Here is a 56,262-nt window from a genome sequence, read left to right as displayed (position 1 = left end):
ATTCTCCAAAACACGTGATAGATGACGCTTTATACAATCTATGCGTTTTTAATACAACTTTCGGATTACACGTGCTCAGGCTGCTCAATCAGCAAGCTTCCTATACCGGAAGCTTATTTGAGCGGCATCGTCTATGGCCGTTTTGCTGTCAAACCATTTATTTATACAGACATATAGCCACGCACACAGAAGAGCTTGTTTCTGCAGGCTTATAGAGACGATGCCAAGCAGCTTTAGGGCATGCGTCTGAGGCGAGCCACAGGCGGTTGTCACCGGAAATGCTAAAAACCAAAGCGTTCTGCAGGGTCATATCAATCGGACGGTAATGTTTGTCGTGCAAAACCTCCCCAGTGCCATAAGGGGTTGCCTTTTTTCAGACGCTCGATGACACAAATACCCGGCAGAGCGGATTAGATCCGGGGAGCCGCTGGTGCCCTTTCGGTCTTGCAACGTCACTCACCAACTACAGAGTTCCTGGCACCGATGCAGGAGCCGTCTTTTTCCCACGCAGGGCGCGCTTCCGCGTCAATTGAAGGCCTCTCCGATGCTCACCACAGAAAGTGCCGTGCTTGATCGACTCCGCTCGCGCGCTGCGCGTTTCATGGTGCTTTTCCTATGGCTGCATGTTCCTCTATCTGCCTTCGTTTCGGCCAGTCTGGCGACAGGTGCGTGGACCGGCCCCGTCGCCATCGCTGCCCTTGCTTCGATCGCAACCCTGGATTGGATGCGGAGGAAGACAGGCTACGGCCCTCAGATCACCATCGCGACCAGCCTCGCGCTGATCGTGGGGTTCCTGGTTTTTCAGCTGCGCGGACATGCCTGGCAGATCGATGTCCATATGTACTTCTTCGCCGCATTTGCCACGGTCGCGGTGTTTTGCGACTGGCGCCCCCTCATCGGTTATGCCGGCACGGTCGCGGGCCATCATCTTCTCCTCAACGTCCTGATCCCGCAGGCCGTGTTTCCTGGAGAAGGCGATCTTGCACGGGTGCTCATGCACGCTGTCGTTCTGGCCGTTCAGACTGCGGCATTGATCTGGCTTGCGCAGCATCTTCGGAAGGCATTCAGCGAGTCAGCCGACGCGATCGAGGCGGTGCATCTGGCACAGGCGGAGGGAGAGCGACTTGCCGGGGAACAACGACAGACCGCGGCGCGTGAAGCAGAAACGAGCATGCGTCATGCCGCCTTGCAGGAGCGGGTCGTGCGTGAGATCTCGGCGGGCCTTGAACGCCTGGCAATGGGGGATCTGACCACACCGATCGATAGCTCCCCCCAAGATCCATTTCCGGCCGAGTACGACATGCTGCGCCAAAGCTTCAACCGCGTGACACTGCAGCTTGGGCAGGTTTTTGAGCAGATCATGTCCGTCGCAGGCAGTGTCCGGGCCGGCTCCGACGAGATCGATCAAGCCGCGCAGCATCTCGCCGTGCGCGCTGAAACGCAGGCGGCAACGCTCGAAGAGAGCGCAGCAGCGCTTCAGCAGATGACCAGCAGTGTACGTTCCTCGGCGGCACGCGCCTTCGAGGCGCAGGAAGCGGGGCGCGAGAACAGCACATGCGCCCGAGCTGGCACGCTGGTCGTTCAGGACGCCATCAATGCCATGCAGGAGATCGAGCGCAGCGCCACGCAGGTGACGCAAATCATCGACGTCATTGAAGCGATCGCGTTTCAGACCAATCTCCTGGCCATCAATGCGGGGATCGAGGCGGCCCGTGCGGGCGATGCCGGACGCGGATTTGCTGTCGTTGCCTCTGAAGTGCGCGGCCTTGCGCAGCGCGCCTCGACATCAGCCAAGGATATCAGAGGGCTGATTTCCGAAAGTACCGCGCATGTGCAGGCGGGATCGGCACTGGTCGGACGGACCGGCCAGAGCCTCGAGGATATTCTCAGGATCGCCCTCAATGTGCAGGGAGTGATGGACGATCTATCCGCTGCGGCGCGCGAGCAGGCAATCGGTCTGGAGGAGATCAATTCCGGCGTGACCCTTCTTGATCAGGTGACCCAACACAACGCCGCCGTGGCAGAGCAGACGACTGCAACGGCTGGTACCCTTCGACAGCACTCCAACGAGTTGGTCGCCATCCTGGGCCAGTTCCAATTACCCGATGGCAGTAGGGACTCAGCGAACTTCGGAAGCAGGCCGTCAGGCCCTTATGCGAGCAGACGCTCTACCATGCCTCAAAGCCCCATATCGGCGGCCTGACACTGTCGGATACACCCTGTTCATCACGGGACCGTGATGAAGCATTGCACCGCGGCGTGATGACCGGACGCAAGATTTCGGTCTGGAACTTGTTCCCCGTGCTAATCAGCCCCCGTGGCGACATATCCCTGGATATCTAGAATGCATCATGCTTTGCGTGCGATGAAATTGCGCGCTTCACGTATGATGGTCTCGTAACACTCATCTCGAGGATCGCCATGCCGCAACAATCCGCTCCACTGTCCGTTCTTACCGCGAGCCCGGCCGACAGTGCGGCAATTCAGAATACGCTTGATACCGTGCGCGAGACACTGGGAATGGAAGTCGCCTACCTGTCCGAATTCGTGCAGGAACGGGCGGTTTTTCGGGCGGTCAGTGCGCCTGGCCTCGAGGCGATGATCCGCCCGAGCCAGAGCATGGATTTGAGGGAAGTCTACTGCAAGCACATCCTGGATGGCGGTCTGCCCAGCTTGATCACCGATACCAGCCAGCACGCCATCGCGACCGATCTACCGATCACGCAGATGATCCCGATCGGCAGTCATCTGTCCGTGCCGGTCAGGCGGGCCGATGGCAGCGTCTTTGGAATGTTCTGCTTTCTTAGTCGCCATGCCAGACCTGATCTCGGGCAGGAAGAACTGACAATGGTGTTGGCACAGTCTGTGGGTGTCGGGACACGGCTATTTGGAGCGACTGATCGTGCCACCGACAGGGAGTGTTAGCCGAACACTCAAGTTCCAAACGGTTCAACGCGGGGGGCAGAGCGCATTGACCGCTAAGTCTCCTAACGTTTGAAATCAAAGCGCTTCCATGGGTCGCCAGCCTTTTAGAGGTAGACGCAGGATGCTGTCGAACTCAAACCAGACCCCTCCTCCCATGTCCTGCACATGGCCCCGGTCGATGGCGCGGCCTGACAAGCCGCAGTACAGCAATGCGCCCACGCCGCCATGGCCCACGATGAGGACATCCCCTAGGAGGTCTCTATCGAGACAAGCGTCAACCTCCGACATGATCCTCCGCTGTGCTGCCGACGCCGCCTCCCAACCCCGCACGCTTCTTTCAGGCTGAGAAAAGAAGGCCGAAGAAGTCTGTTCGAGCTCACGCTTGCTGAGAAAACCGGTCGAGGATTGATCATGCTCGCGCATGTTTTCACGAACATCGACGGTAAGACCGAGAGCTTGCGCCAGAGGGGTAGCGGTTTCCATGGCCGTCTTTTCCGGACTGGAAACGATGTGGCGCGTGAATTGCAGGCAACTCTGCCGGGACGCCAGTCGTGCGACACGCAATGCGCCAGTCGAGTTCAAGGACCAGGATCGGCTGCCCTTGATGGGTTCGATCAGGATCTGGGGGGTGTGTGAGGTAGCGGACAGCCGGCGCCATGACAAACCCTTTGGGTTTATGCGATTGATCGACTGTCGTCCCGCAAGGCCTCTCGGTCAAGAGCAATGATGAGCTGGCATCCTACCCGTTGTGAGGTGCCGCACGCTGGCGTCAGCGGCGGGACAGGGCTATGACCGCAACCGCCATGCCTCCAGGATCGGCAGAGACGCGACATCGAAATATGTCAGCCTCATCCTGCACCGTCCTCAGGTTGGAGCGGCCTCCTTGAGCGGCACTGCGTATGCAGACAGAAAGAGACGCGTTGCTCCAAGCACGATCTCTTCTCGCTGTGCTTTGGTCGGTACCGACCCGGCAAACAGTGCATCTTGCTGGACTTGTCCCGCAACCATCGCAATTAGCTGACGCGCCGAGAAACCAACGTCATGGGCCTTGATCTGCCCAAACTTGATCCAGCCGTCGATCATTTCGGCAAGCGGGTTTGTGATGCAAATATGAACCGCTCGCTCATACTCGGCTGCATCTTGCGGAAAGCGGAGTGCTTCTGCCGTCATGAGCCGCAGCAAGCTGAGACTGGGTTTGCTTGAAGCCCATTGCGCCAAGGCTGTCAGCACCTTGGGAAGTGCCTTGTCGACGTTGCCATTTCGATACTGATCAAATGACACCTGATTGGGAATGTCACTGATCGCTGCTCGCACGACCTCTCGAAACATCACCGACTTATCGGGAAAATAACTGTACAGCGTCGCTTTCGAGACCTGTGCCTCTCGCGAGATATCGTCGACACTGGCCCCGGAATATCCATCACGAAGAAACACGACCGCAGCACCGTCACGAACCTGTTCAAGTTTCCGACCCGGCTTCATGATCACGTCTGAAACGCCTGAATGGCACCGATTACCGGCATGACCTTCTAAAACGGCAGAGTTTCGCCTGCGTCCGTTTTAAGAAATCATGCGCCATGATCATCTCACTGCTGGCGAGGACGGGTTTTAACACGGGGATAGGTCACACGCACCTCACGTGCAGATCATATTGCCGAAGGGATTTTCAATAGGCTCTTCCTGAAGTTGAGAGGGGTAGCTTGTGCTACCCCTCTCATTTTCTGATCAATCAGTCAGTGCGACATAATCGCCAGCTGATTAGAGATCCTTGGCGGGACGAGCAGCGCTATCTCCAGCCACGCGCTCGTCATCGATTTCGACTTCGGTATGGCGCAGCGTGTCCCGGACGGTCTCGGTGCGTTCGCTCGCTTCCGTCTCCAGGCTGATCTCCTCGACGACACGGGCTTCCTTGGACACAACAGCCTCTTCGTGACGCTCTGTGGCCTCAACGGTTCGCTCGGCGAAGATGCCATCGCCGGGATTTACCGCGCGGTCGACGGGACGCCGCGTGACGTGGACAGTTTCATCGCGCAGCGTCACCTGCTCTTCGACAGGGGTCTCGACAACATAGGACCGGATGCGCACACGGCCATGATCGGTTTCCCGCTTCCCGACGCGCAGGTTCTCCTTCATGACCTCGATGGGGCCCTCATCGGCGCCCATAGCCGGGGTATCATAAGGTGCGGTAGGTGCCACACCTGCGGTGCTGCGTGCGGCAAGAGCCGCTGCACCGCCATCCCAGCCTTCGTTGCGCCATTCGGTCTCGCGTTGGTCCATATCGATCGTCCCCTCGTCATCGAGGATGTCGATGATCCGATCCCGGTTGGCCGCAGTGGTCTGCACCGACACCAGGTATCCGCCGCGATTCAGGCCTTCAGCATAGGTATGTTTGTCCTCGTCAGGCATGAAGAAATCGCCGAGGGCTTCAAAGAAGCCCCGGTCCTCGTCACGAGCGGTCGTGGTTGACGTTGCAGTCGTGTCACGGCCTGCGACGATATCGACCTTCGAGGAGGACAGGCCTTCGGCTTCGATGCGGCGTACCGCGTTGGCAGCCTCTTCCTGAGTGTCGAAGAAAGCGGTGATCTGCTGGCTGTTACGCTCGGTAGACATATCGTCGGTGAAAGACATTTCTCTGCTCCTGGTAAGGGTCCCGAACACTGCGTTGGGACCGGTTCGTTCGATGGTGGCAGTCTGTTTTCGCAGCTCGACGTCGATGCTCTTGGTATCGATCGACGTGATGGACCGAATATGAAGCTCCTCCTTCACCAGAAGGCGGATTTCGGTCACTGCGACTTCTTCAATGACGGGAACCACATACGTGTCACCCTCGTAGCGGGGTTGGGGGGCTGGTTCGCCCTTCTCCAGCATGCGGTTCACCGCCATTCGTTCGATCACTGTCTCGGTCCTTGCGAGATCGACAACTTCCTGATGGACGTCAGAGGATGTCGTCGCGCGGACCGTGACCTTTCCCGTGACCACGTCGTTGATGATGATCTTCGCGCGCTCCTCTGCGAGAGCGATGGTTTGCACAGAAGTCGTCTCAACTGACTGACTCTTCATGGGAAAGATCCTGTTCTTATCGACGAATGGGTCAGATAGTGCGGCGACGAGCCGTGACGACGGGCTCGACGACGCCCATCCGCCCACCGAACCATCCGGCCAAGGCACCCAGGATCAACACGACGGCTGCCAGAAGAGCACCACGCGTGGCAGCCTTCGTGGCCGTGTCAGCAGCCTCCGTCGCAGCAGCTTGAGCCGTATTCACGGCTTCGGTGAACTGCGCTTGATACTCCTCGATCTGCTGCTGGGCTTCGGGAACGGGAATACCTTGTGCCTGGGACAGTGCCTGAGCCGCCTGACGGCGGGCCTGTTCGGCTTCAGCTTCGGTTCCGGTCAGCGCGGTACGCACTGCGGCGATGGCCGCATCACGAGCAGCTTCCGGATCGGCATCGGCGGGCACGGAACCGCGGATCCGCTCTTCAATCGCCGTGAACGGATCGTTGGGAATGGCCGAGCCGACGACGGAACCCGCGGTGCTGGCGGCACCTCCCACAACGTTTCCAACCGTGCCGACCGCACCGCCGACAAGGCTCGTGACGCTGGAGCCGATCAGGTAGATTACGAAGATCGTGGAAACGGCCCAAGCCGTAAGACCATGCCATCCGGCTGTGGACGGTTTGGGTTTGCCCGACAGACGACCTGCAGCCACACCACCCAACAGAGCTGCCAGGATGGTAGAGATGGCAAACCAGATCCCTGCACCGATCCCAAACGCGCCGGCTGTCGGATTGTCACCGGTGCTGGGGTCGAGCGTCGCCGCGCCCACACCGACGCCCACCATGTTCAAGACGACCTGTGCGGAAACGGCGATGACAGCACCTGCAAAGATCGCCCCCCAGGATACCTGATTGATCATCACCGAACGGGCATCCTCCGCAGGCGTCACCGCGCTCATTGAGATATCAGACGTCCTACTATCAGAGGAATATCCTGATCTCGTATCTGAGGTTTGAGCCATACTGCATTCTCGCTTTTTCATAGATGTCAGAGGATGGTTAGGCCGCCAAATACGAATTACAAACCAAGTAAAAACCATTTACATTGCGCGAGGATAAAATGACGGCCCGTTCAGGGTACGATAAGCGCATTCGTCCCTTCATGGCTTGTTAACCAAGATGGCTTTAGGATGTTCCAATAACAAAAGGCATATTGAGCGGTTTGCCGAAAAAAAGTCGAACCTTTAAGGCGGTACGTTTTTCGGCGCTCAGAGCCTGAACTATTCTGGCGCAACACTGTTCTTCCGGCGACCGGTCGCATTGACCGGAGAGGCAAGGATTATCGCCTTAGCATCTCAAAGGACCCTGAACGGCATGGACGAACTGCTTGATGCAGACGGCGGGCTTGGACCGATCGTGACGAAACTCGAGGCCTGGACCGAGGGACTGATCCGGCTGACACCCAATCTGATCAGCGCCCTCCTTCTGCTGCTGGTCCTCTACGTCGTCGCTCGCGCATTCAGTTATAGTGTCAGTCGGACGTTGAGATATCGCGGCAGGCCCGCACTTGCCAATGTCGGCTCCGCCCTGGTGCGGTGGTCAATCATGATCCTGGCCCTGCTTCTGGCCGCGACGATCGTTCTTCCCTCGCTCCGCCCCGGAGACCTTCTATCAGGACTGGGGATCGGCTCCGTGGCCATCGGCTTCGCGTTCAAGGATATTCTGCAGAACCTGCTCTCCGGTATCCTGATCCTTCTGCGACAGCCTTTTCGTGTCGGCGATCAGATCGTGGTCAACGGCTTTGAGGGAACCGTCGAAGACATCGAGACGCGGGCGACATACATCAAGACCTACGACGGACGGCGCGTCGTCATTCCAAACTCTCAGATCTACACGGGGACGTTTACGGTCAACACGGCGTTCGACTTCCGGCGGTCGGAATATGATGTCGGGATCGGCGCCAGCGATGACTGGGACAAGGCGATGCAGCTGATGGTCGAGGCTGCGGCGTCGACTAAAGGCGTTCTCGCCGATCCCTCCCCCGAAGCATTTCCCGTCGGTATCGACGCTTATCAGAACACCATTCGTCTGCACTGGTGGACGAAGCCTGATCGCGCCAGCGTCATCCATACCCAAGGCCGGGTCATCCTGGCGGCCTTCAAGGCGCTCAACGGCGCCGGGATCGATATGCCCTATCCGACGCAGGTGCATCTTTGGCACGACCAGACAGAAGACACCGACGGTGATCGCAAAAGACAGCGCGAGGGGTGGCCTGCCGGCAGAGGCGATGTCCCGCGCTCCCGGTTCGATGCCGCGAAGGAGGCATCGAGGGAAAACCAATCGTCCAGGTCAGACTGATAAGGTCTCCATGATGAAATTTTCCTGATGAGGCGGGATTCACCCCGTCTCTCTGAATGATCCACACATGTTGTTTTGTCCAAAAGCCAAGATTGGCTCAAGAATTGCAAGAGCAGACCGATGCTAGAGAAACTGTCTGAAGCGCCTGATCCCTATATCCTTGTCCTGATGGCATTCGGAGTGCTTATCGCCCTCGTGGCATGGCTGCCGCTGGTGCTTCGCCGCCTGCCCCTGTCGCTTCCGATCGTGTGTATTCTCATCGGGGTCGGGCTGGGGCTGGTTCCTGGGCTACGGTTCGACCCCTCGCCTCTGAAGTATCCCGAGATCGCCGAACGGTTCTCCGAGTTCGTGGTGATCATCGCGCTCATGGGGGCAGGTCTGAAGATCGACCGGGTCCTCGGACTTCGGTCATGGATGATCACCTGGAGGCTCATCTTCCTGACCCTCCCCCTGGGGATCGCGCTCATCGCACTTCTGGGTGGGACATGGCTTGCCCTGCCGTGGACCATGGCCCTTCTGCTCGGTGCCGTGCTTGCCCCGACGGATCCGGTGCTGGCCTCGGACGTCCAGGTCGGTCCGCCAAAGTCGGGTGAGGAAGATGAAGTCCGTTTCGCGCTGACCTCGGAGGCCGGCATTAATGACGGTGCCGCTTTTCCCTTCGTCCACCTGGCCATCGTCCTGTCAGCAGCGGCCGTGACACAGGAGCCCTGGCTCTGGGACTGGCTGAGCTACAATGTCCTGTGGGAAATCGGTATCGGTGTCCTGGGCGGCTATCTGATTGGCAAGCTCTTCGGGTGGATCACATTCCACATTCCTGCCGAGAGCAAACTGGCCCAGACTGGTGACGGGCTGATCGCGCTTGCCGCGACATTCATCTCCTACGGCTTCACAGAGACCCTCCACTCCTACGGGTTTCTATCGGTGTTCGTCACAGCGTTGACCTTTCGTCAGGCTCATCGGGATCACGATTTTCATACGGACATGCACGATCTGACAGAGCAGGTCGAACGGATCGCGATGATGATCCTGCTCCTCATGTTCGGAGGTGCACTGGCCAATGGACTGTTGGCAGCCCTTCGCCCGGTGGACATCGCAGGCGCGCTGCTCATCCTTTTGATCATTCGCCCCGTGACCGGAATGATCGGCCTCGGTGGCACGAAGGCGACGCTCGGCGAACGCTTGACCATCTCGTTCTTCGGGATCCGCGGGATCGGTTCGTTCTATTATCTGGCTTACGGCCTCAACCACATCGACGATTTGACCCATGCCGCGCGTCTATGGGCTATCGTGGGGCTCGTGGTGCTGCTGTCCATCATCATGCACGGCCTCACAGTGACCCCAATCATGAGGCGACTGGACCTCACGCACGGTCGTGACCCTGATGCGGATGATGCAGTGCCGCCCCCGGGCTTTCAGGGGCCAGCTGCCTGACACATGCGTCAGCAACGCGACGCAGATAAAAAAGGGCCCCTTAAGGGGCCCTTGCTAGTTGTTACGATGGAAGAACCTTATGCGTGCTCAGACTCGTCCTCGTCGTATTCCGCAGCGGCGTCGTTGATCGTGTCCTCGGCGAGTTCTGAGAGCTTGCTGTCTGCAGCGCTCTCCTGGTCCAGAATGGTCTCGAGATGGGCTTTCGCCTCGTCCAAGCCGAGAGCATCCGCAAAGGCGCTCATGGAGCCGTAGCGGGTGATCTCGTAATGCTCGACGGCCTGGCAGCTGAAGATGATGGCTGCATCGCCAGCGGCAGTTCCTCCAAAATCTTCAAGCAGGCTCTCGCTCTCCTCGAGGATGCCATCGATGGCGTCACATTTCTCGGCTTTGGCCCGCTTGCCCAGGAGCGTGAAGATCGCCTCAAGGCCTTCGATCTGGGCGGCGGTCTCCTCCCGATGTTGTGTCAGCGCCTCGACCAGCTCCGGGTGGTTGGCCGCCTTGATCATCTTGGGCAGAGATTTGTAGATCTTCTTCTCGGCATAATACATATCCGCCAGCGCATGTTCGAAGAGATCAGCCAAACCCTTCGACTCGCTGGCCTGCTTGGATGCCTTGGCAGAGGCCGCTTTGGCAGCGATGGTCTGGGAGCGCTTCGCACGTGTTTCAGCGCTGGCTTTTTCGGCTTTCCCACGTGCAGCTTTGCTCGATTTCGACGCTTTTTCCTTTGCCTTGGTCGACGTCTCGTCAGCAGCCTTTTTCTCTTTTGCCATGATCAGGTTCTCTCTCGCGTGTTGGTTGGATAATTGTGGAATTGCCTGCTGAAACGCCGGTGTTTAGGCGGCTGTTCCCACGGCAGCGCGGCATTTGTTATCGGGCAGCCAATCGCGAATGTTCCGCTGTTGGTTTTCGGGTTTCCCGGCCCTGAGGCCAAAAGGCGTGAACGGCGCACGCGGCTGCCAGACCGAGGACAGCGCCGGCTGCAACATCAATGGGATAATGCTTACCGCGGGGCACCTGAATCCCGGCAATCATCGCAGCAACTGCTAGGGCCGGAACGGCTGTCTGCGGCAGATCGCGCGCCATGACGGTGGCCACAGCCACGGCTCCGGCAGTGTGACCGGACGGAAACGAAGTGTCGTGTCCGCCTTCGCTTTCACCCGCCTCGCATTCATAGGTCTGCTCTTCGATCATGACTTTCGGGCGTGTCCGCTTGAAATTGTTCTTGATGATCCGTTTGACAGAGTTTGCAAGAACATGAGCGGTCATCATCTTGAGGCCGACCTGCGTCATCTGTGGTCGATGGGTAATCGCCCCTGCCCCGATCATTGCGGCACAGACGATCGACAGCGGGATCTGATCAGCGATCTCGCTGGCAGTCCCGAGTGTTTTGACCACTGGATGATGGCGGTGGCGCGCAGCAGAGCGTGCAACTTCCTTGTCCGCTTCTTCGACTGCGGAGGCGACGTCAGACGACGGATCATTATTTTGGCTGTTCGGGTTCATTGCTGATCGCTTTCTTGCTGATCTTGCGCCGGTCATGCGGCGATGATCTGAAAGCAGATATTTCCATCCCTGGTTCCGGCAATAAAAGATGTAGCGCGAGAAGCAGGGGTTATTATCGTTGGCAGGTTCTTGCTTGATAAAGATTCATCAACTGTTGTTCTGACGCATGATCCAACCGGGCTGCGATGGCGGAAGTCTGCGCCCGCCCGGATCATGCTTTTCCATCGCGCGGCGTTTGCCTTAAATCAGAACTCTCACTTCCAATTCCACATAATCTTCACTGCGAGCGACGGCGCAGCCGTCATTGTTCGACAGGACAATGACGGGGATGCCGCGCAACGACACATCAAACACGCGCTCGCAGCTGACGTAGAAATTGTTGCAGTCGATCAGCGCAATGGGGCGGTCGGATTGCTCCACCGGGCCTGCCCTTATTCTATGGGCAGGCGGCGCACGACGCCGGCGACAACCCCCCATATCTCGGTCGTCTCCGTGACCGGGATTGTGGCATAGGCATCCGCACGGGCGCGCGGATCGAGAAACCAGACACCATCGCGCTTGGCGAGCTTCTTGACGGTAATGGCACCATCGACCACCGCGACGACGATGCGGCTGTGACGGCGCTTGCCAGCACGATCTACGGCGATCAGGTCGCCGTCCAGGATGCCCTCGGCCTCCAGGCTGTCGCCCGACACCCGCCACCAGAAGGTCGCATGCTCATGCCTCACCACCCACTTGATCGGGTCGATCGTATCCTCAAGATCATCCGCGGCTGGTGACGGAAAACCGGCCGGAACCGGCATGGATGCCAGGGGCACATGCCGGTCTACGAGCGTGATCTTGATGGGGCTTAAATGCAGGGTCATGGCTATTAGAACAATACAGGAACAACAGCCATAACCCGAACACCCCCTGCGGCGTCAAGGACGGATCATAAAAGTTAGCTCATAATCCTGACTGGCTTCTAGATCGCGTGCCTCGGCATGATGTTGAGGCCGATAACTTCGCCCGCGTACCGCGCCCCCATCATGAAGCCCGCAGCCCAGGTCCGGATGCGGTTATGGGCTTCGATAGGGTTGTGGGTTTCGTCCTCGGAAAGCAGAAGCTCATAGACTGGAACCGGGTTTTCCCCGTCCCTAGTGTCGCAGAGGCTGAGCCTGATAACACTGTCAGACATTGTTTGCTGACCGCGATCCTCCAGCTCAATAGCTGTCAGATGCTCCAGAACCAAAAAGCCTTTCGTCCCAGGTGGGGGCAGCACAGGCATGAACAGCATAAGGTTCTCTCTCATCGCTTCCTCCCGTTTTGAAAGCTGCGCAACAGGTCATGGAAACCTTACCTGTGTCAATTAGTCAGTTTCCTCTACGCCAATCCTTCGGAAGCTCGAATGTTCCTGCCCAGATCCCCCGCCGCGCTACCTTAGCGCGATCAGCTCCTGCTTCGTGCCTGTCGTCGCGGTCATAGTAGGGCACCGCCCAACCGTTCTCGATCATCCATCCCGAAAGGCTGACATTGGCTACGGCACAGTCTCCGAGGATACGGCGGTAGCGGTCTTTGCCCTGTGATTGGCAAGTTACGGGTCTGCGGGCGATGAAGTCTGAAAGAGCTAGTGCCGCCTGCTGACCGCAGCGCCATGCCCGGCCTTGGCGATCAAAGCAGGGTTGCCGTGATTCAGGCGCGTCGATGGATACCAGCCTGATCCGCTCGCCATGAATTTCAATTGTGTCTCCGTCGATGACGCTGGCCTGCCCAGCAACGCTGTTGGCTAAGCCTGGTCCTGCTACGGTGCAGCACAGGACAGCGACTAAGAAAAACCTATTCATCCGGCGCTTCCTTCCTTGAGACGGTCCTATAGGGCGTTCCGGCTGCAACAGGCTGTTATTCACAGCCATGCAACAGTGCGGCTAGGGCTTCCGGTTGATTGGACGCGCAGGCGTTGCCCCCGTCTCATTCTCTCTCTGCTCCCTCCATACACTGTAGGAGCACAAAACGTCCGGATGGCCCTATCGGGGTCATGATCCTGCATAAGAATAAGAGGTAGATTGGTATTCAGTCCGCTTGGCAGACTCGCGTAAATCAATGGCCTTTCCCATCACGGCCAAAGCCTTCGCAAGATCGGAGTCCTCGATCTTGAACGCCGCCAGTCCAGCAAGGTCGAGCGCCTTCACATGCTCTGCTTCCATAGCGGCGCGATCCTCACGACCTGCCTGTTCATCATCCGGCGTAGCTGGACGGCCAGCCCACCGACCGAGAAGCGCAAGGGCGCGCTTAGGGGCGGACAGTCGATAGGCATTACTCACCTGTCGGACCTGCGGTCCGCGGCCTTCGTTCGGAGCAGGCTCGAAGCGGCGCAGCCAGTCTATGAAGCCGTGTTCACGCAGCGCCTTCAGCGCCCGTACAACCGCGTCACGCGACCGGCACAGCTTGTCAGTGATGTAATCAAGGGACGGGTCTAGTCGGCCCGACTTGAAGTTCACCAGATTGGCAAACAGCGCCAGCACCTCCAATGCCACGCCTCCAAGGGGACCGTTCCGCTTGCCGGGCTCCTTGTTGGCCCGCTCATAGTGTCGAGCTGCCATAAGGAATTTCTGCACGTCCTGCCGCGACGTACCGCGCCAGAATGATGCCTCGCACGAACCCTTACGCCGCGAGTTGCGGCGGATGGGTTTGCGATCTGCCGCACCGCCGTCTGCGGGCGCGCCATCATTAACGCCGTCTATGCGTTTGAAAAAAATGCCGCGTTCTGCGGCCTCTCCGGTATTCATCTGCTGCTCCTCGATCAAGAAGCGCGGTGTCCGCACGCAAGCCGTATCCGTTCGCACAGATGCGTTGTTTGCTCTTGATTTTTGGGAGTGGGAGGATAACTATAGCAGGTACAAACACGTGCTAGTTCAGGTCGGCAAAACCTGAGTTATCAACACCAAGCCCTTCGTGCGGACCCCCGCGCGGGGGGTTTTCTTTCGGGCTGGTATTTTTATCTGACTTTGCGCGCCCCTCCCGTTGCAGGGATTTTAGCTTGCCGCACGACGGAAAGGCGCATGCGTGGCAGTTGATAGAATGCACATTCTCCACCAAGTAGACGCATCAGTAAGCCTCCCAAATAATTTCGGAAATCTGACCGTTGTAATCCATGGTCCTCATCGCAATGCCGCGCCTCGTTCCGGCTTGTTCTCCACCGTGATACCCAACCCGGTCACGAACCCACAAAGGCGCGTCCTCCAGGCGGATACTGATCCAACGAAACTCGCCGGCCTCGTCATAGAAACCCCGCTGCGTCGAATCTGATATCTCGATGCCCTCACTGTTCCGCTGACCACGATAGTTGACGTGGTAGACCTCGATCCCGTCACGATACCCCCTGATCTCGTCTGTCAGACCATCGCTGCCCATGTTGGGCAGCGACGGGAGACCGCTGGCACGCAGCGGGCAGTTCCAGAGCTGCAAGGGCGGCTCAACGGGCCACGGCGTAACGCGACGGATCATTTCGATCCTGGCTGCTGTGCATTCCGCTGATGCAGGGAAGCCGCCAGCCAGACAGAGAAGAATTGCGCAATCGATTGGGTAGGATTGCGCAGCGACACGCATCGGTGTCACAACGCCCGCCGACACGGCGATCATCACTCCCAACGTGACTTGGCCTAGACGACGCATAACCACTCCCTCAAAGCAACAATCCTATACGATGTCTGTCATCAGTATAATATCATATAGAGCCTTTGAGAACGCTTTGGCAACGCCTAGAGGTCATTCTTCACCCTGTCAGAAACCGGATCGTGCGAAGACCTGCCGGTAGGATGTAAGGTGGCAGCGAAAACGAATAGTGCCCGCAGTTCAGCTGTAGGGAGTCCACCCTCGCCCCGGCCTGGTTCAACTTGGTGATCAAAGGTTCTGCCAAATGGGGCAGCACCACAGTGTCTCTGGTCGCAACGACAATCAGAAGCTCCAGACCGGGCCGTGCCAACTGCTCTGTATAGTTTTCGAGATTCAGCGGGCTCCACACTCTGTTGAGTTGCGTGGTGTCGATCTGGCCCTCCAGGCTGGCGCGAATGTGCTTCGTGGCATCTCCGGTCCAAACCATATCGGCCAGACTACCTGCGGTTAGAAAAAGCCCTGCCTTCCTAACAGCTCGGTCTAGAGCGGCAACAAGGCCAGCGATCCAAGACCCAAGGCTTATGCCCAAGACCGAAATATGCTCATAGCCCTCACGTTCCAGGATGCGTATCAGCTTCCGCCCATCCGATACGGCTTGTTGAACCGACTGTAGTGTCCGGCCCAAATTAGAGCTAATCATATAATCCGCGTATGACGATTCCGACCGGGACCGTTCAAAGTGATACGGCATAGCGATCTGGACTACCGTAATTCCCCGCCTCGATAGGAATGCAGCGATCCGCTTATATCTCGATCTCGCATTCCAATGATGAAAAATAATAAGGGCGCGTTTCTTGGTTATGCTGTCAGTTACTTTAGCTTGAACACGGTCGTTCTGCGCAACGCCCGTTTTAATATCAGACTGATACTCGATCCAGCCATCTTTCCATGTATAATTGAAATCAGACTTCGCGGGTTCTTCAAAAAATGAAGCGTCAGCGACAGCTCGCTCAGCCAAGCGGATGAAATTAGCAATACCAATAGTTTCATTTCCTGGTGTAGGAAACGCAAGATGCGCGTCCAGACTGAACACAGTCTGGCACTTTAACGCGTTTCCACGCTGCGCCCGTTTATCATCCCAACGATCCAGCCAGCTATGATACATCAACGCGCCTTTCCATAATGCCAGACCGCGATCCAAGCCATGGATCAAAGAGGCCATAGGCTGCGAGAAGTATGGAAAGACCTAGAATGATTGAAAAGCCATCGAACATCCCGATAGCCGTATAGGCTATAACCAAAGAAAGGATACAACCTGCCATTTTTATACGGACACTTCCAAACTGCCGTACAAGCCCCACTTGGGAAATTACATAAGCGAACGTAAACACTGTTACCATGACAATAAGCATACTTGTATATTGGTTAGGGGTACTGAAGTCTTTGCTGCTAAAAATAGTGTCGTTCCCAACCGTGACAGCCAGAAAGTCATTCACAAACCAGCTTATGATATTACTACTGTCTGTAACCAAGTAAACAGACTGAAGCTTCATGCAGATTGCAATCAAGATACCTGATATAGCGCACCTAAAAACTCCTCTAGAAATTTTTGCGCTGACCCCCAGGATAGCATCTGACAGGTTGTCATCATCAACCCTCTCTGATTGGCGTTTAATATCTCTATAGTCATATGCCAACGTGTAAAGGAGAATGAGTCCCACGAAGAAAAGATAGAAGCAGAGACACATATACAGGTAAGCAATTCCGGTAAAGAATGCCTGGGCCATTACGGACGTCAGCTCAGGGCGTATGATGCCAATTGACCCCCAATCAATCGCATAATCGCGACTACCATCAATAAGGGGCAACAAGCGAACACTGACCCACTGGAAAAGACCCGCAAATCCTATGCAGACGAGAAACACTGACCAGTAGGTAAGCGGCGAAGCCTCAACCTTTTTCAACCATCCATTATTGCCCTCTGTACTACCGCTTGCTGCAACAAGCAGGTCTCGTCCCTCATTTTTCCAGAAGGCTATGACCTCATGGCAAAAGCCGAGAAAGAGAGGCAGGAAAACCATGAAAAGAAGTGTCCAGTTTGGAGCCCAAAAAAAGCCTACTTGCTTCAATGGTCCATTGTTTTCCGCGTAGGTAATACTATGGACACCCAGGAATACCGACATAAATCCAAGCACCGCCGCGCCGGCAAAGACTGATACCGGCAGGTCTAGGAACGATCCCCCACCAAAGATTGCCTCTGATGTTCGGGCCAGACTGAAGCGTCTTTTGGGCTGAATATCATCAGGAAGATCGTCGTCGGCTTCAATCACGATCCCGTCGCCAACTTCGACTGCTATTTCTTCTAGGTTGCTTGCCTCAGAGGCGCTGCTGACGAAAGATTTCTGCCGCTCACGTCTTTGGGCAACCAGCTGCCTTTGCGATGCACTCAATTCAGCTTGCCAGGCGCTTGTCGCCTTGGGGTCGTCGCAGCCAAAGATCCGCGCAAGCCATCGGATGTTCTCTGGACTGATGCCTTTGTCGTTGTCTTGGAACCAGAGCTGAACAGTGCGTAGCTCTATCCCTGCCCGGTTTGCGTCGATCAATGAGATCGCTTCAGCAAGAAGGTCTGCCGTCCAAGGGCCTTTTGGAAATCCGTTTTCGTCAACCGGTCGCCCGGCTCCTGCCGCCGTGAGGTTCTTGAAAAGCACCTTGAAATCTCTGCCCCCAGCATCAGGCTGAACGAAAAACTTTCCATTTTTTATCAGCATGTTGGAGGGTTTCATTTCGTTCTGTTTCGCTCAATTTCGTATCGTGCCGTGATCAGGCCGCGGAACATAGTTCATTAACCAGAAATGAACAAATCGCCGGTGGATGGAACGCGCTGCGTTGCCACACACCGCGCCGCCCCTGGGAGTAATGATATGGGTATTCAAGGCAGCAAAATCGTGTCCGTCGATGACGATACGACTGGATCGCTCAACGAGAGAGAGCAGGCTCATCCGATCAAGCGCGTCTTGGATCAGGGATCGCGGGAAGTCGTGGGTTGGCTCTACAAGTGGAACACTGGGCATGTCGCCATCATGTGGAAGGGCGAGAGATGCGATAACGTGATCTATGAATGAGACATGTGCCGACCGCACACGCCTCATAGACCTCTTACGCCGGATCCAGTGCATAAGGGCGGCTTCCGGCCGCACTGCTTCAAATGAGACGCCGTTTAAAAACCTATGCCAGACGCTGTAGCCTATTTTCCCGTGAAATAGATTTGGTCCCACCGTAATGTCTCGGTGGGACTACTTTATCTAATAGGGCAATCTATGCCCATGCCATAGGATCAGAAAGATCCATTGTAAGATCACTGAACACAATTGTCTCGATATTTGAAAATGTTGCTCCAAAAGTATTTTCGCCGGATCCACGCTCAGTCACAGTATAAATACCATTAGCTTCAGATACCTCAAAATCGTACGAGCTTCCGTCGAAGTCAATGGTATCGCTACCCGCTCCACCGTCCACCGTGTCGAACCCTGCTTGGACAAATATCAGATCATCCCCAGTGCCACCAAAGAGGCGATCGTTGCCATTCCCACCCCACAGGGTGTCATTTCCAGCACCACCATTGATATAATCATTTCCGTTGCCACCCAGGAGTTGCTGACGTCCATCACCGCTGTAGATGTAGTCATCGTTTGCAGATCCAGTTACCCAGCCATCAACGCCGGTATACCAGCTGACGGATGCCCCTGCGCCGACCAGGCCGGACAAGTCGAGCGATGTCACAGAAGCAGCGTTGCCTGTGATCGGTACGTCAACCGTCACCTGGCCATTGTCCCTCACGATGGGGGTGCCGCCGTAAGAGGACACCTGGATCTGGTCGTAGCTGTCAACCTGCGCCGCAACGCCAGATACCGTAAGGGTTCCGGAAGAAACGATAGCGTCCAAATTGGTGGGAGATGGGTCAATCTGGATTGTCTGATCAGCGAAGCGAATGGCCTCTACGTTGGCGAACGTATCAAGGCCGTCACGTCCACGCCCAAGATACTGGATGCTATAGACACCGTTATTGATCGTAATTTCGTAGTCAGCTCGGTTTCCAACCATGTGAATGGTATCATAGCCCTCACCGCCATCAATCGTGTCATTTCCTCCTTGCCCGAGGATCAGATCATCCCCGGTGCCACCAAAGAGGCGATCGTTGCCATTCCCACCCCACAGGGTGTCGTTTCCAGCACCACCGTTGATGTAATCATTTCCGTTGCCACCAAGGAGGCGCTGACGTCCACCACCGCTGTAGATGTAATCATCGTTTGCAGATCCAGTTACCCGGCCATCAACGCCGGTGTACCAGCTGACGGATGCCCCTGCGCCGACCAGACCAGACAAGTCGAGCGATGTCACAGAAGCAGCGTTGCCTGTGATCGGTACGTCGACCGTCACCTGGCCATTGTCCCTCACGATGGGGGTGCCGCCGTAGGAGGACACTTGGATCTGGTCGTAGCTGTCAACCTGCGCCGCAACGCCAGACACAATTAAGTTGTTAAAAATGACTTCAGCCCGCATCACATTACCTTTGGAAATGGAGAACAAGTGCACTCAGCAGCTTGCAGCGGTGTTAGTCAACTTATCTAAATGCACTGTGCACTTGATTTACCCGTCACAGTACCGAAGAGGCATCAGGTAGGATTGCGCTTAGAGCGCTAGGGGCAGGACTTCAGTAACGGGGTTGTCTCAGTCAACCAGTTTTACGCAAATGCCGTCGTCCGCAGAGTAGCGGTTTTAGGTTTGCTCTGGTTGTCGCACGTCTGGCACAGGCAACTTCGTCTAAGGTCCCCTGGGTGCATGCTTCGGTCCGTGAAAGGCCAAGCAAGCCGCCAACATAATGCTGGTTCAATGCAGGTCCGATGTGCCCATCTCATTGGCGTGCTCGATGTGGTTCGGCAACAGTCTTGACCACGGCATCATCGAAACCGCGTCCCATATGGACCTCGAAGGGCAGGCAAGCCTGCAGGCCATCTTCCCGCTCAGCCAGCACAGGCCCACATCCGAAGTATCTTTAATTTCATTGGTCCGCGCCCTACTGATGGCTGCGCGACGGAAAAGTAGCGTTCAGCAATCCTATAGGATTGCTGTCAATATTATAATATCGTAGAACTGGGCCACCCGAGAAGGGTGCCTGGTCCTACCAATTGGAGGACCACAGGCGTGGAAGAAATAGAGTTAGAAAAAGAAACGCCGAATGTGGTTACAGAACCCAGATTCAGAAAGCTCGTTGCTAGCGGCTATCTCGCTGAGGTCGTTTGCCAAGCGGCGGCCTACCGCAAAGCATCCGTCTGGTATGGCGAATGGATCGTTCGCGTCGTTAATTCAGAAGGGACTTTTGAAAAACTCCTCGTCACGACACCACGAAAGGTCGATGATATGGACGAAATTAAAGTCAGGGTTTTCAGGACAATTAACGGCCTTACTTCCTTTATGCACGAAGCCGGATTCAGGCACGTGGATGTTCCGCTGTTTGATGACGAGCGGACGGTCCATTCAACGTCAACAAAACCAGAAGATAAGAAAAAGAGCTAGGTCTTCACTATCCTCCTTTTCTCCGGCAATGGCTGGCTGCCTGATAGGGCTTCTTCCGCTTAATCCAGGCCACTCCTTTGCAAATGGCATGGTTCTCGTGCCCGGCTCCGATGGAGCCTTTCAATTCAGAGAACAAAGCAACGGCTTCGCTCGCCATTTCGGATCAGGCGGGCAGCCGATAATTCCAAAGGCTGAACGCCCGGCATCCCCTTCCCAAGACTCCATGTCGTTTCTTGCAGAACCGGAAAGCGGTTTTGTCGCGCCGCGTGCAGTTTCCGGAAGCGAAGAAATCCTCAACGCAATTGATCAGACCGCAATGCGCTACGGCGGTCACGTCGCCCTGCGCAAAGCCGGAATGTCAGTCATGGAATGGCGGAATTTCTACCGTGCCAATATTGAAATCGAGAGTGCTTACAACCCTCGGGCGCGGAGCCATGTCGGGGCTATCGGCCTCGGCCAGCTGATGCCAGCCACCGCCGCAACGCTCGGCGTGAACCCCCATGATATGCACCAGAACCTCGATGGTTCTGCACGATACCTGCTCCTTCTTCTTGATCGGTTCGGATCAATGGAGCTGGCACTGGCTGGTTATAACGCTGGCCCTGAAGCTGTCGCGCGCCACGGGGGCATTCCGCCCTACCGCGAAACCCAAGGTCACGTCCGCAAGGTGATGGCCGTCTTTACCCGATTGAACGGAGATACCTTATGACCAAATCAATGCCGGTTTCGGCACTTAACCTGTTGCTCTTTGCCTTGCTGGCTGTCGGTCTTTTCATGCTGATGACCGAGCCTGCAATGGCCCAGGGGCAGATCAACCTCAGCCCGATTACGAACATTCTGACTGGGATTGCCGACACCCTTACCGGGCCGCTCGGCCGGGCCATGGCAACGCTGGCCGTGATCGGCATCGGCGCGGCCTGGCTGATGGGCTACGTCGATTTCCGCACTGTCGTCTATGTCGTCGCGGGCATCGCCATCGTCGCCGGCGCCAGCGTCATCGTGAACGCGATGTGGGGCACTCAGTAATCTCATGGTCAAACGGTCCCCCCTGTTCCTCGGCCTCATTCGCCCGGCCCGCGTCTTGGGTCTTCCGATGTTCTATGCCGTGATCTGGATGGTGGGGTCCGTCATGGCCTTTGTGTGGGTCCAGAGTTTCTGGACCCTCATATTCACGGCCCTTTCCTATCCGGCCCTTTGGATCGCTGCCGAATGGGACCCGCATTTCTTCGATGTGGTCACGGTCGTGAGCAAAAAAACCCGCCGAACCAAAAACCGCGACCAATGGGGTGCTGATAGCTATGAACCGTAATCTTCGGATTGGGCCTGCTGCCCTCAATGCCCTGCCCGCATGGGCCAGCCGGGAACAATCGGTGGCCTCCATGCTGCCCTATATCTCGCTGATCGACGACCTGACCATACGCACAAAGGGGAACGAGTTTTTCCAGTGTATCCGCGTCACCGGGCTGAACAGCCTGACCGTCGCTGACGAAAAGCTGGACCGGATGAAGGAGATTTTCGCCAGTATCATCGCCCAGACCGGCGACAAGTTTGCCTATACCGTCCACAAGGTATCGCGCCGCATCGACACGGCCCTTCCGCCCGTCGCAGGCGACGGGCTTGCGGCCCAGATCGACCGGCGCTGGCAGGCCCATATGAGCCGCGCCAACCTGCGCGAACACACTATCACCATCACCGTCATCAAGCGGCCTGACGTGCTGTCGAAGATCCCGTTCTCGCAGCGCCAGTCTCAGGACGCTCTGGCCCGGCAGATCGACGGCCAGGTGGGCCAGCTGCAGGAGGTCGTGGAATTTCTCTGCTCGGCCTTGTCAGGCATGAACCCGCATGTGCTGACCGCATCCAGCGGTCAACTGCTTGGCTTTCTCGAAAGCATCAATACCGGGATCGAGGTTCCGACATTTCACACATCGCTGGACCGGACCATTGCGGAAACCGTCAGCAACACCCGCGTCACCTTCAAGGGCGACAAGATTTACCTGACCGGGGGCAGCCTGCCGGATCGGGTGGGCATGATCTACTCGATCAAGGAGTTTCCGCGCGAGTCCTTCGTGACCATGTTCGATGAACTGGACCTGCCCGTCGATATGGTGGTGTCGAACTACTACGTTCCGGTCAACAGCGGCATCATGGAAGAGCGGATCGCGCGGGAACTGCGCCGCCGCGCCGCGATCAACGACAAGGCCGCCAACCTGATCGAGGCAGTGCAACAGGCGCAAAACCGTCTGGCTTCCGGGGAGATCTCTTTCGGACAGCATCAGATGGCCGTTGCCGTCTATGCCGACACTGAGGAAGAACTGGCAAAAGTCAGCTCGATGATCCGCAACATCGCCGTGGGCGCGGGCGTCAAGATGGTCGCGCAGGGCTATACGGCCCGCACCGTCTATTTCGGCCAGCATCCCTGCAACCGTGCCTTCCGCATCCGCGAAGGCGTGATCACCAATGAACAGTTTGCCGACTTCGCCGCGCTGCATCGTGCTGCGATGGGCAAGAGCGGTGACAACGTGCCTTGGGCCACGCCGATCACATGGTTTCCGACGATTTCGCGCAGTGCCTACCGCTTCAACTTCCATGAAGAAGGCAATTCGAAAAAGGAACCAAGCAACGGTCATACGCTGGTCCTTGGCCGTATGGGGTCGGGCAAATCCGTGCAGGCGGCATTCCTGGCCGCACAAGCGCAACGGGTCGGCGCGCGGGTCTTTGTCTTCGACTATCGCCGGGGTATGGAAATGGCCGTGCGCGCCTTGGGCGGCCGGTATTCCGAACTGAAGGCAGGCGAACGCACGGGCCTCAACCCTCTCTGGATCGAAACGGACACGTCGGGACAGGAATGGCTGAGCGACTGGATCATTCACCTGATGGAAACCGGCCATAGCCAACTGCACCCGGAACAGTCCCGCGCGGTGCGCGACGCCGTGCGTCAAAACGCCGAGGCGCGAAACCCCAACCTGCGGACCTGGACGCAGTTTGCGCAGCTGGTCGGTTCCACCCATGACGGGGGCGCGCTGTCGGCACGGCTGAACGAGTGGACCGAGGGAAACCGCTTCGGCTGGATCTTCGGGCGCGAGGTCGAGGACACCTTCTCGCTGGACGGTCAGTTTGTCGGCTTCGACCTGACGGATATTCTGGACAGCGAAAATCAAAAAGCCCGCATGGCGGTCCTGTCCTACATCTTCCGGCGCATCGAGCGGCAGATCGAGGACAAGCGCCCCACGATCATCATCATTGATGAAGCCTGGAAGGCGCTGGACAACAGCTACTTTGCGGGCCGCATCGAAAACTGGCTGGTCACGGCGCGCAAGCAGAACACGGTCGTCGTGATGATGACGCAATTTGCGCATCAGCTCCAAGCCTCCGCGCATGGCCGGACCCTGATGCAGGCACTGCCTACGAAGATGCTGCTGCCGAACAAGGATGCCAGTGCCGAGGACTATGCCGGGCTGCCGCTGAACCAGAAAGAGCTGGAAATCCTCATGGGCGTGAATCCCGGTTCGCGGATCGCCCTGCTGCGGTCGGATGACGGCTCGCATGTCATCGACACTGACCTTTCGGCCCTTGGCCCGCTCCTGACCATCCTCGGCGGCATGAAGGCCGGTGAGGCGCTGGTCGGCGCGGACTACCGGACCCGCCCTGATTTTTGGAAAGGATTTGAAGATGCGTAAGCATGCTCTCTGCGCCGTTTTGGCGTCCCTCGCCCTGTCTGCCTGCGCTGGAACCCAATCCAAGCCGGTCAGCAGCAAGTGCTTTAACGCGCGGGGCGACCTGACCTGCGATCTTCGGCCCTTGGAAGAATTGTGGGGCGAAGCGCGCCAGGACGCGGTGCGACAGGTGGGCGTCTATGAGGGCGCGGTCGAGGACGGTCCTTATGCGCAACGGTGATCCTCACTCCCTGCCCGCAAAAGGCCCGCGCGAGACGTCAAGGATCGAGCAAGGGACTGCGGGCAGCTTGGCGGTGGCTCTGGCGGCCCCTGCTCTTGCCCTGATGCTGTCCAGCACGGCGATGGCGCAGGGTGTGCCGGTTGTCGATCCGGCTAAAAATGCCCGCGAGGCGGAAATTACCCTGCGGCTTGAAGCGGACCTCGCTCTGCAACGGCAGAAGGCCGAGGAAGGCCGCAAGCGCGTTGAAGCCGAACGGGAGCAGGTCGAGGCACTGGAGGCAGTCACCGAAGGGATGACCCTGCCCGATAATGGGGCCGGGGCCGAGGAAACGGTTCGGGGCTTAGAGGAAGGCTTTGCTCCATCCGCGGAAGTCTATGCCACCGACAACAGCGCCGCTGCGGACAGGCTGTTCAGCGGCGAGCGTGAGAACGTCGAACAGATCATCATCCGCGCAGCGCAGGACACCCACCACATGCAGCGTGCCGGGCTGTCGCTGATCCAGTGGCGGTGCTGGTTGCAGGCTCTTATCTGGCAGGAAAGCCGGTTCAATCCGCACGCTCAATCGCCTGCGGGGGCTTATGGCCTCACTCAGATCATGTGGGAAACTGCTGGTGATTTGGGGATTCAAGCAACCTACAAGTCTGACGCTTACGTCCAGGCCGAGGGCGGCGCGCGCTATCTGGCACAGCAGCTGAATGCGTTCGACGGCGACATGACCCTGGCGCTTGCCGCCTATAACGCCGGGGCGGGCAATGTGCGCAGACATGGCGGTGTGCCGCCGTTCAATGAAACCCAGAACTACGTCCGGATCATCCCGACCAAGTATCGGGAATACATGGCGGCGCTTGGCGCGGCCGACCAGATCGGCAGCATCGAAGCCAGCTACATGGCGAATGCCGACCGGGCGATGATCGGCGGGGCCACGGCGGAATATGCTGATGAAGCCGGGCAGGACATGGGGTTGGCGATGGCCCGCCTTGAAGAAGCTATGTCCCGTCTTGGGGATACCGGCAACGCAGCAGAGGCGATGGCCCTGAACAGCTATGTGCGCGCCGAATTTGTGCGTCTGCTGGTCATCAGGACGCGCCTCGTCGCCGCCCGCTCCAAGCCGATGACGGCTGAGCAAATAGCGGCTGCATCAGCCTTCGCGCAGGAGCGCGCATTCTTGAATTTTGAAGGGGGATTGTAAGATGCGAATTGCATTCAAAGGATTGATCGTCGGCGCGGGTCTGAGCCTGTCTGTGGCACTGCCCGCGCCGGTCACGGCGCAGGGCGTGCCGACCGTCGATACCCAGTCCATCGCGCAGCAGATCACGCAGATCAGGCGGATGCTGGAAGACTACGGCATCCAGAGCGACATGCTGGACCAGTTCATCGAACAACTGGCCGAACTGCAATCGCAGACGAATGAGCTGCAACAGATCTATGCCGTCCTGACCGGCAATGCCGACATTCAGGGTCTTCTCATGGGCGAAGGTATGGATGCGGTTCTCAACCCAAAAATGACCAGCATCCTGCAAGCCGCCAATGCGGCATCCTCCGGCGACTGGTCGGGTCTGTCTTCGGACTACCGTGAGCAGATACAGGCGGCCGCGCAGACGACGATGATCGGAGCGGGCCTCGATCCGGCACGCGTCGAGGCCATGGGCCGGGATGGCAGCGTGGCGGAAAAACGCGCCGCCAACCAAGCCACGACCGGCGCGATGGTGGCGGCCTCGGCCGACACTGCGCAGCGCGAGTCTGCGGTCAGCCTCCAGCGCCTTGACCGCCTGGTCGGGGAAATCCCGCAACAGACCGGCATTAAGGAAGCCATCGACCTGAACACCCGGATGATGGGCGAGGCCGTCAGCGAGTTGATCAAGAACAACCAGCTTCTCGCCATCCAAAGCTACGGGATGGGCATGTCGGACGTGTCGCAGGCCAGTGCCTGGGCGCAGGAGCAGCAGATGCTCGATTTCACCATGCCGGATTTGCAGTGAGGCCACCGATGTTCAATCGCAAAAACAATAAGGCGCAAGCCGCGGCCGTCGCCTCACGGAGTGTTAGTGAGACAGAGGAAGAATTGATCTACGGCGAGCGCCGGCGCGGTGCCTTTTGGCAGAAGTTTGGGGTGGCGGGTTGGGGCTTCGGTGCCATCGGCTGCATCATGGCGGCGGTGATCGCTGCCAGCCATGAGACGCCCGCCCCGGTCCTGGTGCCGTTCGATCCGTCCAGCGGTATGGCGCTGCCGATGGTGAACCTGCAAACGATCTCTGTCAGCAACCGTGATGCTGTCGTGCAGTCGTTGGTCCACGCCTATGTGCGCGACCGGGAAACCTACAGCATGCTCGACAATGACCTTCGGGTTCGCTCGGTGCTGGCCCGGTCGTCGGGGGCGGCGCTGCAATCCATGCGCAGCCTCTGGTCGTCGGAAAACCCGGACTATCCTCAGCGCAAATACGGGCAGAATGCGCGCATGGACGTGGAGGTCCTTTCGGTTACGCGGATCACCAATGATCGGGCCCAGGTCCGTCTGCGCAAGCGGCTGCAGGATAGCAATGGGGAAACCCAAGGGCTGTTCACCGTCACGCTGGCGTTTCGCTACGACACCACTGAGGCCCGTTCGCTTGAAGAAGTCTGGACCAACCCGTTCGGCTTCTCGGTCTACGAATACGCAATCACCTCTGACAGATCGGAGATCCAATGATGCGCGGCACTTGTCTTGCCATTGCGATGTGCGCGGCCAGCATGGGGGCGTCGAGCGCCCTGGCCGAAGTGACCCCCCGGGCGGGCAATCTCGATGCCCGTGTCCGCTATGCCCAATGGGTCGATGGACAAGTCTATCGTGTCCAGACCCAGGTAGGCCGGGTTACGTCCGTGGAGTTCGGCCCGGATGAAGAAATCACATCCGTGGTTGCGGGCGATACCGTCAGCTTCAATTTCGATGCGGTGCCCGGTGGCAGCGCCTTCGTGATGAAGCCCACAACCAGCGGCGCCGCCACGAACATCAACGTCTATACCAACAAGCGGCAGTACTACTTCGAGGTTTCCGAAACCACCTCGGCGCAATTCTCCGTGGTTCGCTTCACCTACCCGCGCGGCTCGGGCAGCGCCACGCCCGCTAACCGCCAGGTCGCCCGTGGTCCGCTGAATTACGACTATGGCGGCAGCATCGTGAACGGCACCACCCCGACGCTGGTCTGGGACGATGGGGCCTTCACCTACTTCAAGTTTCGACGCAACGGCGAACTGCCCGCGATCTTCAAGGTCACGGCGGGACAGGAAATCACGGTCAATTCCCAGACCATGCCCGATGGCGTGGTGCGTGTAACCGGCACCAGCCCGTTCTGGATGCTGCGCTTGGGAACGGTTGAATCGACTGTGGGGATGATGAAAGCCGTGAGGTTGGTGCAATGAGCGAGCAAGAAACGATCGACCTGCGCACGCGCCTGGCTGATATGGAGAAGTCCAATCCACGGGCACAGTCCAAGGCCAATCCTGCGGCGAAAGCTGCCCGGATGGCCGCGCTTCTGTGCGGCGGGGCCGTGCTGGCCGGTCTGGTCTATGTCTATTCTCAGCCTGCCACCGACCCGGACCTGACTGTGCGCGAAGCGCAGGAGTTCCAAAATGAGGGCAGCGGATTTGGCAACCTCGAAACCCGCCCGCAGGCCGCGCCCGAACCTGAACCTGTCGAAGTGGCTGAACCCGCCTCTGCGCCCGTCAGCGACAATTCCGAAGTGGTCGAGCTGATCCGAGGCTTGCAGGACCAGATTGACCGGCTGTCCGAGGCCCCGGCCGAGGATGCCGATGGTGAACCTGTCGTGGACACGCAAGCCCTCGACCGAATGCGAGGCGAGCTGGATCAGCTGCGCAACGAGGCACAATCGCGCGAACAGGAATTGAGCGATCAACTCAACAGTCGCAATCTCGAAATTGCCGAGTTGAAGAACGATCTGGACATGCTGCGGCTGCAAAACGGCCAGAGCGTGATGCCGGGCGGTTCTGACGATCTGCTTACGCAGCGCCGTCAGGCCGCCGATGAGGCGGCCCAATTGGAGCAGGCCCGCTTGCAGTCCTCCATGGTCGCACTCGGCGGCGGCGGCGCCGGTGCCGTCGCTGATGCAGCGGGCTTTGGAGACGGGGCGGCTGCGCAGCAGGCGGCGCGTCTCAGCGATGATGCCCAGTTCGTGCGTGATGCCGGGCGTCCGGTTCAGATCCAGCGCGCAGAGATCATCGTGAACCCGTCCAACACCGTCACGCAGGGCACGATGATCCAGGCGGTTCTGGAAACAGCCATCGACTCGACCCTTCAAGGCCCGATCCGGGGTCTCGTGACAACCGATGTGGTGGCCTATGATGGATCGCGCATCCTGATCCCGCGCGGGTCGCGTCTGATCGGCAGCTACTCGGCTGACGTGGATACCGGCCAGAACAGGCTTCTGGTGGCTTGGGAACGCATCATCATGCCTGACAACCAGTCGGTGCAGATCAGCTCCTTCGGTGGCGATGCCTTGGGCCGTTCCGGCACCACCGGCAAGGTCAACAATCACTTCTTCCGCAGGCTTGGGGCGGCGGCCCTGATTTCCACAATTTCGGCCATTCCCTCGGCCTTGCAAGACGACAGCAGCGACGGGGGCGTGACCATTTCGACGGGCGGTTCCAACGATCCAGCAACAGGCGTGTCCAATGCCGTCAGTGGCGCAACGGAGTCTGCCATCGGCAAGTATGTCTCGATGCCGCCGACCATCACAGTCAACCAAGGCACCCGGATCACCGTCATGGTGGACCGCGATCTGGAGATTTTCTGATCATGAACGACATGACCCATGGCAGCTATCTGGACGAAGCCCTGGCCCGCATCGGGGCTGTCATCGACAGCCCCGCATTGGTGGAAATTGCCATCAACCCGGACGGTCGCATCTGGTCGTTGGAACACGGCGATCCGGCAATGAAGCTGGAAACGCGCGCGGCAATGAACCGTCAGGAAGTCATGGACCTGGGCCGCCGCATTGCCAGTGCGGGCACACTGACCCTTGGCCGGGAAGCTCCGATCATCTCAACCTCGGTGGTCTACCGGGGCCGCCCGATCCGGGCGCAGGTGGTGGCAGAGCCTGCCGTTTTGTCGGGTGCTGCAATCTCGATGCGGTTCTTCTCGTCCCTGCCCCTCGACAAGATCCAGATAAAATATCTGCACGGTCAGGAATACTCGGTGGACCAGGCCCGAGCGGAGACAAAGCGGGAATTGAAAAAACTGGCAGCCTCCGGTGACATTGACGCGGCTATGGCGTTCATTGTCGGCCACAAGATGAATGCACTGATCGCTGGTGCGACCGACAGCGGCAAGACGGTCTTTGCCCGCAAGATGCTGTCCTATGTCAGTGACAGCGAACGGATGATTACCATTGAAGATGCCGCCGAGCTGGTGCCGACACAGCCGAACGTGGTGACGCTGATTGCGGACCGGGACAGCCGGACAAGGACGCCGGACATTCTGTTGACCTCCTGTCTACGAATGCGGCCTGACCGGCTGATCGTGGGCGAGGTGCGCGGCAAGGAGGCCATGACCTTCATCGAAGCCATCAACACCGGCCACGGCGGGTCAATGACGACCATCCATGCCGAAACCCCGAAGCTGGCTTTATCGAAGCTCGCCATCATGGCGCTGAAGTCGGAACTGCCGCTGACCTACGCGGACACGCTGCGCTATATCGCCAGTTCAATCGACGTGGTGATCCAGACCGGCCGCGCCGGGGGCGACCGGGGCGTGCTGGAATTTTACATTCCCGAAACCGGGGATAATGGGGACACAAGCCATGTTTGATCAGAAAACCCTTTTCATCACTCTCTCGTCGCTTGCTGTCGGTGTGGCGATCGGTGGTGCCGTCCTTAACAGCTGGCTCCCTGCCGAGACTGCATCCACCGCGCGAATGGGCGATGTGCAATTTGCACAAGCCCAGACCGAGCCGCAGCCGACACAGGCCGAGCGGGACTTTATGGATTTTACCATGCCGGATTTGTCAAAGCCCCAGGCCGGGGGTGAGACAACACGTTATGGATGCGTGAAGCCTCCACGCCCGGAATGGGCAATGGACCTGCCACCTGCCGACGTCAGAAAATCATTGCTCCTTACCGATCTATATGACGCACTACGATTTAATGAAATTATTGATACGAATTCATGCCCTTGCAATATTGAGTATCCATCATGGGATGAGGCAGATTGGCAATATCAGCAAATAACCGAAGGGAAGAGCAACGCTGAAATTGCTGACCTGAGGCGTAAAGCACTACGGCAAGCAAGCTCGAAACATTTTGATGCGCTGACAATTTGCAGTCAATCGCGGGGTCAATGATATGTCGGTTGTTGCGCTGATTGTGGACTCTGCCGAACGATTTCTTGAAAACGCTGCGAGGTCGACCTTCCTTGGTTTGGTTGAAGCATCGGGCACCCTTGTCGGATATATGGCCGTCCTGGCAGTAGCTCTTGTCGGTATCAACATGATGCTTCAGCTGCGCCCCATGGCATGGGCGCATTGCATTGGCCTGATGATCAAGTTGGCTTTAATTGGAATATTCGCATGGAACTGGAACCAATTCTGGGCGGTGGCAAACGGTATCCTGAGTGCGATTGAGGCAACCGCTGGCGGTATTTTGGCCTCCAGCGGAGACGGCCTGAGCGGGCCGACGATTACGGACGGATTTGCTGTAGCCATTGATGAAATGCTAGACAGTTTTGCGAGAGCGGCCACGACCATCGGACGGGAAATGGGCGGCTGGTTCGGCACCATGATCATGATGGGCATTTCATCCTTGCTCATCGGCTCTGTTGCGGCCGTATCTGCTTTGATGATCTTGTTCCCGAAGGTGGTCATCACTGTATTGTTGGGGTTGGCCCCTATAATGATCGCAATGACGCTGTTCGAAGCGACGAAGGGATTCTTTGAACGCTGGCTTTCTTCCTGCATCAGCTGGTCACTCTATCCCCTATTTATCGCCTCGATCTTCTCGATCATGCTGTCCATGGGCAACGACATGATAAACAGGATTGGGACGGATACTTACGACAGTATCGGCGCTTTCATTCCTTTCATCGTGCTTATGATCCTTATATTGATCTGCGTTGCCCTTCTTCCAAGTATCGTCAGTAGTGTTTCAGGACAAATACATGCGATGGGGGTCATTGCTTCTGGAAGAATGTTCATGAACAATTCAAGGACCTCTTTGAACGCCGTGAAAAGCACAGCTAAGGCAGGCCAGGGCGCAGTCGCTCTTACCAAAATTCCAGCGCAAACGGCGCGTGGTGAGAATGCTGTCGGTCGCGCCGGACAAGCATTCGCAGCACACCCATCTGTTTTTCAGGCGACCACAGGGGTTGCAGCATCAATCAATAGAATGCAGGATAAGGCCCGCATACTCGGAAAATAATGTTCGCATAAGCGAGGGACATGAGGGCAGCTTTTGGCTGCCCTTACTTTTGGAAAAGGAACCGCGATGAATTTCGATCTTGAGAATATGTCGCTGAAAGAGCTTCGCGATCTTCACAAGGCGGTCGGTCGCCAGATCGACGGCTTTGAGGCCAGAAAAAGAGAACAGGCATTGACGGCCGCGCAGAAGGCAGCCGAGGAACACGGATTTTCGCTCAAGGACCTGCTGGCGAGTGGAAAGGCCCCCAAGGCAGCTGTTGCGCCCAAATACGCCAATCCCGACAATACGTCCGAGACCTGGACAGGACGGGGGCGGCAGCCGCGTTGGGTGAAAGATCACCTGACTGCCGGGGGCACCGTGGACGATCTTCTGATCCAGTAAGGATACCAAGGTTTGAAAAAACGGGCGGCCATTGGCCGCCCGTTTCTTTATTCGGCAGCTGCAACGGCTGCACCATCGTCGTCAGGAGTGATCTTATCGACTTTTACAGTTGTCTGGATCAATGCCCTAACATTGTCGTCACCGCTGCCAACCAGATCATCGGGTCTGATTGACATGTTGACCTTCCTCATTCGCTTGGGAACGCGAGGCTCCTGAACGCTATCATTGAGAGCATCCCTCGAACTGCTTGGGTTATCACCGCCATTTTCCTTATTCTGAACCTGACCAATCAGACCTTCAGGCAGAACAGGTCGGATACGACTGCGCTGCTTCGCGATGGTTTCTACCTGATTTGACAGGTCGTCGATTTGTGCGACAGCACGCACCAAATTACCCTGAAGATCACGAATGGCCGCGTCCTTCGGATCGGGTGCGGGCAGCGGTCCTTTCTGCGCCAGGAAGATTGGTTTCAGCACCCGGTCCTCAAAATACTTGATCCGGGTTGCTTTGATCGGATGCTGACCATTGGCGATAATGACCACAGTATTCTCACCCAAGCGGCCTGCGTCATCTTCGGTCAGCAGATCGCGATCTTCGGTCCGCTCAGAAATATTAGTTCCTTGGAACGGTCCTTTGCCGATGGTCTTCGACCGTGCCGTGACCTTCTTCGTAGTCTTGCCCACGGCTGCCGACAGCTCCGCCTTGGTGCGCGGATCGGCGGGTGCCAGGTAGATCTTCACCCCTGCCCCACCTTGCAGCGACAGCCGGGTGTCCTCGCCATAGATCTTGTCCAGCGCCGGAATGGTCTGGGTGACGATTGCCAGGTTTCCGCCATAAGAGCGCAGGGTCTTGATGCTGTCCGCCACGATCGGCATGCGGCCAAGCATGTCGAATTCGTCCAGCATGATCATTACGGGCCAGGGTTCATCCTCCCCCGGCTCGTGTGTGTGCAGGCTGGACAGCAGGTCCGAAAAGAACAGCCGGACCAGCGGCGCCAGCGCCTTGATCTTGTCATGCGGCGGGGCAATGAAATACGCGGTCTGCGGCGTGCGGCGGAAATCATGGAAACTAAAGTCGCTTGTTTCCGTCGCCCGGTCGATTGCAGGGTTGGACCACAGGCTAAGGCCCGAGGTCATCAGGAGCGACAGATAGGACGTCAGGGTGCGGTCGTTGGTCGAGGCCAGCCGCTCGAACATCAGCTTCGCGGCAGGGCTTTTCACCTTGTCGGCATAGATCAGGTATTGCTTCTGCTTGTCGCCCCCTGCCGATGCCAGCCGGTAAATCTCGCCCAGGGTCGCCTTGTTGCGTTCCATCGCAAAGATGCCGCAGGCCACGAACAGGTCGATGCCGCCATCCAGCAGGCCCTTCATGCTGTCATCTTCGGTTTGCAGGAACAGCTCTGCCAGCAGACGGATTTCCATCTGCCGCTGGTCCGGGTCCGGAAGCGCCGTGATCCGGTCAAGGGGATTGTAACGGTGGCTGGGCTTGCCCCAATCCAGCGGCGCAAAGCGCCACACCTTGTCCCCCATCGCCTGGCGATGACGGCTGGTCAGCTCGAAGTTCTCGCCTTTCACGTCGAGGACGACCGCACTGCCCTGATTGAGCAGCAGGTTCGGCACCACGAATCCGATGCCCTTACCCGAACCGGTCGGGGCCACCATGAGGCAATGCGGAAAGGACGCCGAACACAGGAATTTGGCCCTGCGTTTTGGCGATCCCATTTTTGCGACCACAAAACCGCGTCCCGGCTTCTCGAAAAACTTGTTGGCCCTCAATTGGCGACGGCTCTGCCAATCCGCACGACCGAAGGTGGTCAGCTTGTCGGTCAGAACCTGTGCCGAGAACAGAAGCGACAGGATGATGAAGCCGCCCCAGATCAGATTGATAATCCGGAAGGCTTGCGGATCATTGTTCTTGAGGGCGAAGTATCCGGTCGCGATCCAGGTCCAATCCAGATACTCGCCGTTAAAACCATAGCGGAATGACAGAAAGCCGGTTCCGACGACATAGGCGAGACTCGTGCCCACCAGGGCGAACAGAAGAACGCCTCCAAGAATGTGTAGCTTATTCATGGCCGCTTCCTTCATGGCCACGTTCCTGACGAACGCGGTCACGCTCGGTGGTCAGCGCGTCATTCACACGCTCGATGCCCTGCTGCGCGCCCGGATCGTTGGTGGCGCGCAGATAATCGCGTGCCATGGTCAGCTGGTCCTGCCTGTCGCCCACGCCGCGCAGAACCGACGCATCGCCGTTCTTGAGCGCAACCAGTTCCTCGCGGGTCAACGCCTTCTCAACAGCCTCACGCAGCTTGCGTTCGTCGTCCGCGCCGACAGGGCTGGCATGCTGCTTCAGATCGGAATGATCGTGTCTGATCCCGTCGCGCGAGCCAATGGAGGTGCCTGATGCGTATTCAAGCGCCTCCGTCTCTAGCGACCGCTCAAGCTGGTCGTTCGCATCCGGGCCTGCGTCGATCCGACCGACTTCATTCAGTTGCTCACGGATGGGATGGACATTGTTCACGCCCTGCTCATGGCTAACACCACGCTGTGCCGCCGCACGCTGATGGATGGCGTCATCGACGCCATAGTCAGCCGCTACGCGGTCATGGGCTGCATCGACAACAGCGATGGCCTGCTCAAGCTGCGCCGCATCGCGCAGGTCAAGCCCGCGCAGATCAGCGACAGCCTGCAAATCCTGCTGAACCCACCGGGTTTCCAGCGCCGCGGAATTGGCACCGAGCCGCATCCGGGCTTCGACCTCGACCGGATTGATGCCGGTCCCGTCGAGAGCCAGGGCCAGCTTGTCGCGACCCTCTAGCGCAAAGCGACTGTTCACCCCCTCGACGTTCTGCGCCGAATAGATGCCTTCCGCGCTGGCTGCCTCGCTCAGGTCGCGCGACCGGGCGCCAAGCGGTTGCAGATGCTCGACCGAGGACAGCGCCTCGGCCAGCTTGCGTTCCATCGCGGGGCGCTGGTTCGGTGCCGCGTCTGAAATGCGAATTTCCGCGTCATCGACCGCGCGCCTCAGATTGGCGGCGGCCTTATCAAAGTCTTCTTCGACAGACATGTAAGCGTCTCCCTTGGCTAAAATGACGCCGCCCTGGGACAGGACGGCAGATGCCTTCTCAAATGCGGTAGCAAGATCCTGCATGTTGCTCTGCGAGGCAAAGCTGGCGAGTTCGCGATAGCGCAGGGACCAGTCGCGAACCTCGTCGGTGGCGCGGCGTAGCGCGTCCCCGACGCGAGGCGTCCCCGAAGGAGCCTCGAAGGCAGCGCCTGTCGTCGCTGCCTTTTCCTGTGCCCGCCGCCACGCGCCATCGGTGGGGGGGTAATGGATATGACCACGCTGCAAACGCGACGTGGCCTCAAGCTGGATGCCGTAACGGGCGGCATGATCCACCATCGCCTCCTTGAAGGCTTGGTAGGTGTATTCGGTGCCTTGCCGGAGGGTAAAATAATCCCCCGGCTCCCTGCCCCGTCGATTGACGATGATATGAGCGTGCGGGTTCTTGTTCGGGCTGTCAGTGTGAACCGCGATCATGTAGTCGAACCGCCCGCCCAGCTTCTCCTTGCAGATTTCCCCGGCAATCATGCTGACATGCTGGGATTTGGCATTGCGCGGAAACGACATGACCATGTGGCTTGTCCGGGCCGCATTCATCTGGCCCCGCCAGTCGTCGGTCCAGCGCGATACGGCACGCTCGATCTGCTCCGGCGTCAGACGCTTCTCACCGTCCAGAAGACCGCGTGAATCATGCACGTCCACGCTCTTGCTGAACAGGTAGCTGAACTGTGCCGACAGCTGCCCCTTGGAAGCGCAGCCGCCGGTGCGGATCATCTTGAAGAACGCAGGCGACGCCCCCTGTGCCGCGCGTGCCATGTGCCGGGCACCGGCAAGCTGACGGCCACCTTTGCCCCTGTCCCAACCCTCCTCGAAAAGCCGGGTGGAGACACCGGCGACAGAACTAGTCCGCCCCATCGCCCGCCCCCTTCATCCCGGCCACGAAGCGGCGGACCGTCTCCGAGGCGCGCTTGCCTTCCATCTCCCGGACCTGGGTGGACACACGGTCAATGTGATCGAGAAGATCGCTGAGAACCTGCTGCTGCGACTTGCTCAGCTTCAGCCTCTCGCCACGCCGGACCTCGTAGTTCTTGGTGGCGACCAGCTGGTTCACGTTCCGACCGATGGCCGAAAGCTCCCGCGCCACGTCGCGCAGGGCATCGGCCAGGTCCGGATCAGGCTCTAGAAACCCGGCTGGAACGCAACACACCCGGCGCAAGGCATCGGCTCGGCTCTTCAAACCAAGCCGCCCCGTGAACGCATCGAAAGCGAGAAGGCTGTCCCGGTTCACCGTGAATGACACGGGCGCGGTGTTCGTATCAGAAACTTTGGCCTTGTCGTGGAAGCTGCGAACGGCGCGGTAAATGGTCGGCCGTGTCACGCCATAGGTCTTCGCCAGCACGGCCACAGGCACGCCAGCACGGACGGATGCGACGATCTTTTTCTCGTCGGCGGGCGTGATCTTCTTCGTTCTTCCAGCCATGTCTAAAGTGTAAAAAATTACGGTTGCATTTCTTGCCAATCAATCATTCCACCCTCGCCCAAAAGACGAAGACTGTCAAGGAATTCGGCTTTTGGGCGAGGGTGGAATTTAATTTACCGGCGGCTCGTCGCCGGTGCCTGGACCGAGGGTGCAGCGGAGCATGCAGCCAAGGGACAGCCTCAGAGGCACGGAGAGCGCCGCTGAGGGGGCAGAAGAGGATTTTCTGAGGCGTGGTAGCGGATAAAGAAAGACCCCCCTGTAAGAGCAAAAAAGAGAGGTCTCCGCAAAGGGCGCTTTTCTGTCGGACCTTGAAAACGCCCGAACATGAAATGTCATACAGACAATCAGCAGGCATGACAGACAGCATGTCATATCAATGATTTACCGAATGACAAACCTAATGACATACCTTCTGAACGACAGAATTACTGACAAACTGTCAAAATGAATGACATTATGACAAACTGTACGCGTGTATGCTTGAATTTTTGACAAACAAACGATGAGCATGTATGACAGTAGTAATTTATGCCATTATTGCTGACTGCGCGCATGCCAGACGGACACAATGATAGCATTTACGCGTGAAGGAAGGCTTGAGTGATGCTTGACAGAGTGATGGAGCAACGCAATGAACGAGAATACGACTGACAAACTGCGCAGACACACGTCGCGCTCAACCTAACACAGTGCGGGAGACGTCATGGCCATTGTCATAGGACTCATGAATCGCAAAGGCGGTGCTGGCAAATCAACCCTCACGAAGTTGCTGGCATCGGCTGTCGCTCATTCCAAAAAAAAATGCCTCGTGATTGACCTCGATCCCGCAGAAGACATTCTCAAATGGTGGACGCGAGCTGAAAGCAAAGGCCACTACGACGAAAAGATCATGGTCCGGTCTACAGTCGTTGCCGAGGATCTTTATGACATTGTGGCCAAGCACGATGATGCTGTTGATTTTATCATAATCGACACGAAAGGAGAGGGCGCTGAATGGGCAGATGACCTTGCCGGTGTCGTGGATCGCATCGTGGTGCCATGCACGAATGCGAACCCAGATCGGGACCGCACACGCGAGACGATTGATTGGTATGATGACCTGAAGAAGCGTGTCGCTTCTCCGGATCAGCTCCCCCCGTTGCAAGTGGTTCTGACGCGCGTTCCACCGGTCATGGTCCGTCATAAACGAGACATGCCCAAGCCCAAGGAAATAACCGGTCGTGATTTCGAGCGGCATTACGAGATCGTGTCAGAGTTCAATCCGCTGGTCACGATGGTTCCTGAAAGACCGCAATATCGGGAAATGGATGAACAGGGATTATTGGGCGGCATCATGGAACGGTGTCGCAATGGACAATGGAGCGACAAAGGGCAGGCGCTTCACTACGAAAGCGCCCTGGCTCACGCAATCGACCTGATGAACAATATCATTGAAGGTTCCAAAATGGAGCAGACCCATGGCGCGTGAAAGAATAAAGACATTGCGTCCCGACGCGACAGGCTTTGGCAAGACGGTCACATCAGGACAGGGCCGCCCTCAGCTTGGAACGATCAGTGAGGATGCGATCGAGAGCTTCAAGGCCAAGTCCGCAGCAACACCGGCTGCAGTGGAACCCACGGTTCACACGAGCCGCGAAGATACGAGCCAGTCAGAGCCAACCGAACCTTCAAAAGCACCTGAACGGAATCCCTTGGACGTTCAACGTGAACCAGACAAAACAACGAAAGAGAAACCGCGCATGCCCTCAAATAGGCTGGCCAGCCTCGTCGTTCCGCAACGGGCCGGATCAAAGCCGGGATCACCCTATTCGCTTCGCCTGCGCGTGCTACAGCGACATGCCGATGCGCTTGAGAGACTTGAAGCCAATGGCATTCCCCGCGCGACGGTCCTGAAAGCGGCTTATGCCAACATGCCTGAAATAGCGATTGAACCTCGCTATGTCCCGCAATCGACAGAGGCCAGTGGTGGCGCAGAATGGAGCCATCGGGTCACGACAAAGATTGAGCAGAAAACTGTCCGGGAAATTGCCGCCACCGTGAAAAATGGTAGTAAGGCGCCAAAATCGGCGCTTATCCTTGGCCAGATCGAACCAGCATGGTTTTCAGCGTTGGATACGACCATCAAGGAATTTTACGAATGAAGATTCTTGTGGCTGTTAGCATTTTCGGCCTTGCGGCCGGACCGGCATTTGCCTGGAACCATCAAACCGATTTTCGTGGCCTTGAGATTTATGACCATGAAACCGGAACGGTTGACCTTCAGGTCATATGTGATCCGAATGGCGCATTTATTCCGCCGATATTTTCCGCAGAGGTTGCATTCAATGGCATCGCCTATGAGGGCGATATGGCCTTGAAGACAGATGCTGGCACTTTCACTGCTCAAGCGGTCAATGGCGGCGTATCCGCGAAGGATGCGGCAGGCTGGGAAAATCTTGTAAAGGCCTTCCGTAGTAGTGCTAAAATTGAACTGACTGCTGGTAATCAAACCTACAAAATAGATACCGGAACACCTTTCCCGGTATCTTGCGGGGCAGCCGAGTAAAGCTGACCCAAAGCCCCCCTTTGGAGCTTCTGTCTTTCCTCCGGCATCGCCTGTCTGACCAAGTTGGATTTGTCCATCCGTGGCCCGCCCTGGGCCACGGGCTTGCAGACCGCGAACGGAACGGCCCCCATAGAGCGAAGGGACGTGAGTGGGCTGTGGTCAAATCCATCCTGTAAAGCGGCACCTTTCCTCATGCACCCGCGGCGGCGCAGCTGCCGCCCAAAGCCGCCGCCAGGCGGCGTCTGCGTGAAACGCACAAGGATCATATGGCGCGGCTTGCCGCGCTGCGATGTAAGGCGAAGCCTCGGGCGGGCGCGCTGGTGGCGAAGCTGCCAGCGCGCCCGCCCGACATTCTCCCTGCGCGCCAGGGCAGAAGGGTAGGGCAGGGGGGTCAGCAGACCCCCACAAACCTCTCGCCACCTTGGCTATCTATCTCATAGATCAGAACGGGCGATCCGATCCGGTCGGCACGGCGTCTGCCGCGCCGCTCCGCCTCCGTCAACGTGGCGCACGGAATGGGTAGGTCGTCCGGATGGTCGCGGATTTCGTAGGTCACAGCGCGATCCTCTTTTTCACGTTCCCGTCCCGGTCCAGCCAACCACGCGCCTCCGCACAACCGATGCAGATGCAGGTTCCGGCTCCCCCGACCGTGACAGGGGCCAGATAGACCGGGGGATTGGTCGTGCCGCATTTGCGGCACGACAGCTCAGGCAGGGGGCCGCTCACGCGGCTGCCCTTTCTTCTTCGACGTGCTGCTGCTTGGTCAGCAGGTCGGCGGCTTTCTGGGCCTCGCTGGCGGCTTTGAAGATCAGGCGCTTGTCGTCGTTCAAGGCGCGCAGCCAGCTTTTCAGATAAGCCCCGGATTGTGCAAAATCGGGGGTCAGGCCAAGCTGCGCGCAGACCATGCAGTTGCCGATTTCGGCAATCAGTTCCTCGAACGCATAAGCCTTGCGATCTGTAAAACGGGAAAAGCGGTCAAGGCGGGTGCTGTGTCCGGTCCAGTGCGTCTTATGCCGAGGTCGGCATAACACGCATAATGCCGAGGTTCGGATTATGCCGCGCCGATCTGCCGGACCTGTTGGGTTGCGGTTAGACCGGCGCGGCGTGTCGGCATAAAAACGTTGGCGACAAACAGCAGCCGTTCGAACTCAACGCGGCGAAAGGTGTTGAGAGCCCTTTGCGGTCATTCGGGTCCTAGCGTTGGAACCGTAACCAAATACACTAGGGCCTTCGGACGAGATAGGGATCAATCCGAACAGTTCTCACTTGATTATTCGTGGACGAACTTTGATCAACCTGCAAAATGGTTCGCCCTTTGGGACTGCATGTCGCGAGCGAGGTTTAGGAATGCCTCGACTGGGCGAAGGCTCTGGTTAGATCGAAGGCAAAAGGCATATTCGGGAAAGAAATCGGTGATCTCGCGTATCTTTACGCGGCACACGCGATCGGCACGCGTCGAGGCGGCGTCGAACATAAAGCCAATGCCGATGCCTTGCGCGCAAGCTTCGTAAATCGCTTCGCGCGATTCCAGCCAGAGGAGGGGCTGCGGCCGGAGGCCCGATTTAGTTAGAACGCCGTTCAGGCGCTTCTGGGTCTGAGATTGCCCGCTGCGGAACAGAAGCGGGTGATCCATCAATTCGCTCAGGCTCACCTCCTGCCGGCGGGACAGGGGATGGCCCTCGGGGATCAGGGCCACCAGCGACTGCTCGAACAGCGCCTCGCGAAAGATGTCGTCCGCCTGCGGCGCTTCGGTCAGTATGCCAAGATCGCATTTCCTGTCCCTGACCGCATTCACGACATGCTGCCAGTTGCCGAAATGCATCGCCAGTCGGACACCGGGATAATGCGCGCGAAAGGCCGCGATCAGCGACATGGCTGGCCCCGGTGCGCCAGCTGCGATGACTAGCTCGCCAATGGTCAGCGTGCGGGCGGAGTGGAGAATCACCGCCGCTTCCTTTTCCGTGTCACGCATCTGACGGGTGTGGCGGTAAAGCCTTTCCCCGATCGCCGTCAGTTCCGCGCCCGTGCCTACCCGGTCGAACAGGCGCACGTCATGCGCCTCCTCCAGTGCGCGAACCTGCGCGGTGATCGCGGGTTGCGACACCGCCAACGCCTTAGCCGCGCGGGAAAAGCTGCCTGTCGCGGCAACCTCGTTGAATGCGCGTATCTGGCTGGCGGTGGGGCGTTTCATGGCGGCTCCAAGCGATGTCGAAGCATAACCTAAATTTATATCATGTCATAAAAGTTACAACTGCATCGCCTATGCCCGCCACGACAGCGAAAGGACTTCATCGTGGCGACGGTAACACTCAGGGGTATTCAGAAATCCTTCAAGGACGCCGAAATCCTGCGCGGCATCGATCTGGACATTGCCGAGGGCGAGTTCGTCTCGCTTGTCGGGCCATCGGGATGCGGCAAGTCCACGCTGCTGCGGATCATCGCCGGGCTGGAGGGTGCAACGGCGGGCGAGGTGCTGCTGGACGGCGTGTCCGTATCGGGCATGCGGGCGGCGGACCGCAACCTGTCGATGGTGTTCCAGTCCTATGCCCTCTACCCGCATCTGACCGTGGCCGAGAATATCGCCGTGCCGCTGCGGATGCGCCGTCTGAACCGCTGGCAGCGTCTGCCGCTGGTCGGGGGCTTCATGGGCGGTGCGGCGGCGCGGTCCATTGCCGCCGATGTGCAGCGCGCCGCCGAGATGCTGGAGATCGGCCCGCTGCTGGATCGCCGCCCGGGCGAGATGTCCGGCGGGCAGCGCCAGCGCGTGGCTCTGGCCCGTGCGCTGGTGCGCGATCCGGCGGCTTTCCTGCTGGACGAGCCGTTGTCGAACCTCGACGCCAAGCTGCGCGCCCACACCCGGACCGAGATCACCGAGCTTCATCGCAAGCTGGGCGCGACGTTCATCTACGTCACCCACGATCAGGTCGAGGCGATGACCATGTCCGACCGCATCGCCGTGATGATGGGGGGCGAGATCCTGCAATGCGACACGCCCGCCCAAATCTATGCCGATCCCTGTGATCTGCGGGTGGCGGAGTTTGTGGGCTCGCCGCGTATCAACGTCATTCCCGCCGAGGCGGATAAGGATGGCCGCATCTCCATCCCCGGCTGCCCCTTGCCACTGCGCCATACGGGCCGCGCCACCTTGCGGTTGGCTCTGCGCCCCGAGGCGCTGTTTCTGACCGAAAGCAGTGCCAAGCTGCGCGGCAAGGTCGCGCATGTGGAGAATATGGGCCATGAATTCGTGGTCCAGATCGCGGTGCCCGAGCTTCCCGACTGCCTTGTGCTGCGAACGTCCGCCCAAGCTGTCGTCGGGGATGCGGTGGGCATCGGTTTCGATCCCGGCCGCGCGCTGATTTTCGACGCGATGGGCGGACGCTGCCGGAACGTGACCGCGCAAGTTTTCGCATGACCCAAGGGCGTATCGCTTTCCTATTGGGTGCGCCCGCGCTGGCGCTGATGCTGGTGATCCTGATCCTGCCGATCCTTGCGGCGGTGGTTCTCAGCTTCACCGACTATTCGCTGGGCGCGGCAGGGCTGACATGGGTGGGGCTGGAAAATTACGCCCGCATCTTCGGGAGTTCCACCTATGAGAAGATGCTGGTCGCCACGGCGACATACGTTGCGGTGGTGGTGCCAGCATCGATCGGTCTGGGCCTTGGCGCCGCGCTGCTAATCCAGTCCTTGTCACGCGGGGCGGCGTTCTACAAATCGGTCTATTTCCTGCCGGTCATGGCAACGCTTCTGGCAATGACGATCGTGTGGCAGATGATGCTGCACCCGACCATCGGCGTGGTGAACCGCAGCCTCCTGGCGGTCTGCGGCGTGCTGCCCGAAGGGGTCTGCCCCGATCAGATGCCGCTTTGGCTGGGCGACCGAAACTATGCGATCTGGGTCACCTGTTTCATCGGCGTCTGGCAGGGCTTCGGGTTCAACATGGTGCTGTATCTGGCGGGCCTGTCCGGCGTCTCGCGCGAGCTTTACGGCGCGGCGGAGATGGACGGCGCAAGATCGGGGTGGGAGCGGTTCCGGCTGGTCACATGGCCTGCGCTGCGCCCCACCACGACCTTTGTGCTGATCACCACCTTCATCCGCGCCTTCCAGACCTTCGACACGGTAGAGGTGCTGTTTTCGCCCGGCGGGGGGCCGTCAAAGTCGGTCTATCTGATGATGTTCGCCATCTATGAAAAGGGGATCGTGCAGAACCTTGTCGGCATCGGCGCGGCGATCACCGTGTTGTTCCTGATCTCTGTCATGGCGCTGACGCTGCTGCAACGCCGCCTCACGGAACGGAGGGCCTGATTCATGACCCAAATCCTGAAACATCTGGTGCTGCTGATCGGCGGCTTTGTCGTGCTGGCACCCTTTGCCGTCATGCTCAGCTATTCGCTGAAATCCCCGTCCGAAATCGAGACCGGCACCGGCGGGCTGTTCGGCGCGCAGGCCCCGATGCTGGACACGATGTGCATGGCCCGCAGCCAGCCCGACCGCGCCGCGATGGATGCTGCCCGCGCCGCTAGTCCCGGCCAAACCGATGACGCGATCATGGCGCAGTTGGAGCAGGGCCGCGAGGCTGCATGCACCACCCGCCCCGCCGTTTTCAACTACACCAAGGCCTTCACCGAGGCGCCCTTGCTGAGATACCTGCTGAACGGGCTGATCGTGACCGTGTCGATCTTTGTGATACAGGTCATCGTGGCACTGCCCGCCGCCTATGCGCTGACAAAATTGCGGTTCTGGGGCCGGGATGCGGCATTTGCACTGGTGCTGTTCTGCCTGCTGATCCCGGTGAACGCGGTGGCGCTGCCGCTCTATCTGGGGCTGGCGAAGCTGGGGCTGACCAACAGCTATGCCGCGCTGGTGATCCCGTGGACCATTTCGGCCTTCGGCATCTTCCTCATGCGCCAGTTCTTCCAAAGCGTGCCCGACGATCTGGTCGATGCCGCGCGGATGGATGGAATGGGCGAATTCGCCATCGTCTGGCGCGTGATGCTGCCAACCGCGATCCCCGCGCTGATCGCCTTTGCCATCTTTTCCATCACTGCGCATTGGAACGATTATTTCTGGCCGCGCATCGTCATCACGGGCGATCGTGATCTGTTCACCCCGCCGCTGGGCCTGCGCGAGTTTCAGGCCGGCGCCGACGGCAGCCTTTATGGCCCGATGATGGCCACCGCGACCATCATCGTCATCCCCCTCATCGCCGCGTTCCTTTTGGCGCAGCGCCGCTTCATCGAAGGCATCGCGCTTTCGGGAATGAAATGACCCCCCACCCGGAGACTAAAATGAAACGCCTTTTCCTTCTTGCCGGGCTGATGCTCTCGGCCACCACGGTCCATGCGCAGGACAAGGTGACAATCGAATTCGTCTACCCTTACTCCGCGATCTTCGACGTCACCTATGAGGCGATCCTGCCCCGCTTCCAAGAGGCGCATCCGAACATCGAGGTGAAGTTCCGCGCCTCCTATGAGGAATACGAGGATGCGTCGAACACCATCCTACGCGAGGCCGTGTCGGGCAACCTGCCGGACGTGACGATGCAGGGTCTGAACCGCCAGCAGATCCTAGTAGAAAATGACATCGCCCAGCCGCTGGACCCGTTCATCGCCAAGGAGGCCGATTTCGAGGTCGAAGGCTATCACCCTGCGATGCTGCAACTTTCGACCTTCGACGATCAGGTGTATGGCCTGCCCTTCTCGGTCTCGCTTCCCGTCGGGTTCTACAACACTGCGATGATGCAGGATGCCGGGATCGACGGCTTTCCCGCTACATGGGACGAAGTGATCGCCGCTTGCGGAACATTGCGCGAGGCGGGCTACGAGAATCCGATCTTTTGGGATTGGCAGATCACCGGCAACTGGCTGTTCCAGGCGCTGATGTGGTCGCAGGACAAGCCCATCGTCGAAGGCAACGCAATGACGCTGGACAGCCCCGAGGCACTGGTTGCCTTGCAGACGATCCAGAAGATCGTAAACGAATGCGGCATGAAGAACCTGTCGGTCGAGGAAGCGATCACCTCCTTCACCTCCGGAGAGATTCCGATGCTCTTCTCCTCGACCTCCTATGTCGGGCGTATCTCGCGTGGGAACGCGGATCTGGCATTCACGACGGCATCCTTCCCCGGCATCGACGGCGCCCCTCTGGGCCTGCCCGCGGGCGGGAATGCGGCGATGATGACCTCGACCTCGGACGATCCGGCGGTGCGGGCGGCGGCATGGGAATGGATCAAGTTTCTGACCTCGGGCGAAGGGGCAGCCGATGTGGCGCGCACCACGGGCTACATGCCGCCCAACCGCGCCGCGAACGAGCTGATCCTTGCCGATTTCTATGACCGCTACCCCGAGAAGGCATCGGCGGTGGAGCAGCTGCCGCTGATGCGCGAATGGCAAGCCTATCCGGGCGCGAACGGCCTTGCGATCACGCAGGTCATCTATGACGGGCTGGAGCGCCTGGTGACGGGCGAGCAGCCCGACATGGAAGAACTGCAGCAGGAACTGGTGGATGAGGTTGCGGAGCTTCTGCCGCACTGATCCCGAACCCGCGGGTCGCGCGCCTGCGTGACCGGCATCCCGGAGAGACATGATGAAATTCATCCACCTGACCGACACCCACGTGATCGGCGGCGGTCGCCGCCTGTTCGGGGCCGACCCGTCCCGCCGCCTCGCGCTTGCGGTCGAGAGCATAAACCGCGATCACGCCGATGCCGACTTCACCGTCGTTACGGGTGATCTGACCCATTGGGGCGACGCCGACGCCTACGCCGCCTTTACCCGCGCCATCGCAGGGCTGAAGACGCCGCTCGTGCTGATGGTCGGCAACCATGACGACACACCGTCCTTTGCCGCCGTCTTTCCGGCCATACCGCGCGACGAAAACGGCTTCGTCCAGTCCGCGCGGCAGACCGAGGCCGGGCTGTGCCTGTTTCTCGATACCCGGGTGGACGGCACCCATGCAGGCGGCTATTGCCCTGCGCGGCTGGACTGGCTGCAACGGCAGCTTGCGGGCAGCGAGGGTCCGGTCCTTCTGTTCATGCACCACCCTCCCTTCGACGTGGGCATCCGCGCGATGGACGACATCCGCATGCAGGACGCCGAGGCGTTCCACGCCGTCATCGCACCGCACACCCACCGCATCCGGCACCTGTTCTTCGGCCACGTCCACCGGGCGATCTTCGGCAACTGGCGCGGGCTTTCATTCTCGTGCATGCGCGGGCTGAACCATCAGGTTGCATTGGACCTGTCCAGCGACGTGATACAGGGCGATCTGGCCCAGCCTGCCTATGGCGTTGTGCTGGCCGATGCCGACCGCGTCGTGGTCCATATGCACGAATTCGCTTCGCGCGCGCCGACATTTCCGCTGATGGCCCCCGAGGGCGACCTGTCCGAGGATTACTCCACGGCAATGCGGCACGAAGGATTCATCGACCTGTGACGAATGCCGATGATCACCGTGCTCTGGTCGCAGGTGCGCGGCGCATCCTGTGCGACATCGACGGCTGCCTGATCCGAGGGGGGCAGACGATCGACGGGGCCGCCGCGTTCGTTGATGCGGTGCGCGACAGGTTGGCGCTTGTCTCCAACAACTCGACCGATACGGCAACGGGCCTGTCGGACCGCTTGGCCCGGATCGGCATCGAGGTGCCGGCGACGCAGATTTTCCTGGCCGGAGAACAAACCCTGCTTCATGTGCAAACGGCTTATCCCGACGCCCGCATCCGGCTGATCGCCACGGATGCGATGCGCGACCGGGCCGAGACGCTGGGTCTGCACCTTACGTCGGAGCGGCCGGATCTGATCGTGCTGTGCCGTGCACCCGACACGACGCTGGCGGAACTGGAATCCGTGCTAGTCCAGATCACACAAGGTGTTCCGATAGTCGCAGCCAACCCCGATCTGACGCATCCCGGCGCTGCGGGTCCGGCCATCGAAACGGGTGCAGTCGCTGGGCTGCTCCGGGCCTGCCGCCCCGGCCTCGCGATCCCCTTCATCGGTAAGCCAGCCGCGCCGCTTTTCCTTCGCGGTCTGCGGAATGCGTCGCCCGACGAGGCGATCATGGTCGGCGATAATCCTGAAACTGACATCAACGGCGCCGAGCAATTAGGAATCCCCACGCTTCTAATCCATCCCGACAAGAGTATGGGTCCGACGATCAGAAGCCTGATCTAGCGAGATTGCCGATACCTCGAGTTGCCAGCCCCTTGGGGCCGAGAATCAAAGTCGCGAACGATCATGACCAAACGAAGTCGATATCTTGCAGCCCTTGGCGCCCATCTCGCAGTCGATTCTTGAGACATCAGAGATGCTGCCTCGATCGCTGCCATTTTCGCGATCTCGGCGGCGTTCTTCTCTGCGTTTTGGCCAGAATGATTACCGTGGCGCGGGGCAGATCGCTACGAAACCGCATAAGGGTGCGAAGTCGGGTATCACTGGGAATGTCCGGATTGTCCCAATAGTGTCGATCTATCCTTGTCCCGTGAGCGTCCGCTTTGGTGATCTGGCATAAGTACAACCTTCAACCAACTGAAGGACAAGTTTATGAAAACGAAAACTTCTCGCGCGAACCGATCTCGCCCAAATCCGATCAACCACGTTGCCCACTTCGCCGAACGCATCGAATCTGAAGGGTACGGCAAGGGATCAATTGCGAAATACAGGTCGAATGCACAAGCTCTCAGAGAGGCATTGGTATCTGCAAAAGTCACCCCAGCTGACTTAACTGATGAGCTTATGGACCAGCTTGCGCGTGCAATCGTCGATGCCGCGTCGGCTAAAGACAAGAGCCATTGCTTATACCGACTTAATCGGTTCAGGGATTACCTGATCGAGAATGCGGCCGCTCCAGCGCGCGCCATACCGCCGCTCGACATGTCACCAAGGGCAGTGCTTAAAAGGGAGTACGAAGCGTACTTGCGGGTTCAGCGCGGCCTTTCCGAGGACACAATCTACCACTGCCTGCGGTTCTATGACCGGTTCCTAAACGCGAAGTTCGGCACCGGTTTGGGAGATCTCAACAGCGTCAAGCCTGACGACATCACCGGGTTCATCCTTCGAATGCGAGAGGCGCAATATGCGCCACGTGACAAAACCGGCCCGTCCCATCTGCGCAACCTGTTTCAGTTCCTGTTTTGGAGTGGAAAGACGGAGCGAAACCTAAGCAACGCCGTGCCTAAGTCTCGGCAGCCGAAGCCGACAGGCATTCCGAGGTATCTGGAGCCGGGACAGGTCAACCGGCTCATCGAGGTGGTGCGCGGCCAGAAGAAAACGGGCCGACGCAATTATGCAATGCTGATGCTGGTCGCTCGGCTGGGCCTTCGCCCTCCGGAGGTAACGGCGATAGAATTAGACGATATCGACTGGCGTGGTGGTAAAATCCTAATCCGTGGCAAGTGGCAATTGCATGATCAAATGCCGATGTCAGCGGAGATTGGTGAGGCGATTGTCGATTACATCAAGAATGAGCGCCGGGGGCCGGATCGCGCGCTGTTCGTGTCAGTAAAGCCGCCGTTCAAGAGGTTCAAGGACGCACAAATTCTGCGCTGGATTTTGCGGGATGCCTATGATGCGACCGGCATCAGTCCGCCGCAAGCCTATATTGGCACGCACATTCTGCGGCACAGCTTGGCCACCGACATGCTGCGAAAAGGCGCGTCGCTTGCCGAGATCGGGGATGTGCTGCGACACCGGTCTGCGAAGAACACGACAATATATGCGCAACATGATGTCGATGCCTTGCGCTCGATTTCACGTCCTTGGCCAACGGCGGAGGAAGTGAAATGAAGAAGCTGTCTCAACGACTTGATCAATATCTCGCCCTTCGGCGTTCGATGGGATTTGATTTGTCCTTTGAGGAACGGGTCCTCCGCAAGTTCGTCAGCTTTGCCAATGACAACGGGTTCCAGATCATCTCGACGCAGTTGTTCCTTGATTGGAAGGCAAGCTACGGCAGTGCGGACAACAACACATGGTCTCATCGCCTCGGCATGGTGCGCCAGTTTGCCTTTTGGCTTGCAGAGCACGACGATCGGACCGAAGTCCCGTCCAGCCAACTCGTCATCGGCCGATACCGAAGGCGCGTCCCCTACATCTATGCGCCCAGTCAAATCGTAGCCATTGTCGACGAAGCCGGGCGACTGCCTTCGCCCTACGGCCTTCGGGCCGCTTTGTGGCAGACCCTGTTCGGTTTGATAGCTGTAACGGGCATGCGGGTGAATGAAGCTCTGTCTCTGAGCCGGCAGGACGTGGATCTTGACCATGCCGTCCTGACGCTCAGAAACACGAAGAATGGTAAGGATCGGCAGTTGCCCGTCAACGGTGATACCGCCCATCGGCTCGCCCATTATGCCAAGCTGCGGGATCGGCTGGTAGCGCACCAGTCGTCGGCGTTCTTCATCAAAGAAGATGGCGAACCGGCGGGAGATTGCGGGGCACGCTACAACTTTGCGCAAGTCAGCAGAAACATAGGCCTTCGTTCGCCGCAAGCCTTCAACCGACACGGCGATGGACCGCGCATCCATGACTTGCGGCACACATTTGCCGTCTACACCATCTTGGATTGGTTCCGCGATGGTCGGGACATTGAGGCCGAAATGTACAAACTCAGCACCTATCTCGGCCATTCCGAGCCAAAGAACACGTTCTGGTATATCGAAGCCGTGCCCGAGCTGATGCAGTTGGCGGCGGCGCGGGCCGAAAAACGTGTACTGGAGGGCGCGTCATGATTGCAACCTATCCATTGCCCATCTACGTGCAGCGGTTCTTCACCGAGCGGCTGTTGACCCAGATGCAGGCCAGCCCAAACACGATCGCCAGCTATCGCGACACTTTCCGGCTTCTGCTGAAATACGCAACAGCAGAGACCAGGTTGCCACCGACTGAACTGCATGTGGCCCACATCGATGCCGAGATCATCGGACGGTTCTTGACGTTCTGCGAGGATGACCGCGGCAACAGCGCGCGAAGCCGGAACACTCGCCTAGCAGCGATCCGTTCGTTCTTCAAATATGTCGCGGGCTGTGAACCCCAGTTGCTGCATCATTGCCAGAAGGTGCTGGCGATGCCGTCCAAACGTCACACAAAACGCGTCGTGGACTTCCTGAGCCGTGACGAGATGGAGGTCTTACTGAAGGCACCTGACCAGACGACTTGGTTTGGGCGGCGCGATCGGGTGTTGCTCCTCACTATGCTACAGACGGGCTTGCGCGTATCAGAGGTAATCGACCTATGCGTCGGCGACGTCGATCTCGGCACCGGAGCGCATCTCAGATGCATGGGCAAGGGCCGAAAAGAACGCGCCACGCCCCTCCGGGCGGATAGTCGGGATGCTTTAAGAGCTTGGGTTTCCCAAATTAACGCCGCCCCGAGCAACCCCCTGTTCGCAACAATTCGGGGCGCACGGTTGAGCCGAGACGCGGTTGAACGGATAGTTCGGAAGCACTCAGGTACCGCCGCTTTGACTAGTTCGACGTTCAGATCGAAACGCGTTACGCCGCACGTCTTGCGCCATACCGCAGCAATGCAGCTTCTACAGAGTGGCGTGGACCGAACAATTATTGCTCTCTGGCTGGGCCATGAATCAGTCGAGACGACGCAGGTCTACATCCATGCTGATATCGAACTGAAGGAAAAAGCGATGGCATTGACGAAACCGGTCGACAGCACGGGCGGACGATATCGACCGAGTGACGAACTCTTGGCATTCCTCGAAGGACTCTGAATTATGCCGACACGCCGCGCCGGCCTAACCGCAATCCAATAAGTCTAGCAGATCGGCGCGGCATAATCCGAACCTCGGCATTATGGCAAGCCTCATGCGCCAGCGTCCCATAATAGCCTGCCGCATCGTGAAAGGTGGCAATCGGGGGCATATGGATATGGTCGGCGGCGGGGTCGTAGTAGGCTTGCGGTTCATCGCTGGTACGAATTTCGGCCCCGGTCGCGGCAAAGAAAGCATCAAGCGCCGGGTCGGGTTCGGTCCCAAGATCGCGCGCGGCTTCGGCGGGGGTGCCATAGTATTCCGGGGCCAGCCCCTCGATCTGCTCGGCGTTGAACACGCTGTAAGATTTCAGGTAGGGCAGGCGGCGTTCCTCGCCGGTCTCTTTATCCTCGCGGTCAAACGTCCCGTATTTGACAACCGTGGCGCATTTCTCGCCCTTGCGGACCTGTCCGCCCGCTTCTTGCGCTTGGCGATAGGTGAACCAGAACGGGGCGCGATAGCCTTTGGAGTCGGCGGCAAGCCACAGCATCAGGACATTGATGCCGGAATAGGGTTCGCCGTTGCTGCGCAGCGGGAACGGTGCGCCGCCCTTCTCGCCGGTCCAAGGCTTGCGCCATGCGGGGGTGCCGGACTCGATGCTGGCAATGATGCTGTCGGTGACGTGCTGGTAGAGGTCGAACGATTTAGCCATTTGGCTTTCCTTTCTTTTGCGACGATCCCGCCCGGTCTTTGCGCCGTGGTCGGGTGCCCAAAATGGGCGAGGGGTCAGGCGAGGAAGCGCGAAGCGCGCCCCTCTCCTGAACCCTTGCCTCCCGGCGAGGGCAGGGGGGGAACCGCCGCAATGGGAAAATCCAGCGGACAAGGGGGTGGTGCGGCCCGCAGCGCGAAGCGCGAGGACACGGCCCCGCAGGACGTGCAGCATTTTCCCGTTGCGGTGGGGGACCGGCGGTCCCCTGACGGACAGGCGCGCAGCGCCTGGCCCAACAAAGGCAGGGGGCGTTTGGCTTGTCCAAATCCCCCCTGCGTCTCGATCGCCGCGCTCGGCGCGGGGATCTCGCTATTCTGAAAGAGGCCGCGGTGGCTCTGTGCCGCAGCTGCCGCAAGCCGCACCCGGTTGCCCACAGGCCCTTGCTCAATCCTTGACGTCTCGCGCGGGCCTGCTGCGGTCCCGCGCCTTCACTCCCAAGGTCGTTCCCTGCACGCGACTGGACAACCGGGTGCGCCCTGCGTCAGCGGTCCCGCCCGTCAGGGACGAGATGGGCGGGGCAGGGCGCCCAGGACCGGTGTGCGGGGGGATGGCTCGGGACGAGACATTCAACCGTGCAGCGCAGCCGGGCGCATCGCCCCGACCAGCTCGGGTGGAGGCCGGTCTTGCCGGCCGGAACCGGGGGCGCGGCCCGAAGGGGACGCCCGAAAGCTTGTGAGTATTTCTAGCAGATCGTACTCAAAAGGCAGATAGAGGTCAAAAAGTGATATTTTTTCCTCGACTACAAAAAACGTCTCTAGAAACGCATTTCAATATCAACAGACCTACCACACAAGGCACCTTCTTTGATCTTGGAGTTTAGGATCGCTATGCGCTGCATGTGGATTGTATAGGAAGGCACTATATGGCAAAGCCAGATAATAATATTCTTCATAAACAAGAGTTCGCAAGACTAGTCTTGGCAGTATTCACAGCATTTTTTGTTGGGTTTATCTTAGCAATGTTTCTAGGCGAGGCGGATAAACTATCTCATGAATGGGCGTCTATACTAGTGTCAGCAATCGCAGCAGCTATTAGTGGGTACGCTGTTTACTTAGTAAATAAAACACTACAAGCAACTAGGGATATGGCTGATAGCCAAAAACACATTGGAAACTTACAAACGCGAGCATGGTTATCATACGATGACGCTGAGGTAATCGCCCATCCTGGTGGGCTTATCGAATTTGTAGCGTGCATCCGAAACTATGGAGCCACACCAGCAAAGAACATTAATATAAGCTGCCAAGCCATAATATTGGGCCTCCCTACTTATCTCGTTTCTGAAGACGAAGAACATGTAGAGTTAATTGACCTACCGCCCAATAAAGGTGCGACATGTTCAACAGGAATGTTTGAAATACCAGATGGCTTTGGCGCATTAATGCGCGTGGGATGGAATTACAAGACTACTTCAAGATATGATGATGACAACGGCAGTATATTCCTTCTATTAAAAGTTATAGATGGCAAAAAGCAACTGCAGCCTCTTACTCAATCGGATTTCTATAATTTGGACATTGAGTGCAATTGTAACTCTAAACAAATTATAAAAGATTTTCTTAATCAGCAACTTATAGACATAAACATTCAAATTGACCCGAAGGAGCAGTTATAATAAATTTCCCTTTGGCTAATATACAACGGTAACTAAAGAAAAATGGCCCCGCCGAAGCGGGGCCTAAGTCACTCCGTCGCAAAAAGGAGTAGGTTTTGCCTAGCACTTCTGAAGGGTCAGCACCACGGTATTGATGCGGACTCCCACGCTGGCGAAGCTCTCGGGCGGCAGGTCGCGCCACTGGTGGCACCGATAGCCGCGCGGGGAATGCTGTGCTGCCCATGCCCGGAACCGCTCATGCTTGGCGGTCGATCCGACCTCGGCGGACGCGGGCAGGATCGCGCGCAGCTCGCCGCCCGGCGCAAGGAAGTCCCATGCGTGTTTGACGTGATCCATAAAATGCGTGCCCGAAAACGGCGGATTCATCAGGATCAGGTCATAGACCGGCGCAGGCGTGACCTTTAGGAAATTTGCGCAATGAACCTTGAGCGCAGGGTGGGCCATGCCCCGCAATGCCGCCGCCCGGTCAGGGTGGATTTCGATAGCGTCCACGGTCGCGCCCATCTTCAAGACGGGCCGGACGATGGCGCCGATACCGGCGCTTGGCTCCAGAACACGGGTGCCCGCCTTGATCGGCAGATCAGAAAGCAATTCTTCGACCGTCGCCGCAGGCGTCGGGTAGAAGGCAAGATCCTTGGCAACGGCAGTTCCGGTGCGGAAGTCGGCGGGCTGCTCGTCGGCCCCGGCGGCATCGGCCAGCACTTCGCCGTAATAGCTCGCCAGGACCTGATTGACCTTCCGCAGCAGGTCCGCATCCTTGACCCACAGGTGCAGGTTGCCGTTCTTGAAGCATCGGGCCGTGAAATACTCGGTCTCGATCTCGGTTTGCCGCGCGCCCCATCCGCCGCGCCGGGCGGCATTGATCGCGCCCTCAAGATCGCCGTAGCTCCGCTGCCCGGACAGTTGCGAAAACACCCGCTCGACGTCCGCCAAGGTGCGTCGCATCTGTTCGCCCCTGCCGGAATAGGACCAGTAGCCGCCATCATCGAAAACCCATGTGAAGATCATGCGTTTGCCGATCTTGAAGGCGTCATGGCTCTTGAAAGCCGGGTCCAGTTCGGAAAAGGCGCGGGCCACGCCCCGCATGAAAATCAGGTCTGCATCGAGGGTCAGGCGTTCCAAGGTGGCGCGGATGTTCTCAAGCGTCGGCTCGGGCATGTCATCCGCCCCCATCTGCTTGTCCAGCTGGTCCCGCTCGGTGCGGTCCATGATTTCCTTGAGACGGCTTTCCTCAACGATCCGCAGCCAGATTGCGGCATCGAGGGTGCGCTTGTACCGGGCCAGGACGGCAACAGGATCGAAGGCGGAAAACAGGTCCGATTTCACGGCTTCGTTGTCGCTGTAGTGCAGGTAGCAGGAATGTCCCGCGGTAGCGCCCTTGGCCGTCTCGGCCGCGTCCAGTGCCCGGCTGTAGCCGTCCGACAGGGTGCCGATGGCGTCCTGCATCTGGGTCAGCGCGGCCTCACGGGCGGCGCAAATGCTCATGATGTTCATCGGTGCGACCAGTGCGCCGGCGCTGAAGGTGGTGCGGGTGTTCATGCTGCTGCCTCGTTCTCGATGGCTTCAAGGATTTGCTCGCGCAGCTCGGACAGCGGGTGCGCGTCGAAGTCGTTACCGCGAAAATCCTCCGGGTTGTCGTATCCGGGAATTTCGTCGTGGATGTGTTCGGCCAGACGGTCGGCAAGATCGGCCAGCGTCCCGGCGACAGTGACAGTCTCAAGGTCGGCATACTCGAACCGGGCTGCTGTGTTCTCGGACAAAGCGGCCAAGGCAAGGCCCGCATCGTCGGCCTCGGCGTCATGGACAAGCCGCCAGCCTGCGCCGGTGTCGCCATAGATCGACCAGAAAGCCCGGCCTGCAGGGCTGCAAACCTCGATGGCTTCCGCATCCGTGCCCTCGCGGATCATCCTGACCGGCGACACGCGAAAGTCGGTGAAGGTGGCGGGGGTATCCCCCGCCACAAAACCGTTGAAGGAAAACCCGCTCATGCCGTTGCCTCCTGCTTTGCCGCAAAGGCATCGAGCATCAGGTAAAGAGTCTCCATCGCGGGCGGATCGCCATAGACGACCGTGCGCCCGACAAGTTCGGGGTCGGCTTCACACTTGGCCCGAACGGGCAAATCGTGATCCAGATAGGCGTTCACGGTGAAACGGAATTTCCCGGTCCCGGCGTCGTAGAAATAGACGTGCCACTTCACCAGCTGGTCGGGGTTCTCGTTGGCTTCCGCAAACAGTTCTTCCGCTGCGATCCGCTGAACCTCCAAGGATCGGGCGCAATCGCGAATGAAACCATTGCTTTTCGGCCCGCCAAAGGCCGCGCCTTCGCGGATGCCAAACGCGTTTCCGGGGCAACGCTCCCGCACAAGGCGGGCCAGGATTTGGGCACTCCGTGCGCTGCCCGTCGCTGCGACATAGGGGGCGGGGTGCATGTCGATCTGCACGACAGAAAAACGGGTCATCTGCGGCTCCCTCACTGGCTCAGTGCCGAATAGGTGCCTTCATCCTCATAGCGGATGATGGCATCGCCGGTCTGGGACAGGCCGCCCCAGAAGGGGCCAAGGAAACCGGCAATCTTGGGCTGGCCCTGCAATTCGGTCCGCAGGTTCGTGCGGGTCTCGGTCCCGGTGATTTCGGTGCCCATGTCATCGACCCATGCGGCAAGGTCATCGGTCACAACGCGGCTCATGCCGCTGTCGTCGGTCATGGTGACGATTTCAAAAAGTGCCATTTGGCGTTCCTTTCTTTTGCGACGGTCCCGCCCGGTCTTTGCGCCGTGGTCGGGTGCCCAAAATGGGCTGGCAGGGTGCAGATAGTTCTGCCTTCAGCGGTGGGGAAAATTACGTGAAATCAGTGGGGCCTTTTCCCGATGCGAAGGCGGGACTGCCTTTCCTGTCACAAAGGTCTGCCTCTGATGGGCCGCGGCCCAATCTCTGGCCCGTGTTCCAAACTGGTCCGACATGTCGTGGCGCTCCTTCCTGTTCCGCCAGTGGCGAAGCCATCGCTGCTTTTCACTTTGGATGACCTCATGTCATCCGAAGGGCAA

58 protein-coding genes are annotated in these 56,262 nt (G+C 58.6%); 32 read left to right on the top strand and 26 right to left on the bottom strand.

Features of this window, described 5'->3' with window-relative positions; all coding sequences use genetic code 11:
- The first annotated feature begins 544 nt into the window (after positions 1-544).
- Together FHD67_RS14275 and FHD67_RS14270 are read left to right on the top strand one after the other, a co-directional pair.
- Positions 545-2,203, top strand: a complete 1,659-nt coding sequence (locus tag FHD67_RS14275; RefSeq protein WP_139599082.1) for a methyl-accepting chemotaxis protein — start codon at positions 545-547, stop codon at positions 2,201-2,203.
- A gap of 218 nt (positions 2,204-2,421) precedes the next feature.
- Positions 2,422-2,925: a GAF domain-containing protein gene (locus tag FHD67_RS14270; protein WP_139599081.1), complete on the top strand. Its 504-nt coding sequence runs from the start codon at positions 2,422-2,424 to the stop codon at positions 2,923-2,925.
- Positions 2,926-3,000: 75 nt separating this feature from the next.
- Here the strand turns inward: FHD67_RS14270 and FHD67_RS14265 are convergent, their stop codons facing one another.
- From FHD67_RS14265 to FHD67_RS14250, 4 genes are all read right to left on the bottom strand, one after another.
- Positions 3,001-3,489, bottom strand: coding sequence for a histidine phosphatase family protein (locus tag FHD67_RS14265; RefSeq protein ID WP_246071310.1), 489 nt, complete (start codon positions 3,487-3,489; stop codon positions 3,001-3,003).
- A 300-nt stretch (positions 3,490-3,789) separates the two neighbouring features.
- The gene (locus tag FHD67_RS20490; protein WP_246071309.1) at positions 3,790-4,407 is read right to left on the bottom strand and encodes a TetR/AcrR family transcriptional regulator; all 618 of its coding nucleotides are present in this window, start codon (positions 4,405-4,407) and stop codon (positions 3,790-3,792) included.
- Between the two features lie 276 nt (positions 4,408-4,683).
- Positions 4,684-5,985 carry a YsnF/AvaK domain-containing protein gene (locus tag FHD67_RS14255; protein WP_139599080.1) on the bottom strand — a complete coding sequence of 434 codons (1,302 nt, stop codon included), beginning with the start codon at positions 5,983-5,985 and terminating at the stop codon, positions 4,684-4,686.
- A 31-nt stretch (positions 5,986-6,016) separates the two neighbouring features.
- Complete coding sequence (locus tag FHD67_RS14250) at positions 6,017-6,880, bottom strand: PhnA-like protein (RefSeq protein ID WP_176695139.1); 864 nt, start codon at positions 6,878-6,880, stop codon at positions 6,017-6,019.
- Between the two features lie 415 nt (positions 6,881-7,295).
- Between FHD67_RS14250 and FHD67_RS14245 the strand changes: the two genes are divergently transcribed.
- On the top strand, positions 7,296-8,279 hold the full coding sequence (locus FHD67_RS14245) for a mechanosensitive ion channel family protein (protein WP_139599079.1): 984 nt from the start codon (positions 7,296-7,298) through the stop codon (positions 8,277-8,279).
- A 120-nt stretch (positions 8,280-8,399) separates the two neighbouring features.
- Positions 8,400-9,710, top strand: a complete 1,311-nt coding sequence (locus tag FHD67_RS14240) for a cation:proton antiporter (RefSeq protein ID WP_127899655.1) — start codon at positions 8,400-8,402, stop codon at positions 9,708-9,710.
- A gap of 77 nt (positions 9,711-9,787) precedes the next feature.
- On the opposite strand, the gene FHD67_RS14235 is transcribed toward FHD67_RS14240, so the two are convergent.
- From FHD67_RS14235 to FHD67_RS14190, 10 genes are all read right to left on the bottom strand, one after another.
- Complete coding sequence (locus tag FHD67_RS14235) at positions 9,788-10,480, bottom strand: YciE/YciF ferroxidase family protein (protein ID WP_139599078.1); 693 nt, start codon at positions 10,478-10,480, stop codon at positions 9,788-9,790.
- 97 nt (positions 10,481-10,577) lie between these two features.
- Complete coding sequence (locus FHD67_RS14230; protein WP_176695138.1) at positions 10,578-11,213, bottom strand: phosphatase PAP2 family protein; 636 nt, start codon at positions 11,211-11,213, stop codon at positions 10,578-10,580.
- A 240-nt stretch (positions 11,214-11,453) separates the two neighbouring features.
- On the bottom strand, positions 11,454-11,633 hold the full coding sequence (locus FHD67_RS14225; RefSeq protein ID WP_173405046.1) for a Y-family DNA polymerase: 180 nt from the start codon (positions 11,631-11,633) through the stop codon (positions 11,454-11,456).
- 11 nt (positions 11,634-11,644) lie between these two features.
- On the bottom strand, positions 11,645-12,079 hold the full coding sequence (locus tag FHD67_RS14220) for a LexA family protein (protein ID WP_139599076.1): 435 nt from the start codon (positions 12,077-12,079) through the stop codon (positions 11,645-11,647).
- Between the two features lie 98 nt (positions 12,080-12,177).
- Entirely contained in the window at positions 12,178-12,504 is a 327-nt protein-coding gene (locus FHD67_RS14215) for a hypothetical protein (RefSeq protein WP_139599075.1), read from the bottom strand.
- A gap of 61 nt (positions 12,505-12,565) precedes the next feature.
- Positions 12,566-13,036, bottom strand: a complete 471-nt coding sequence (locus FHD67_RS14210; RefSeq protein WP_139599074.1) for a thermonuclease family protein — start codon at positions 13,034-13,036, stop codon at positions 12,566-12,568.
- A gap of 189 nt (positions 13,037-13,225) precedes the next feature.
- Positions 13,226-13,978 (bottom strand): helix-turn-helix domain-containing protein, encoded by a 753-nt coding sequence (locus FHD67_RS14205; RefSeq protein ID WP_218062313.1) that lies wholly within the window; start codon positions 13,976-13,978, stop codon positions 13,226-13,228.
- A gap of 319 nt (positions 13,979-14,297) precedes the next feature.
- Entirely contained in the window at positions 14,298-14,831 is a 534-nt protein-coding gene (locus FHD67_RS14200) for a hypothetical protein (protein ID WP_246071307.1), read from the bottom strand.
- A 133-nt stretch (positions 14,832-14,964) separates the two neighbouring features.
- On the bottom strand, positions 14,965-15,969 hold the full coding sequence (locus FHD67_RS14195) for an alpha/beta hydrolase family protein (protein WP_139599073.1): 1,005 nt from the start codon (positions 15,967-15,969) through the stop codon (positions 14,965-14,967).
- Positions 15,959-17,587: an RcgA family putative transporter gene (locus FHD67_RS14190; protein ID WP_218062312.1), complete on the bottom strand. Its 1,629-nt coding sequence runs from the start codon at positions 17,585-17,587 to the stop codon at positions 15,959-15,961. The genes FHD67_RS14195 and FHD67_RS14190 overlap by 11 nt, the downstream gene beginning before the upstream one ends.
- A 69-nt stretch (positions 17,588-17,656) precedes the next feature.
- Here FHD67_RS14190 and FHD67_RS14185 point away from each other — a divergent pair, with 69 nt between their 5' ends.
- Positions 17,657-17,926 (top strand): hypothetical protein, encoded by a 270-nt coding sequence (locus tag FHD67_RS14185; RefSeq protein WP_139599072.1) that lies wholly within the window; start codon positions 17,657-17,659, stop codon positions 17,924-17,926.
- A 193-nt stretch (positions 17,927-18,119) separates the two neighbouring features.
- Here FHD67_RS14185 and FHD67_RS14180 read toward each other — a convergent pair whose 3' ends face one another.
- Positions 18,120-19,391 carry a calcium-binding protein gene (locus FHD67_RS14180; protein WP_139599071.1) on the bottom strand — a complete coding sequence of 424 codons (1,272 nt, stop codon included), beginning with the start codon at positions 19,389-19,391 and terminating at the stop codon, positions 18,120-18,122.
- A gap of 615 nt (positions 19,392-20,006) precedes the next feature.
- On the opposite strand from FHD67_RS14180, the gene FHD67_RS14175 reads away from it, so the two are divergent.
- The 14 genes from FHD67_RS14175 (at position 20,007) to FHD67_RS14110 (ending at position 32,057) form a co-directional block, all read left to right on the top strand.
- Complete coding sequence (locus tag FHD67_RS14175; protein ID WP_231559105.1) at positions 20,007-20,378, top strand: hypothetical protein; 372 nt, start codon at positions 20,007-20,009, stop codon at positions 20,376-20,378.
- Positions 20,379-20,466: 88 nt separating this feature from the next.
- The gene (locus tag FHD67_RS14170) at positions 20,467-21,087 is read left to right on the top strand and encodes a lytic transglycosylase domain-containing protein (RefSeq protein ID WP_139599070.1); all 621 of its coding nucleotides are present in this window, start codon (positions 20,467-20,469) and stop codon (positions 21,085-21,087) included.
- Entirely contained in the window at positions 21,084-21,404 is a 321-nt protein-coding gene (locus FHD67_RS14165; RefSeq protein ID WP_231559042.1) for a TrbC/VirB2 family protein, read from the top strand. Before FHD67_RS14170 ends, FHD67_RS14165 begins: the two co-directional genes overlap by 4 nt.
- 4 nt (positions 21,405-21,408) lie before the next feature.
- Complete coding sequence (locus tag FHD67_RS14160; protein ID WP_127899642.1) at positions 21,409-21,687, top strand: VirB3 family type IV secretion system protein; 279 nt, start codon at positions 21,409-21,411, stop codon at positions 21,685-21,687.
- On the top strand, positions 21,677-24,055 hold the full coding sequence (locus FHD67_RS14155; protein ID WP_139599069.1) for a VirB4 family type IV secretion system protein: 2,379 nt from the start codon (positions 21,677-21,679) through the stop codon (positions 24,053-24,055). Before FHD67_RS14160 ends, FHD67_RS14155 begins: the two co-directional genes overlap by 11 nt.
- Before the next feature lie 203 nt (positions 24,056-24,258).
- Positions 24,259-25,461 (top strand): lytic transglycosylase domain-containing protein, encoded by a 1,203-nt coding sequence (locus FHD67_RS14150; protein WP_246071304.1) that lies wholly within the window; start codon positions 24,259-24,261, stop codon positions 25,459-25,461.
- 1 nt (position 25,462) lies between these two features.
- Positions 25,463-26,251 (top strand): type IV secretion system protein, encoded by a 789-nt coding sequence (locus tag FHD67_RS14145; RefSeq protein WP_139599068.1) that lies wholly within the window; start codon positions 25,463-25,465, stop codon positions 26,249-26,251.
- An 8-nt stretch (positions 26,252-26,259) separates the two neighbouring features.
- Complete coding sequence (locus FHD67_RS14140; protein ID WP_139599067.1) at positions 26,260-26,958, top strand: VirB8 family type IV secretion system protein; 699 nt, start codon at positions 26,260-26,262, stop codon at positions 26,956-26,958.
- Complete coding sequence (locus tag FHD67_RS14135; protein WP_342775309.1) at positions 26,955-27,668, top strand: TrbG/VirB9 family P-type conjugative transfer protein; 714 nt, start codon at positions 26,955-26,957, stop codon at positions 27,666-27,668. The genes FHD67_RS14140 and FHD67_RS14135 overlap by 4 nt, the downstream gene beginning before the upstream one ends.
- Complete coding sequence (locus FHD67_RS14130) at positions 27,665-29,059, top strand: TrbI/VirB10 family protein (RefSeq protein WP_139599066.1); 1,395 nt, start codon at positions 27,665-27,667, stop codon at positions 29,057-29,059. Before FHD67_RS14135 ends, FHD67_RS14130 begins: the two co-directional genes overlap by 4 nt.
- Before the next feature lie 2 nt (positions 29,060-29,061).
- Complete coding sequence (locus FHD67_RS14125) at positions 29,062-30,072, top strand: ATPase, T2SS/T4P/T4SS family (protein ID WP_425467274.1); 1,011 nt, start codon at positions 29,062-29,064, stop codon at positions 30,070-30,072.
- On the top strand, positions 30,065-30,604 hold the full coding sequence (locus FHD67_RS14120) for a hypothetical protein (protein WP_139599065.1): 540 nt from the start codon (positions 30,065-30,067) through the stop codon (positions 30,602-30,604). The genes FHD67_RS14125 and FHD67_RS14120 overlap by 8 nt, the downstream gene beginning before the upstream one ends.
- Before the next feature lies 1 nt (position 30,605).
- Complete coding sequence (locus tag FHD67_RS14115; RefSeq protein WP_139599064.1) at positions 30,606-31,676, top strand: TrbL/VirB6 family protein; 1,071 nt, start codon at positions 30,606-30,608, stop codon at positions 31,674-31,676.
- A 66-nt stretch (positions 31,677-31,742) separates the two neighbouring features.
- Positions 31,743-32,057 (top strand): H-NS histone family protein, encoded by a 315-nt coding sequence (locus FHD67_RS14110; protein ID WP_139599063.1) that lies wholly within the window; start codon positions 31,743-31,745, stop codon positions 32,055-32,057.
- A gap of 47 nt (positions 32,058-32,104) precedes the next feature.
- On the opposite strand, the gene FHD67_RS14105 is transcribed toward FHD67_RS14110, so the two are convergent.
- The 3 genes from FHD67_RS14105 to FHD67_RS14095 all read right to left on the bottom strand — a co-directional run bounded on the left by FHD67_RS14105 (position 32,105) and on the right by FHD67_RS14095 (position 36,639).
- A complete protein-coding gene (locus FHD67_RS14105) occupies positions 32,105-34,144 on the bottom strand; it encodes a type IV secretory system conjugative DNA transfer family protein (RefSeq protein WP_246071303.1) in 2,040 nt (679 codons plus the stop codon).
- A complete protein-coding gene (locus FHD67_RS14100; RefSeq protein ID WP_176695137.1) occupies positions 34,122-35,936 on the bottom strand; it encodes a relaxase/mobilization nuclease domain-containing protein in 1,815 nt (604 codons plus the stop codon). Before FHD67_RS14100 ends, FHD67_RS14105 begins: the two co-directional genes overlap by 23 nt.
- A gap of 85 nt (positions 35,937-36,021) precedes the next feature.
- Positions 36,022-36,639, bottom strand: coding sequence for a helix-turn-helix domain-containing protein (locus tag FHD67_RS14095; protein WP_176695136.1), 618 nt, complete (start codon positions 36,637-36,639; stop codon positions 36,022-36,024).
- A gap of 664 nt (positions 36,640-37,303) precedes the next feature.
- On the opposite strand from FHD67_RS14095, the gene FHD67_RS14090 reads away from it, so the two are divergent.
- Genes FHD67_RS14090 through FHD67_RS14080 form a run of 3 tightly spaced genes read left to right on the top strand, consistent with a single transcriptional unit; the run spans position 37,304 to position 39,145 of the window.
- Complete coding sequence (locus FHD67_RS14090; RefSeq protein WP_139599060.1) at positions 37,304-38,068, top strand: ParA family protein; 765 nt, start codon at positions 37,304-37,306, stop codon at positions 38,066-38,068.
- Positions 38,058-38,741 (top strand): hypothetical protein, encoded by a 684-nt coding sequence (locus tag FHD67_RS14085; RefSeq protein WP_139599059.1) that lies wholly within the window; start codon positions 38,058-38,060, stop codon positions 38,739-38,741. Before FHD67_RS14090 ends, FHD67_RS14085 begins: the two co-directional genes overlap by 11 nt.
- A complete protein-coding gene (locus FHD67_RS14080; protein ID WP_139599058.1) occupies positions 38,738-39,145 on the top strand; it encodes a hypothetical protein in 408 nt (135 codons plus the stop codon). Before FHD67_RS14085 ends, FHD67_RS14080 begins: the two co-directional genes overlap by 4 nt.
- A 552-nt stretch (positions 39,146-39,697) precedes the next feature.
- On the opposite strand, the gene FHD67_RS20485 is transcribed toward FHD67_RS14080, so the two are convergent.
- The 3 genes from FHD67_RS20485 to FHD67_RS14070 form a co-directional block, all read right to left on the bottom strand.
- Positions 39,698-39,871, bottom strand: coding sequence for a hypothetical protein (locus FHD67_RS20485; protein ID WP_176695135.1), 174 nt, complete (start codon positions 39,869-39,871; stop codon positions 39,698-39,700).
- Complete coding sequence (locus FHD67_RS14075) at positions 39,868-40,176, bottom strand: zincin-like metallopeptidase domain-containing protein (protein ID WP_246071302.1); 309 nt, start codon at positions 40,174-40,176, stop codon at positions 39,868-39,870. Before FHD67_RS14075 ends, FHD67_RS20485 begins: the two co-directional genes overlap by 4 nt.
- Before the next feature lie 260 nt (positions 40,177-40,436).
- Complete coding sequence (locus tag FHD67_RS14070) at positions 40,437-41,336, bottom strand: LysR family transcriptional regulator (protein ID WP_139599056.1); 900 nt, start codon at positions 41,334-41,336, stop codon at positions 40,437-40,439.
- Positions 41,337-41,438: 102 nt separating this feature from the next.
- Between FHD67_RS14070 and FHD67_RS14065 the strand changes: the two genes are divergently transcribed.
- From FHD67_RS14065 to FHD67_RS14025, 9 genes are all read left to right on the top strand, one after another.
- Positions 41,439-42,557 carry an ABC transporter ATP-binding protein gene (locus FHD67_RS14065; protein WP_036744076.1) on the top strand — a complete coding sequence of 373 codons (1,119 nt, stop codon included), beginning with the start codon at positions 41,439-41,441 and terminating at the stop codon, positions 42,555-42,557.
- Positions 42,554-43,447 carry a carbohydrate ABC transporter permease gene (locus tag FHD67_RS14060; protein ID WP_036744078.1) on the top strand — a complete coding sequence of 298 codons (894 nt, stop codon included), beginning with the start codon at positions 42,554-42,556 and terminating at the stop codon, positions 43,445-43,447. The genes FHD67_RS14065 and FHD67_RS14060 overlap by 4 nt, the downstream gene beginning before the upstream one ends.
- Positions 43,448-43,450: 3 nt before the next feature.
- On the top strand, positions 43,451-44,410 hold the full coding sequence (locus tag FHD67_RS14055; RefSeq protein WP_010399463.1) for a carbohydrate ABC transporter permease: 960 nt from the start codon (positions 43,451-43,453) through the stop codon (positions 44,408-44,410).
- 20 nt (positions 44,411-44,430) lie between these two features.
- The gene (locus FHD67_RS14050; protein ID WP_010399465.1) at positions 44,431-45,675 is read left to right on the top strand and encodes an ABC transporter substrate-binding protein; all 1,245 of its coding nucleotides are present in this window, start codon (positions 44,431-44,433) and stop codon (positions 45,673-45,675) included.
- Positions 45,676-45,724: 49 nt separating this feature from the next.
- Positions 45,725-46,576: a phosphodiesterase gene (locus FHD67_RS14045; protein ID WP_010399468.1), complete on the top strand. Its 852-nt coding sequence runs from the start codon at positions 45,725-45,727 to the stop codon at positions 46,574-46,576.
- Positions 46,573-47,310: an HAD-IIA family hydrolase gene (locus tag FHD67_RS14040; RefSeq protein ID WP_010399470.1), complete on the top strand. Its 738-nt coding sequence runs from the start codon at positions 46,573-46,575 to the stop codon at positions 47,308-47,310. Before FHD67_RS14045 ends, FHD67_RS14040 begins: the two co-directional genes overlap by 4 nt.
- Positions 47,311-47,679: 369 nt before the next feature.
- On the top strand, positions 47,680-48,921 hold the full coding sequence (locus FHD67_RS14035; protein WP_074948217.1) for a tyrosine-type recombinase/integrase: 1,242 nt from the start codon (positions 47,680-47,682) through the stop codon (positions 48,919-48,921).
- On the top strand, positions 48,918-49,862 hold the full coding sequence (locus tag FHD67_RS14030; RefSeq protein WP_036744082.1) for a tyrosine-type recombinase/integrase: 945 nt from the start codon (positions 48,918-48,920) through the stop codon (positions 49,860-49,862). Before FHD67_RS14035 ends, FHD67_RS14030 begins: the two co-directional genes overlap by 4 nt.
- Positions 49,859-50,857, top strand: coding sequence for a tyrosine-type recombinase/integrase (locus FHD67_RS14025; RefSeq protein ID WP_139221778.1), 999 nt, complete (start codon positions 49,859-49,861; stop codon positions 50,855-50,857). The genes FHD67_RS14030 and FHD67_RS14025 overlap by 4 nt, the downstream gene beginning before the upstream one ends.
- 1 nt (position 50,858) lies before the next feature.
- Here the strand turns inward: FHD67_RS14025 and FHD67_RS14020 are convergent, their stop codons facing one another.
- Positions 50,859-51,548 carry an ArdC family protein gene (locus FHD67_RS14020; RefSeq protein ID WP_139599055.1) on the bottom strand — a complete coding sequence of 230 codons (690 nt, stop codon included), beginning with the start codon at positions 51,546-51,548 and terminating at the stop codon, positions 50,859-50,861.
- A 919-nt stretch (positions 51,549-52,467) separates the two neighbouring features.
- On the opposite strand from FHD67_RS14020, the gene FHD67_RS14015 reads away from it, so the two are divergent.
- On the top strand, positions 52,468-53,220 hold the full coding sequence (locus FHD67_RS14015) for a SoxR reducing system RseC family protein (protein ID WP_139599054.1): 753 nt from the start codon (positions 52,468-52,470) through the stop codon (positions 53,218-53,220).
- Between the two features lie 99 nt (positions 53,221-53,319).
- On the opposite strand, the gene FHD67_RS14010 is transcribed toward FHD67_RS14015, so the two are convergent.
- The 4 genes from FHD67_RS14010 to FHD67_RS13995 form a co-directional block, all read right to left on the bottom strand.
- Entirely contained in the window at positions 53,320-54,666 is a 1,347-nt protein-coding gene (locus FHD67_RS14010) for a DUF4942 domain-containing protein (protein ID WP_176695134.1), read from the bottom strand.
- Positions 54,667-54,755: 89 nt separating this feature from the next.
- Positions 54,756-55,208 carry a hypothetical protein gene (locus tag FHD67_RS14005; protein ID WP_139599052.1) on the bottom strand — a complete coding sequence of 151 codons (453 nt, stop codon included), beginning with the start codon at positions 55,206-55,208 and terminating at the stop codon, positions 54,756-54,758.
- A complete protein-coding gene (locus FHD67_RS14000; RefSeq protein ID WP_139599051.1) occupies positions 55,205-55,678 on the bottom strand; it encodes a hypothetical protein in 474 nt (157 codons plus the stop codon). The genes FHD67_RS14005 and FHD67_RS14000 overlap by 4 nt, the downstream gene beginning before the upstream one ends.
- 11 nt (positions 55,679-55,689) lie before the next feature.
- Positions 55,690-55,947 (bottom strand): hypothetical protein, encoded by a 258-nt coding sequence (locus FHD67_RS13995; RefSeq protein ID WP_139085637.1) that lies wholly within the window; start codon positions 55,945-55,947, stop codon positions 55,690-55,692.
- Positions 55,948-56,262: the final 315 nt, after the last annotated feature.

This window comes from Paracoccus haeundaensis, from assembly GCF_006239215.1.
Taxonomy (GTDB): domain Bacteria; phylum Pseudomonadota; class Alphaproteobacteria; order Rhodobacterales; family Rhodobacteraceae; genus Paracoccus; species Paracoccus marcusii.
Note: the sequence above shows the minus strand (reverse complement) of the source record. Positions and strands in the feature narration are given on the sequence as shown.

Coding starts and splice junctions, on each gene's coding strand:
- FHD67_RS14275 (WP_139599082.1), top strand. CDS start 545: ATGCTCACCACAGAAAGTGCCGTGCTTGATCGACTCCGCTCGCGCGCT.
- FHD67_RS14270 (WP_139599081.1), top strand. CDS start 2,422: ATGCCGCAACAATCCGCTCCACTGTCCGTTCTTACCGCGAGCCCGGCC.
- FHD67_RS20490 (WP_246071309.1), bottom strand. CDS start 4,407: ATGAAGCCGGGTCGGAAACTTGAACAGGTTCGTGACGGTGCTGCGGTC.
- FHD67_RS14255 (WP_139599080.1), bottom strand. CDS start 5,985: ATGAAGAGTCAGTCAGTTGAGACGACTTCTGTGCAAACCATCGCTCTC.
- FHD67_RS14250 (WP_176695139.1), bottom strand. CDS start 6,880: ATGAGCGCGGTGACGCCTGCGGAGGATGCCCGTTCGGTGATGATCAAT.
- FHD67_RS14245 (WP_139599079.1), top strand. CDS start 7,296: ATGGACGAACTGCTTGATGCAGACGGCGGGCTTGGACCGATCGTGACG.
- FHD67_RS14240 (WP_127899655.1), top strand. CDS start 8,400: ATGCTAGAGAAACTGTCTGAAGCGCCTGATCCCTATATCCTTGTCCTG.
- FHD67_RS14235 (WP_139599078.1), bottom strand. CDS start 10,480: ATGGCAAAAGAGAAAAAGGCTGCTGACGAGACGTCGACCAAGGCAAAG.
- FHD67_RS14230 (WP_176695138.1), bottom strand. CDS start 11,213: ATGAACCCGAACAGCCAAAATAATGATCCGTCGTCTGACGTCGCCTCC.
- FHD67_RS14220 (WP_139599076.1), bottom strand. CDS start 12,079: ATGACCCTGCATTTAAGCCCCATCAAGATCACGCTCGTAGACCGGCAT.
- FHD67_RS14215 (WP_139599075.1), bottom strand. CDS start 12,504: ATGAGAGAGAACCTTATGCTGTTCATGCCTGTGCTGCCCCCACCTGGG.
- FHD67_RS14210 (WP_139599074.1), bottom strand. CDS start 13,036: ATGAATAGGTTTTTCTTAGTCGCTGTCCTGTGCTGCACCGTAGCAGGA.
- FHD67_RS14205 (WP_218062313.1), bottom strand. CDS start 13,978: ATGAATACCGGAGAGGCCGCAGAACGCGGCATTTTTTTCAAACGCATA.
- FHD67_RS14200 (WP_246071307.1), bottom strand. CDS start 14,831: ATGATCGCCGTGTCGGCGGGCGTTGTGACACCGATGCGTGTCGCTGCG.
- FHD67_RS14195 (WP_139599073.1), bottom strand. CDS start 15,969: ATGTATCATAGCTGGCTGGATCGTTGGGATGATAAACGGGCGCAGCGT.
- FHD67_RS14190 (WP_218062312.1), bottom strand. CDS start 17,587: ATGAAACCCTCCAACATGCTGATAAAAAATGGAAAGTTTTTCGTTCAG.
- FHD67_RS14185 (WP_139599072.1), top strand. CDS start 17,657: ATGAACAAATCGCCGGTGGATGGAACGCGCTGCGTTGCCACACACCGC.
- FHD67_RS14170 (WP_139599070.1), top strand. CDS start 20,467: ATGGTTCTCGTGCCCGGCTCCGATGGAGCCTTTCAATTCAGAGAACAA.
- FHD67_RS14165 (WP_231559042.1), top strand. CDS start 21,084: ATGACCAAATCAATGCCGGTTTCGGCACTTAACCTGTTGCTCTTTGCC.
- FHD67_RS14160 (WP_127899642.1), top strand. CDS start 21,409: ATGGTCAAACGGTCCCCCCTGTTCCTCGGCCTCATTCGCCCGGCCCGC.
- FHD67_RS14155 (WP_139599069.1), top strand. CDS start 21,677: ATGAACCGTAATCTTCGGATTGGGCCTGCTGCCCTCAATGCCCTGCCC.
- FHD67_RS14150 (WP_246071304.1), top strand. CDS start 24,259: ATGCGCAACGGTGATCCTCACTCCCTGCCCGCAAAAGGCCCGCGCGAG.
- FHD67_RS14145 (WP_139599068.1), top strand. CDS start 25,463: ATGCGAATTGCATTCAAAGGATTGATCGTCGGCGCGGGTCTGAGCCTG.
- FHD67_RS14140 (WP_139599067.1), top strand. CDS start 26,260: ATGTTCAATCGCAAAAACAATAAGGCGCAAGCCGCGGCCGTCGCCTCA.
- FHD67_RS14135 (WP_342775309.1), top strand. CDS start 26,955: ATGATGCGCGGCACTTGTCTTGCCATTGCGATGTGCGCGGCCAGCATG.
- FHD67_RS14130 (WP_139599066.1), top strand. CDS start 27,665: ATGAGCGAGCAAGAAACGATCGACCTGCGCACGCGCCTGGCTGATATG.
- FHD67_RS14125 (WP_425467274.1), top strand. CDS start 29,062: ATGAACGACATGACCCATGGCAGCTATCTGGACGAAGCCCTGGCCCGC.
- FHD67_RS14120 (WP_139599065.1), top strand. CDS start 30,065: ATGTTTGATCAGAAAACCCTTTTCATCACTCTCTCGTCGCTTGCTGTC.
- FHD67_RS14115 (WP_139599064.1), top strand. CDS start 30,606: ATGTCGGTTGTTGCGCTGATTGTGGACTCTGCCGAACGATTTCTTGAA.
- FHD67_RS14110 (WP_139599063.1), top strand. CDS start 31,743: ATGAATTTCGATCTTGAGAATATGTCGCTGAAAGAGCTTCGCGATCTT.
- FHD67_RS14105 (WP_246071303.1), bottom strand. CDS start 34,144: ATGAAGGAAGCGGCCATGAATAAGCTACACATTCTTGGAGGCGTTCTT.
- FHD67_RS14100 (WP_176695137.1), bottom strand. CDS start 35,936: ATGGCACGCGCGGCACAGGGGGCGTCGCCTGCGTTCTTCAAGATGATC.
- FHD67_RS14090 (WP_139599060.1), top strand. CDS start 37,304: ATGGCCATTGTCATAGGACTCATGAATCGCAAAGGCGGTGCTGGCAAA.
- FHD67_RS14085 (WP_139599059.1), top strand. CDS start 38,058: ATGGCGCGTGAAAGAATAAAGACATTGCGTCCCGACGCGACAGGCTTT.
- FHD67_RS14080 (WP_139599058.1), top strand. CDS start 38,738: ATGAAGATTCTTGTGGCTGTTAGCATTTTCGGCCTTGCGGCCGGACCG.
- FHD67_RS14070 (WP_139599056.1), bottom strand. CDS start 41,336: ATGAAACGCCCCACCGCCAGCCAGATACGCGCATTCAACGAGGTTGCC.
- FHD67_RS14060 (WP_036744078.1), top strand. CDS start 42,554: ATGACCCAAGGGCGTATCGCTTTCCTATTGGGTGCGCCCGCGCTGGCG.
- FHD67_RS14055 (WP_010399463.1), top strand. CDS start 43,451: ATGACCCAAATCCTGAAACATCTGGTGCTGCTGATCGGCGGCTTTGTC.
- FHD67_RS14050 (WP_010399465.1), top strand. CDS start 44,431: ATGAAACGCCTTTTCCTTCTTGCCGGGCTGATGCTCTCGGCCACCACG.
- FHD67_RS14045 (WP_010399468.1), top strand. CDS start 45,725: ATGATGAAATTCATCCACCTGACCGACACCCACGTGATCGGCGGCGGT.
- FHD67_RS14035 (WP_074948217.1), top strand. CDS start 47,680: ATGAAAACGAAAACTTCTCGCGCGAACCGATCTCGCCCAAATCCGATC.
- FHD67_RS14030 (WP_036744082.1), top strand. CDS start 48,918: ATGAAGAAGCTGTCTCAACGACTTGATCAATATCTCGCCCTTCGGCGT.
- FHD67_RS14025 (WP_139221778.1), top strand. CDS start 49,859: ATGATTGCAACCTATCCATTGCCCATCTACGTGCAGCGGTTCTTCACC.
- FHD67_RS14020 (WP_139599055.1), bottom strand. CDS start 51,548: ATGGCTAAATCGTTCGACCTCTACCAGCACGTCACCGACAGCATCATT.
- FHD67_RS14015 (WP_139599054.1), top strand. CDS start 52,468: ATGGCAAAGCCAGATAATAATATTCTTCATAAACAAGAGTTCGCAAGA.
- FHD67_RS14010 (WP_176695134.1), bottom strand. CDS start 54,666: ATGCAGGACGCCATCGGCACCCTGTCGGACGGCTACAGCCGGGCACTG.
- FHD67_RS14005 (WP_139599052.1), bottom strand. CDS start 55,208: ATGAGCGGGTTTTCCTTCAACGGTTTTGTGGCGGGGGATACCCCCGCC.
- FHD67_RS14000 (WP_139599051.1), bottom strand. CDS start 55,678: ATGACCCGTTTTTCTGTCGTGCAGATCGACATGCACCCCGCCCCCTAT.
- FHD67_RS13995 (WP_139085637.1), bottom strand. CDS start 55,947: ATGGCACTTTTTGAAATCGTCACCATGACCGACGACAGCGGCATGAGC.